Source organism: Achromobacter sp. 18P8.1.1, assembly GCF_057799415.1.
This window is the reverse complement of record NZ_JBYOKH010000011.1, coordinates 1-57,671: the sequence shown is the minus strand read 5'-3', so window position 1 is coordinate 57,671 and position 57,671 is coordinate 1. Positions and strand designations below refer to the sequence as shown.

Genomic DNA, 57,671 nt, shown 5'->3' with positions numbered 1-57,671 from the left:
CAGTACTCGTCCCAGACAAAGCGGTACAGCGCGTTGGCGATGTTGTCGAAGCGGTAGTCGGCAAAGCCGCGCGCCACATCGGCTTCCAGCGTCTGCATCTGGCTGATGATCCAGCGGTCGACGAACGAGGTTTCGCCTGCATCCGTGCCCGTCAGGTCATGGCCTTCGGTATTCATCAGCACGAAGCGCGTGGCGTTCCACAGCTTGTTGCAGAAGTTGCGGTAGCCCTCGCAGCGCTTCAGGTCGAAGTTGATGTTGCGGCCCAGCGTGGCGTAGGCGGCCATCGTGAAGCGCAGCGCGTCGGTGCCGAAGGCGGGGATGCCGTCCGGATACTGACGGCGCGTCGCCTTTTCGATGGCGCCGGCCTGCTTGGGATTCATCAGGCCGTAGGTGCGCTTGGCGACCAGGCCGTCCAGGTCAATGCCGTCGATCAGGTCGACCGGGTCCAGCGTGTTGCCCTTGGACTTGCTCATCTTCTGGCCATCCGCATCGCGGATCAGGCCGTGCACGTAGACGTGCTTGAACGGGATCTGGCCGGTCAGGTGCGTGGTCAGCATGACCATGCGGGCGACCCAGAAGAAGATGATGTCAAAGCCCGTGACCAGCACGCTGGAGGGCAGGTAGCGTTGCAGGTCCGGCGTGTTTTCCGGCCAGCCCAGCGTCGTGAAGGGCACGAGGCCCGACGAGAACCAGGTGTCCAGCACGTCCGGGTCGCGCTTGAGGTCACCCGTCACGCCGGCGGCGCGCGCCTGTTCGATGGCGCCGGCTTCGTCGTGCGCCACGAAGACCTGGCCGTCTTCCGAGTACCAGGCCGGGATCTGATGGCCCCACCACAGCTGACGCGAGATGCACCAGTCCTGGATGTTGTTCAGCCACTGGTTGTAGATGGTGGTCCAGTTGTCCGGGTAGAACTTGATGCGGCCGTCGGCCACCACGTCCAGCGCCACTTCGGTGATGCTCTTGCCCGGGTTCAGCGTGCCTTCCGGGGCCGGCTTGCTCATGGCCACGAACCACTGGTCCGTCAGCATGGGCTCCAGCACGACGCCGGTGCGGTCGCCCTTGGGCTGCATCATCTTGTGCGGTTCGATCTTGACCAGATAGCCTTCGGCATCCAGTTGGGCGACGACCGCCTTGCGGGCCTCGTAGCGCTCCAGGCCCTGGAACTGCTTGGGGCCGTTTTCGTTGATGTGCGCATCCAGCGTGAAGATCACGATCAGCGGCAGATCATGGCGCATCGCGCAGGCGTAGTCGTTGAAATCGTGTGCGCCGGTGATCTTGACGCAACCCGTGCCGAATTCGGGGTCGACGAAATCGTCCGCGATGATCGGGATGTTGCGGTCGCACAGCGGCAGTTCGACTTCCTTGCCGATCAGGTGCTGGTAGCGCGGATCGTCGGGGTGCACGCACAGGGCGCCGTCGGCCAGCATCGTTTCCGGTCGGGTCGTGGCGATCGTCATGCCGCGCAGCGTGACGGTCTGGCCGTCCTTGTCGACGATGGTCTGCGGCCCGTCGACGAAGGGGTAGAGGATGTGCCACATGTGGCCATCGGTCTCTTCGGACTGGACTTCCAGGTCGGACACGGCGGTCAGCAGCTTGGGATCCCAGTTGACCAGGCGCTTGCCGCGGTAGATCAGTCCCTGTTTATGCAGGCGCACGAAGGTTTCCACCACGCCGCGCGACATGCGGTCGTCCATGGTGAAGTATTCGCGGGGCCAGTCGGCCGAGGCGCCCAGGCGGCGCACCTGCTCGGTGATGGCGTTGCCCGACTTTTCCTTCCATTCCCAGACTTTTTCCACGAATTTTTCGCGGCCGAGGTCGTGGCGGGAAACCTTCTGGGCATCCAGCTGTCTTTCAACAACGATCTGGGTGGCGATGCCGGCGTGGTCGGTGCCGGGGATGAATACGGTGTCGTCGCCCGCCATGCGGCGGTAGCGCACCAGCCCGTCCATGATGGTCTGGTTGAACGCGTGGCCCATGTGGAGCGTGCCCGTCACGTTGGGCGGCGGGAACTGGATCACATAGGGCTGGCTTTCCGTCCCCGTTTTTACATGCTGGCCCGCCGTGAAGTAGCCGCGCTTGTCCCACTCGGCGTACCAGCGGGATTCCAGTTCGGAAGGTTCGAAGCTCTTGGAGAGTTCCGGGGTGTCGCTCGCGGGATTCGCGGCGTTCGGGGGAGCGGCTTGAGTCATTACAGGGTTCCGGCAAACAGGGCGCCCGGCGTAGGGATACGGGCAGCAAACCGCTCATTTTAAGATGTAATGCGGTCTTCTCAGCGTGTTAGAATACCGGGTTACTGTAAACCTTTTAGAAGTCCCTGAATTCATTAAGGATTCCTTCGGAAATGCGCACGGAAAAGTGCACGTTTCAGAAATCCGAAGCAGAATTGAGGGCGCGTCCGATCGGTAGGCAGTGTCGAATCCCTGCCTTGGCCATGTGGTTCAGGACGGCCCGGAGCGTTCAACAGAACTGTTCAAACACCCCGGACCGCCTGTGCGCCAACGCGCGATGACACTTCAAGGGTGACACCGACAAGTGCAGAGCCACGCCAGGCAATTCATCAGAAACCAGTCAGAAATCAGCTTTCGGAGTTCTTATGTCCATCCAACGCACCCTCTCGATCATCAAGCCCGACGCCGTCGCCAAGAACGTCATCGGCCAGATCGTCGGCCGCTTCGAGCAAGCCGGCCTGAAGGTCATCGCCGCCCGCCTGGCCCAACTGTCGCGCGCCGACGCCGAGCGTTTCTACGCCGTGCACTCGGAACGCCCCTTCTTCAAGGACCTGGTCGATTTCATGATCTCGGGCCCGGTCTTCGTGCAAGTGCTGGAAGGTGAAGATGCCATCCTGAAGAACCGCGACCTGATGGGCGCCACGGACCCGAAGAAGGCTGCTCCCGGCACCATCCGCGCCGACTTCGCCGACAGCATCGACGCCAACGCCGTTCACGGCTCCGACGCTCCGGAAACGGCTGCTGTCGAAATCGCTTTCTTCTTCCCCGAAATCAACATCCACAGCCGTTGATTTTCGCGAAAGCACTGTTTTAGTTTTTTAGCGTTACCCAGGTCATGGAATCCGTCGAACGAATCAATTTGCTGGGGCTGGATGGCTCCGCCCTGTCCGAACTTGTCGGGCAGTGGGGCGGCAAGCCTTTTCGCGCCCGTCAGCTGCAACGCTGGATGCACCAGCGTGGCGCCGATTCGTTCGACGCCATGACCGATCTGGCCCGCGAATTCCGCGGCCAGCTCGCATCGCATTGCCGCATCGAGGCCTTGCCCGTCAATATCGAGCAACGCTCGACCGACGGCACGCGCAAGTGGCTGTTCGATGTGGGCCAGGGCAATGCCATCGAAACCGTCTTCATCCCCGAAGACGATCGCGGCACCCTCTGCATTTCCAGCCAAGCCGGCTGCGTGGTGAACTGCCGCTTTTGCTCGACCGGGCATCAGGGCTTCAACCGCAACCTGAAAACCAGCGAAATCATCGGTCAGCTGTGGTGGGCCAAGCGCGTGCTGGAAGCCGACATCGGCACCGCCCGCCTGGAAAGCGCCAAGGCCACCGAAGATACGCGCGTCATCAGCAACGTGGTCATGATGGGCATGGGCGAACCCCTGCTCAACTACGACCAGGTCCTGCCGGCGCTGCGCCTGATGCTGGACGACAATGCCTATGGCTTGTCACGCCGCCGCGTCACGGTGTCCACCTCGGGCGTCGTCCCCATGATGGATCGCCTGTCGCAGGACTGTCCGGTGGCGCTGGCCGTCTCGCTGCATGCGCCCAACGATGCGCTGCGCGACGAGCTGGTGCCGCTGAACAAGAAGTACCCGCTGAAAGAGTTGCTGGCGGCCTGCGAGCGCTATCTGGCGTTTGCCCCGCGCGACTTCATCACGTTTGAATATTGCATGCTGGACGGCATCAACGATACCGACCAGCACGCCAAGGAACTGATCCAAATTGCACGCCAGCTGCGCTGCAAGCTCAATCTGATTCCGTTCAACCCCTTCCCCGAGTCGGGCCTGAAACGTTCCAACTCGGCGCGCGTCAAGGTGTTCGCGCAGCGCCTGATGGACGCGGGCATCATCACGACCGTGCGCAAGACCCGGGGCGACGACATCGATGCAGCTTGTGGTCAACTGGCCGGAGAAGTGCGGGATCGCACTCGGATTACCGAGCGCAATGCCGCACAGCGCCAGACCATACCAATTAAACAGGTGCATGCATGACGCAGGATTTCGCTTCTGCAGTTTCTGAAACGCCCGCAAGCGCTGCGGGCAACGTGGGCTCGGCATTGCGCACGCTGCGCCAGTCCAAAGGCTGGTCGCTCGACGAAGTGTCCAGTCGCATCAAGTTTTCCACGAAGCAGATCGAAGCCCTTGAAAACGAAGCGTGGGCGGACCTGCCCACGGGCGTTTCCCTGCGCGGCCTGGTCCGCAACTACGCGCGCCTGCTGGGCGCCGATTCGCAAGCCATCGTCGATTCGCTGGACCCCAAGGCCCGCGTCACCGGTCCGGTGAAGCTGAGCCCGGGCGCCCTGCATTCGGCGCATTCCATCCCCCAGTCCAGCGCCGATGACGACCGTTCGTCTTCGACCTCCTGGGGATGGCTCATCGCCATCGTGCTGGTGCTGGCCGCCGGCGTGGCGTATGCCTTCTGGCAAGGCTGGTTGCCGCAGCAATGGCTGCCGTTCGACTGGCTGCAGAAGCCGACCAAGTAACCCGGTTCCACCGATGCAAGATTCTTCTTTGCCTTGCCAGGATGCGCCGCCACCCGCCGTGGGGGCCGCGATGCGCCGCGCCACGCGTTCGGTGGCAGTGAAGTGGGGCGATCGCGTTGTGATGGTGGGCGGCGACGCCCCGGTCGTGGTGCAGTCCATGACCAACACCGACACCGCGGACGCCATCGCCACGGCGATCCAGGTCAAAGAGCTGGCGCTGGCCGGCTCTGAACTGGTGCGGATCACGGTGAATACGCCCGAGGCGGCCCGCGAAGTGGTTGCCATCCGCGAACAGCTCGACCGCATGGGCGTGAATGTGCCGCTGGTGGGTGACTTTCACTACAACGGCCACAAGCTGCTGACGCAGTTTCCCGAGTGCGCGCAGGCGCTGTCCAAATACCGGATCAACCCCGGCAACATGGGCGGCGGCAAGCGGCGCGACGACAATTTCGCGCAGATGATCGAAGTGGCCTGCCGCTATGACAAGCCCGTGCGTATCGGCGTGAACTGGGGCAGCCTGGACCACGAACTGATGGCGCGCAAGATGGACGAAAACAGCCGTCGTGCGCAGCCCTGGGAGGCCCAGGCCGTGATGCGCGACGCGCTGGTCGTGTCTGCCATCACCAACGCGCAACGCGCCGAAGAGCTCGGCCTGCGGCGCGACGCCATCATCCTGTCGTGCAAGGTCAGCCACGTCCAGGACCTGATCGCCGTTTACCGCGACCTGTCCGCCCGTTGCGACTACCCCCTGCACCTGGGGCTGACCGAGGCCGGCATGGGCAGCAAGGGCATCGTGGCGTCCACCGCCGCGCTGGCCGTGCTGCTGCAGCAGGGCATCGGCGACACGATCCGCATTTCGCTCACGCCGGAACCTGGCGGCGATCGCAGCCGAGAAGCCGTCGTGGCGCAGGAAATCCTGCAGACGATGGGTCTGCGTGCGTTCACGCCAATGGTCGTGGCATGCCCCGGTTGCGGCCGCACCAGCAGCACGTTCTTCCAGGAACTGGCTGATAGCATCCAGTCCTATCTGCGCCGTCAGATGCCGGTCTGGAAGGCGCAGTATCCGGGCGTCGAAAGCATGAACGTCGCGGTCATGGGCTGTGTGGTCAATGGGCCGGGCGAAAGCCGTCATGCCGATATCGGAATCAGTCTGCCGGGAACGGGCGAAGTGCCCGCGGCGCCGGTATTCGTGGACGGGGAACGCACGGTTACGCTCAAGGGCGACCATATCGCCGAAGAGTTCCAGGCCATCGTCGAAGACTACGTGGCGCGCCGTTACGGCGCGCTCACCTCTCATTAAAAGAAAGGGTGTAGCCGCGGACGCGCCGGCAGGCGCGTGATGCGGCATGATCAAGATGACTCAAGCTTTCCAGAAAGTGGCCGCCATACGCGGCATGAATGACGTGTTGCCCGGGCCGAGCGCCCGCTGGGAACAGTTCGAGGAAATCGTGCGCGGCTGGCTGCGCGGCTATGGCTATCGCAACGTGCGTACGCCCGTGCTTGAGCATACGCGCCTGTTCACGCGCGGCATCGGCGAAGTCACCGACATCGTCGAAAAAGAGATGTACACCTTCACCGACGCATTGAACGGCGAATCGCTGACGATGCGTCCCGAGATGACGGCCGGCATCGTGCGCGCCTCGATCGAGCACAACATGCTCTACGACCGCCCGCAACGCGTCTACTCGATCGGCCCCGTCTTCCGCCACGAGCGCCCGCAGCGCGGCCGCTACCGCCAGTTCCATCAGATCGACGTCGAGGCCCTGGGCTTTGCCGGCCCTGACGTGGACGCCGAACTGATCGTCATGCTGGCCCGTCTGTGGAAACTGCTGGGGCTGAAGGACGTGCGCCTGGAGTTGAACTCCCTGGGCCAGCCCGCCGAGCGCGCCGCGCACCGCGCCGCCTTGATCGAGCACCTGGAAAAGCATCGCGACATCCTGGATGAAGACGGCCAGCGTCGCCTGTACACCAACCCGCTGCGCGTGTTGGACACGAAGAACCCCGCCATGCAGGAAATGGCCAACAGCGCGCCGCGCCTGTTCGACTTCCTGGGCGAAGAGTCCCGCGCACACTTCGATGGCGTGTGCCAGCGCCTGACCGACGCGGGCATCGAATACAGCCTGAACCCGCGCCTGGTGCGCGGCCTTGACTACTACAACCTGACGGTTTTCGAGTGGGTCACCGACCGCCTGGGCTCCCAGGGCACGGTCTGCGGCGGCGGCCGCTACGACGGCCTGGTCGAACTGCTGGGCGGCAAGCACGCCCCCGCGGTCGGCTTCGCAATCGGCATGGAACGTCTGCTGGACCTCTGGGAGCAGAGCGTGCAGCTGGAGGCGCCGGCGGAATGCGAAGTCTACGTCGTGCATCAGGGCGAAGAAGCCCAGCGCCTGGCAGCCCGGGTTGGTGAAGACCTGCGCGACGCCGGTCTGTCAGTCGTCGTGCATGCCGGTTCGGCCGGTTTCAAGTCCCAATTCAAGCGTGCGGATGCCAGCGGCGCCATGGTTGCGGTTATTCTTGGCGCCGATGAAGTTGCGTCGCAGACCGCCAGCGTCAAATATTTGCGTGCGGACGCCCAGGGCGACGCGGCTCAGCAGCAGGTCCCGCTGAAGGATCTGGCTGCGGTACTGAACAACAAGGGTTAAGGCATGGCATACGATCTCGAAGAACAGGAAAAACTGGACGCAATCAAGGCGTGGTGGGCCCGTTACGGGACGCTGGTTGTCACGCTGTTTGCCGTCGTCGCGCTGTCCTGGGGCGGTTGGTGGGGCTGGAAGGCCTACGAATCGCACCGCGCCAATCAGGCCATGGGCTACTTCGAAGCGCTGGAAGACGCGGCCCGCCTGGGTGGCGCCGATTCCGCCGTGCGCATCAAGACCGCTGCTGCCACGCTGCGCGACCAATACCCGGCCACCGGCTACGCCGCCCGCGGCGCGCTGGTTGCGGCGCAGGCCCTGCAGGCTCAGAAGGACGAGGCCGGTGCCCGTGAACAGCTGGAATGGCTGGCCGCGCAAGGCAAGAACCCGGCCATGCAAGCCGTGGCGCGCCTGCGCCTGGCCGGCATGCTGCTGGATCAGAAGCAATACGACCCGGCGCTTGCACAACTGAACAATCCGCCGGCCGCCTTTGCCGCCTTGTTCGCGGACCGCCGTGGCGATATCCTCGCTGCGCAAGGCAAGCGCGATGAAGCGCGTGCGGCATGGCAAAGCGCCATTGATGGCCTGGGTACGGCGAATCCGATGACCCAGGTTGTGCAACTGAAATTGGATGCCTTGAGCGGAGCGTGACTGTAATGCGTAAATTTGCACCTGGTCGTACGTGGCGTGGCGCCGTTTGCCTGGCAAGCTTGCTTGCGCTGGGCGGATGCGGCTTGTTTTCGCACGATGACGGCCGTTACGATCCCGCACCGCTGACCGAGTACAAGGCCGGCATGTCCGTGCACCAGGTCTGGTCGACGTCGATCGGCAGCGGTTCCGGCCTGGGCTTCGCGCCCACGGTCCTGGGCAGCGCCGTCTACGCCGCCACGCCGGATGGCTCGGTGGGCAAGTTCGACCTGCAAAGCGGCCGTCCTCTGTGGAAGGCCAAGACCGACGGCAAGCTGTCGGCTGGCGCCGGCAGCGACGGCACCACCACCGCGGTTGCTTCGCCCGACGGCGACGTGATCGCCTTCGACGACAGCGGCAAGGTGAAGTGGAAGGTCCGCGCCACCAGCGATGTCACGATCCCGCCGGTGGTGGGTTATGGCATCGTGGTGGTCCGCAGCGGCGACTATCGCATCCAGGCGTTCGACGCCAACAGCGGCGAGCGCGTCTGGAACGTGCAGCGCCCGGGCCCCTCGCTGGCATTGCGCAGCGTGTCGCAGATGGTCCTGGCCGAAGGTCTCGTCATCACCGGCCTGCCCGGCGGCAAGCTGATGGCGATCGCCTCCGACAGCGGCAACGTGCAATGGGAAGGCACCGTGGCGACGCCCAAGGGCGCCAGCGACCTCGAGCGCCTGACCGACGTCGTCGGCGCCCCGCGCATCGCGGGTAATCTCCTTTGCGCGGTCGCCTATCAAGGGCGTATCGTCTGCTTTGACGTCACGGCCGGCGGCCGTCCGTTGTGGGCCAAGGACTTCTCCAGCGTCAGCGGCGTCTCGCTGGACGAGCGCTTCGCTTACGCGGCGGACCAGAACAGCGTCGTCAGCGCGTTTGCGCTGGATAATGGCGGCAATGTCTGGAAGCAGGCAGCGCTGAAGAACCGCCAAGTGACTGCACCGGCTATGCTGGGTGGTGCGCTTGCAGTTGGCGACCTGGAAGGCTATCTGCACTTCCTGTCGCGTAGTGATGGCAGCCTGATGGCGCGGCTGTCCGTGGGTGGTGGCGCCGTCGTTTCGCCGCCGCAAACCACCCCCCAAGGTGTGCTGGTCCAGACGGGCAATGGCAATCTCGTCATGATCGGCGCCAACTAAAACCTATAGAACAAAGCCTTACACCGTGTCTTTCAAGCCTGTCGTTGCCCTGGTCGGTCGCCCCAATGTGGGGAAGTCGACCCTTTTCAACCGCCTGACGCGATCGCGCGCCGCGTTGGTGGCCGATTTTTCCGGCCTGACCCGCGATCGCCATTACGGTGAGGGCAGGGTAGGCGAGATCCCGTTCATCGCTATCGATACCGGCGGTTTCGAGCCGGTCGCCAAAGACGGCATCCTGCTGGAGATGGCGCGCCAGACCCGGCAGGCCATCGCCGAGGCGGACGTGGTGGTGTTCCTGGTCGATGCCCGCGCCGGCATCAATGCGCACGACCACGAAATCGCGCAGTTGCTGCGCAAGTCCGGCCAGCAGCGCGTGCTGTTGGCGGTGAACAAGGCGGAAGGCATGGGCCTGGGCCCGGCCATCTCCGAGTTCCACGAGCTTGGATTGGGCCAGCCCTACCCGATTTCGGCGGCGCACGGCGACGGCATCGTCGACCTGATCGAACTGGCGCTGAAAGACCTGGCCGAGCCGCCTGTCGAAGAAGAAGTCTTCGAGGAAGGCGATCACGATCACCGCATCAAGCTGGCGATCGTGGGCCGTCCGAACGTCGGCAAATCGACCCTCATCAATACCTTGATGGGCGAAGAGCGCGTGATCGCGTTCGACTTGCCGGGCACCACGCGCGACGCCATCGAGATCGATTTCGACCGTGACGGCCGCCGCTACACGCTGATCGACACGGCTGGCCTGCGCAAGCGCGGCAAGGTGTTCGAGGCCGTTGAAAAATTCTCAGTCATCAAGACGCTGCAGGCCATCGAGGCCAGCAACGTCGTGCTGCTGATGCTGGATGCGCACACCGAGATTTCCGAGCAGGATGCCCACATCGCGGGCTTCGTGCTGGAAACCGGCCGCGCCGTCGTGGTGGCCATCAACAAGTGGGATGGCCTGGACGGCGAGGAAAAGGAACGCATCGAACGCGAATTCCAGCGCAAGCTGCGTTTCCTGTCGTTCGCGCGCATGCACACCATTTCGGCGTTGCGCGGGCAGGGCATCAAGCCGCTCTTGAAGTCCATCAATTCGGCGCATGCCGCCGCGTTCGCCAAGCTGTCCACGCCCAAATTGACGCGTGAACTGCAGGCCGCCATCGAGCAGCAGCAGCCGCCCCGCAAGGGCATCTTCCGTCCCAAGATGCGCTATGCGCACCAGGGCGGTCAGAACCCGCCGCTGGTCGTCATCCACGGCAATGCGCTGGACGCCATCCCCGATTCGTATCGTCGGTACCTGGAAACGCGTTTCCGCAATGCGTTCGATCTGGCCGGTACGCCTTTGCGCATCGAATTCAAGTCTTCGCACAACCCCTACGCGCAGGAAAGCTGATCCATGAGCCGTTTCTGGAGTCCCGTGGTCGGGACGCTCAGTCCGTATGTCCCGGGCGAGCAGCCCAAGCTTCAGAACCTGATCAAGCTGAATACCAACGAGCATCCTTACGGGCCGTCGCCCAAGGTGCTCGATGCCATTCGCGCAGCCTGCGACGACACGCTCAAGCTGTACCCGGACCCGTCTTCCGACCGCCTTCGCCAGGCGATCGCGTCGACGGTGGGCGTGCAGCCGGGCCAGGTGTTCGTGGGCAACGGCTCCGACGAGGTGCTGGCGCACGTGTTCCTGGCGTTGCTCAAGCACGAGCGTCCGCTACGCTTTCCGGACATCACCTACAGTTTCTACCCGGTCTACTGCGGCCTGTACGGCATCGAATACGAAACCGTGCCGCTGACGGCGGATTTCCGCATTGACGTGGAAGACTACCTGCCGGGTGCCCGCGGGCAGGCCGGCGCCATCATTTTCCCGAACCCCAATGCCCCCACGGGCCGCGCACTCAGCCTGGCCGAGGTCGAGCGCATCGTCGCGGGCAACCCCGACGCCGTCGTCGTAGTCGACGAGGCCTATGTGGATTTCGGCGGTGAATCGGCCGTGGGCCTGGTCGCGCGCTATGACAACTTGCTGGTCGTGCAGACCTTGTCCAAGTCGCGTTCGCTGGCCGGGCTGCGCGTAGGCTTCGCCGTGGGCAGCGCCGAGCTCATCGATGGGCTGGACCGCGTAAAGAACAGTTTCAACTCCTACCCTATTGATCGCCTGGCATCGGCCGGCGCAGTGGCGGCATTGGAAGATACAGAGTACTTTGAGAAGACTCGCCAAGCCGTGATCGAAACCCGGTCGCGGATGACAGCGGGCCTGGAGTCGCTGGGTTTTGAAGTGTTGCCGTCGGCTGCGAATTTCGTGTTCGCGCGGCACCCCTCCAAAGACGCTTCGGGTCTGGCCGCCGCCTTGCGCGAGCGCAGCATCATCGTGCGCCATTTCCGTCATGCGCGCATCGATCAGTTTCTCCGCATTACCGTGGGCACGGACGAGCAGGTAGACCTGCTTCTGAAGGGGCTTGCGGAGGTCCTGCAAGCGTGATCGTCAGGGGCTTTTCAGCTTGAAAACTCTGGTGTCACTTTTGCCTCCTGGCCAAGTAGCACGGGCCGGGAAAACCCTGTAGAGTACGTATTTCGGTGTGCTCCACCAGTACAAAAAAGCACATCATCACTCAATAACAAACAAATGGAGCCTGGCCAATGAGCAATAAAGGGCAAACTCTGCAAGATCCGTTCCTGAACACGCTGCGCAAGGATCATGTGCCCGTGTCGATTTACTTGGTGAACGGTATCAAGCTTCAAGGGCAAATCGAATCTTTTGACCAGTACGTGGTGCTGTTGCGCAATACGGTTACGCAAATGGTCTACAAGCATGCCATTTCCACCGTTGTTCCCGCCCGCGCCGTGAATTTCCAGGTGGAAGTCCCTGCTGAGTAATCTCGCTCCAGCTGTACCTTTTTTTGCCCGCCAGACGGATGACGTCGGCGGGCATTTTCGCTTTGGCTCCAATATGGTGCATGTATGCGCGCTCTGATTATCAGCGTGGATCTGGGTGACCCAGACTTCACGGCCCATGCCGAGGAATTTGCCATGCTGGCCAAGGGCGCGGGCGCGGAAGTCGTCGGCACCTTGACCGCCCGGCGCGACCGGCCCGACGCCAAGTTCTTCATCGGTTCCGGCAAGGCGGACGAGGGCGTCGCGATGTCGCAGGCGCTTCTCGCCGACATCGTCCTGTTCGATCAGCCCTTGTCGCCCGCCCAGCAACGCAACCTGGAACGCGTCTTCAATTTGCGCGTGGTGGACCGCGTTGCCCTCATCCTGGACATCTTCGCGCTGCGCGCAAAGAGCCACGAAGGCAAGCTGCAGGTCGAGCTGGCGCAGTTGCAGCATTTGTCCACGCGCCTGACGCGCATGTGGAGCCACTTGGAGCGTCAGCGCGGCGGTATCGGGATGCGCGGCCCTGGCGAATCCCAGCTTGAAATGGACCGCCGCATGATCGGCGCCAAGGTCAAGACGCTGCGCGAGCGGCTGGATCGCGTTGAGCGCCAGCGCGTGACCCAGCGCCGTGCGCGGGCCCGAGGCGGCGCGCTGTCCGTGTCGCTCGTGGGTTACACCAACGCCGGCAAGTCCACGCTATTCAACGCGTTGACCCGCGCGGATACCTACGCTGCGGATCAGCTGTTTGCCACCCTGGATACGACCACGCGGCGCATCTGGATCGAGGGCGCCGGGAACGTTGTGATATCGGATACGGTCGGATTCATCCGCGACCTGCCTCATGACCTGATCGCCGCGTTTCGCGCGACGCTGGAAGAGACGGTGCACGCGGATCTATTGCTGCACGTAGTCGACGCGGCCAGTCCGCAGCGCGACGAGCAGATTTTCGAAGTCAACAAGGTCCTCGCTGAAATCGGCGCCTCCGCCGTTCCGACCATTCTGGTATACAACAAGATTGACCGAGCTGGTTTGGAACCCCGGGTGGAGCGCGATGCACATGGTACGATTGCGCGAGTATTTGTAAGCGCCACCGAGCGCGCCGGTCTGGATGCGTTGCGCGGGGCAATTGCGGAGACCGGACAGATTGTGGGAAACAATGCCGCGAATTATCAAACTCTTCAATCTGAATGACCCCGGTTGGGGTCGTGGGAACAACAATGGCTCCGAGCCGCCGCCGAAGCGGCCTCAAGGCAATGGAGACGGCCCTCCCGACCTGGACGAGGTCTGGCGCGATTTCAATAATCGCATCGGATCCCTGTTCGGTCGCAAGGGCGGTGGCGGTGGCAACAACCGTCCCGGCAACCGCGGCGGCATGACGCCGCCTTCACCGCGTGGCGCGCGCATCGGCCTGGGCGTCATTGCCCTGGTGGCCGTGGGCATCTGGGCGGCTAGCGGCTTCTACATCGTGCAAGAAGGCCAGGTCGCGGTTGTGACCCAGTTCGGCAAATACAAGAGCACGTCGCAGGCCGGTTTCCAATGGCGTCTGCCGTACCCCATTCAAAGCCAGGAAATCGTCAACGTGTCGCAACTGCGCACGTTCGAAGTCGGTTTCCGTGGTGGTTCGCGCAACAAGGTGCTGCCTGAAGCGCTGATGCTCACGACGGACGAGAACATCGTCGATATGCAGTTCGTCGTTCAGTATCGCCTGCGCGCCGATGGTGCGCCGGACTACCTCTTCATGACGCGCGACCCGGACGAATCCGTCCGCCAGGCCTCCGAAACGGCCATGCGCGAAGTCGTGGGCAAGCAGTCGATGGACTTCGTGCTGTACGAAGGCCGTACGATGGTTGCCACGCAAGTGCAGGCGCTGATGCAGCAGATCCTGGATCGCTACCAAAGCGGCGTCCAGGTCAGCACGGTCGCCATCCAGAACGTGCAGCCGCCCGAGCAGGTGCAAGCCGCCTTCGACGACGCCGTCAAGGCCGGTCAGGACCGCGAGCGCCAGATCAACGAAGGCCAGGCTTACGCCAACCAGGTCGTGCCGCTGGCCAGTGGCCAGGCTTCGCGCATGACCGAGCAGGCCGAAGGCTACAAGGCCAAGGTTGTTGGCGACGCCCAGGGTAATACCTCGCGCTTCACCAGCATCCTGGGTGAGTACGAGAAGGCGCCGCAGGTCATGCGCCAGCGCATGTACCTGGAAAGCATGCAGGACATCTTCACGCGCGCCAGCAAGGTCATGGTCGACACCAAGAGCAACAACAATATGTTGTACCTGCCCTTGGACAAGATCATGCATCTGGCCGCCCAGGACGGCAGCAAGTCCAGTGTCGGCAACCCGGGTTCGCCTGCGTTGATCAGTCCGCCGGTCCAACCGCCGTTGCGTAGCGGCGCGGTCCCGGTGCCTCAGTCTTCCGGCAGCAGCAATAGCAACACGCTGCCCCGCGACCGTACGTCGCGTTAACCCGGAGGAGTTCTGATCATGCAACGTTTTATGCCCATCCTGGTCGGCCTGCTCATCGTGCTGGCCGCCCTGTCTTCCTGCGTCTTCGTCGTGCGCGAGCGCGACTACGCCCTGGTGTTCTCGCTGGGTGAAGTGCGCAAGACCATCAGTGAACCCGGCCTGTATTTCAAGGCCCCGCCGCCGTTCCAGAACGTCGTTACGCTCGACAAGCGCGTTCTGACCATCGAAACCAACGAAGCCGAACGCATCCAGACTTCCGAAAAGAAGAACCTGCTGATCGATTCCTACGTCAAGTGGCGTATTGCTGATCCCCGCCAATACTACGTCTCGACGGGCGGCAACGAGCGCGTGGCGCAAGAGCGCCTGCAAGCGCTCATCCGCGACGCGCTGAACGCATCGGTCAACGTGCGCACGGTGCGCGACGTGGTCTCGACCGAACGCGACAAGATCATGGCCGAGATCCTGACCAACGTGGCCAAGCGCGCCGAGCCCCTGGGCGTGCAGATCGTCGATGTGCGTCTGCGCCGTATCGAATTCGCGCCGGAAATTTCGGAATCGGTGTACCGCCGCATGGAAGCGGAGCGCACGCGCGTCGCCAACGAGCTGCGTTCCATCGGCGCCGCCGAAGGTGAGAAGATCCGCGCCGAGGCCGACCGCCAACGTGAAGTCATTGTGGCTCAGGCATATGCCAAGGCCCAGGGCATCATGGGTGAGGGCGATGCCGCCGCGGCATCGATCTACGCACAGGCCTACGGCAAGAACCCGCAGTTCTACACGTACTACAAGAGCCTGGAAGCCTACCGTGCTTCGTTCTCGAAGCCGGGCGACGTGCTGGTGGTCGATCCCAGCTCCAGCTTCTTCCAGTTCATGAAGGACCCGGCCGGCGCAGCCCTGGCGCCGGTTACCGTGCCGGCCAAGTAAGGCGGCGCGCGTAGCGGAACGAAAAGCCCCTTGGAAATCCAAGGGGCTTTTTACTGGCGCGGCGCGCAGCGGATCGGGGTGTTGCGGCAATTGGGGGACGGCTCCGTCCACCCGTAATCCCGGCTGGCGCTGCCCGCTGACTCATGTACAATACCGCGTAAGCTAGAAAACATTCCGCAGCGGCTGAGCGGGCTTACGCCCCCTCAGCCGCTTTTTCGTTTGGGCGACGCCCACGCATCACTTGGCGTTCATCAGGTAAACATTCATGGGTAACTGGTTGCTGCCCGAGAGCCTTGCCGACGTACTTCCGGCAGAGGCCCGGCGCATCGAGGAACTGCGCCGCGAACTTCTCGATTTATACCGTACTTACGGCTTCGAGCTGGTCGCGCCGCCCCTGGTCGAATACATTGATTCATTGCTGTCCGGCACCGGTAGCGATCTGGATCTGCGCACGTGCAAGCTGGTCGACCAGCTGACCGGCCGCACGCTGGGCGTGCGGGCGGACATGACTCCTCAGGTCACGCGCATTGATGCGCACTTGTTGAACCGCGCCGGCGTGACCCGCCTGTGCTATTGCGGCAACGTGTTGCACGCGCGTCCGGCGGACCTGCTGTCCAGCCGCGAGCTGTTGCAGATCGGTGCCGAGATCTACGGTCATGCCGGTTTTGAAGCCGACCTGGAAATCATCCAGCTCGTGCTGGAAACGGTGGCGATCGCCGGGGTGCGCAACCCCCGTCTGGACTTGTGCCATTCGGGCGTGGTTCGCGCCATCCTGGAATCGGACCCGGCGGCCGTGGCGGTATCGCAGGAAATCATCCGCTTGTTGCGCGAGAAAGACGTGCCGGGCCTGGGTGAATTGGCCCAGCGCGCGCCGGGCATGCGGGATGAAACGCTGAAGGCGTTGCAGTTGCTGCCGAATCTGTACGGTGGCCCGGAAGTGCTGAAGGCGGCGCGTCGCGATCTGCCGCTGCTGCCGGGGGTTGCCGTGGCGCTGGATGCCTTGCAGGTGGTGGTGGATGCGATGCCGAACGTCGCGTTCAGCGTCGACTTGGCCGATGTGGGAGGCTATGGCTACCACTCCGGCGTGAAGTTCGCGCTGTATGCGGAAGGCTGGCACGACGCACTGGTCAGCGGTGGCCGCTATGACGACGTCAGCCGGGCATTCGGCCGCGCGCGTCCGGCTACCGGTTTCAGTCTGGATTTACGCAAACTGGCGGCAGGTCTGCCGCCAGCGGAACGGGCGCGTGCAGTTCGCGCGCCTTGGGGGCAAGCCCCCGCTCTGACCGAGGCGGTTCGCCGCCTGCGCCGGTCAGGGGAGATTGTCGTTCAGGTATTGCCCGGTCACGAGCAGGATCAGGACGAATTCGTTTGCGATCGCGAGCTGGCGCTGCAAGATGGCGCCTGGACGGTCAGAACGCTGTGACTAACTCCCTCTTGGAAACAAGAGGGCCGCGGGGAGATTTCCGGATTTCCCGAGAAACTCGATATTGATTCGTAACATGAGCAAGAACGTAGTCGTAATCGGCACCCAATGGGGTGACGAGGGCAAAGGCAAGATCGTCGATTGGCTGGCGGAATCCGTCCAAGGCGTGGTCCGCTTCCAGGGCGGTCACAATGCCGGCCATACGCTGTGGATCAATGGCAAGAAGACGATTCTTCGCCTGATCCCGTCCGGCATCATGCATCCCGGCGTCACCTGCTTTATCGGCAACGGCGTCGTGCTGTCCCCGGAAGCCCTGCTCAAGGAAATCGAAGAGCTGGAGGCTGCTGGCCTGGACGTGCGCTCGCGCCTGCAGATTTCCGAAATCTGCCCGCTGATCCTGCCGTACCACGTGGCCATCGACAAGGCGCGCGAAGCGCGCAAGGGCGAAGGCAAGATCGGCACGACCGGTCGTGGCATCGGCCCGGCATACGAGGACAAGGTTGCCCGCCGCGCATTGCGCGTGCAGGACCTGTTCAATCCTTCGCTGTTCGACGAGAAGCTCGCCGAAGTGCTGGATTACCACAACTTCGTGCTGACCAAGTATCTGGGCGCCGAAGCGGTTTCCGCCGACGAAGTGCGTGATCAGGCCATGGCCCTGGCTCCCGCCATCGCGCCGATGGTCAAGGATGTGTCCAGCAACCTGTATGCCATGCAGCAGGAAGGCAAGCGCATTCTGTTCGAAGGCGCGCAAGGCGCGTTGCTGGATGTGGACCACGGCACCTATCCGTTCGTCACCAGCAGCAATTGCGTGGCTGGCGCGGCGTCGGCTGGCGCCGGCGTGGGCCCGCAGCAGTTGGATTACGTCCTGGGCATCACCAAGGCTTACACGACCCGCGTCGGTTCGGGCCCGTTCCCGACCGAACTGGTCGACGAGATCGGCACCCGCCTGGCCACCATCGGCAAGGAATTCGGTTCGGTTACCGGCCGCCCGCGTCGTTGCGGCTGGTTCGATGGCGCCGCGCTGAAGCGCTCGGTCCGCCTGAACGGCATTTCCGGCTTGTGCATCACCAAGCTGGACGTGCTGGACGGCCTGGAAACCATCCAGTTGGGCGTCGGCTACCGTGTCAACGGTGAATTCCGCGACGTGCTGCCTTACGGCGCCCACGCGGTCGCCCAGGCGCAGCCGGTGCTGGAAGAGCTGCCGGGCTGGTCGGAATCGACCGTCGGCATCACCGAGTACGACAAGCTGCCCGAAGCCGCCCGTCGCTACCTCGAGCGCGTTGCCGAAGTCTGCGGCGTGCCGATCGACCTCGTGTCGACCGGTCCTGACCGCAATGAAACCATTGTCCTGCGTCACCCCCTGAAGGGCTGACATCGGGTTAATATTCCAAAGGCCGCCGCCGGTCTCATACCGGCGGCGGCCTTTTCGTATCTTTAAGCAGGAGATGCTTGCCTATGAGCGCGCCGACCAATGATGACAGCCATCTGTGGGTGACGTGGGACGATTACAACCGCTTGATCGAACGCCTTACCTTGCAGGTGCATCAATCGGGATGGAAGTTCGACAAGATTCTTTGTCTGGCGCGCGGCGGTATGCGCGTCGGTGACGTAATGTCCCGTATTTTCGATGTGCCGCTGGGTATCCTGGCCACGAGCAGCTACCGCGAAGCCGCTGGCACGAAGCAAGGCGACATGGATATCGCCCAGTTCATCACCATTACGCGCGGCACGTTGTCCGGGCGTGTGTTGTTGGTGGACGACATGGTCGATACCGGCAAAACCTTCAGCAAGGTCTATGACCACCTGAAGAGCCAGTTCGCGGACATCACCGAACTGCGCAGCGCCGTGCTGTGGTGGAAGGGACATTCCCAGGCAACGCCCGACTATTATGTCGAGAAGCTGCCGACGAACCCCTGGATCCACCAGCCGTTCGAAGATTACGACAGCCTGCGTCCGCACCAGCTCGAAGCCTGGATCCGCAAGGGTTTCAAGAGCTGAGCCCGGATGGGGTCAGGGGAGGGGTGCCTGGCGCCCTCTGGGTGCCAAGTGTCCCTCCTAGTAGTCAAAATGGTCGTGACCATGCTAGAATCGCTGGTTATCGCTAAACCGAACTTGGCTTGTTACTCTTTGGGTAGTCTTTGGGTAACGGAAACAGCCAGCGGAAATCCGGGAAATGGAAGGCAAGGCCGCGTGCAGCATCTGCAGCGCGCAGCGCATGTGTCCTAGTCCCGGGTTGCGCTCCAAGGTTCCTCGTTTCCGCGGTACTTTCCTTTGTGTTGTGGTTGCGTGCCTGGTGTACCAGTGCATGCCTATAGCGCGAGGGGATGTTTTCGCGGACCTGGATCCTAGGCAGCGTTGCTGGTAAGCAAGCCAGGTTTGTCATCAACTTTTGTTACCCTACAAGCAGGCCAATCACTTTATGCCTATCGTTCGACTGAAGGAAAACGAACCGTTTGAAGCCGCTCTGCGCCGCTTCAAGCGCACCATCGAAAAGACCGGTTTGCTCACCGAGCTGCGTTCGCGCGAGTTCTATGAGAAGCCCACGGCAGAGCGCAAGCGCAAGCACGCCGCCGCTGTGAAGCGCCACTACAAGCGCATCCGTAGCCAACAACTGCCCCCGCGCCTGTATTGATTTTTGATTCCCGAATCTATTGATTCCAGAATCATTCATCCAGGATCTACTCGCCCGAGTCGACGTTGTCGACGTAGTCGGGCGATATGTGCAGTTGCGAAAGGGTGGGGCCAACTTGCTTGGCCTGTGCCCCTTTCATAACGAAAAAAGTCCGTCGTTCACTGTCAGCCCCACCAAGCAGTTCTACCACTGCTTCGGCTGTGGAGCACATGGCAGCGCCATCACTTTCCTGATGGAACATACGGGTACCAGTTTCCCCGAAGCCGTGCGCACGCTCGCGGCTTCGGCGGGAATGACGGTCCCCGAAGAAAATCGCAGTCCACGCCAGCAGCAGGAATCCGCGCGCCGCAAGGCCGAGGAATCCCGTCATACGCAGGTGCTGGATGCCGCTCAGGCGCATTATCTGAAGCAGTTGCGCGCGTCGCCCGCGGCGATCCGCTATCTGAAGCAGCGCGGCCTGACTGGCGAAATCGCGGCACATTTCGGTTTGGGGTGGTCGGGTACTGACCGCCACGGCCTGTCGCAAGTTTTTCCCAATTATGACGACCCCACGTTAGTGGAGTCCGGGCTGGTCATCGAGTCCGAAGACGGCCGTCGCTACGACCGTTTCCGGGAGCGCGTCATGTTTCCGATCCGCAATGTGCGGGGCAGCCTCATTGGCTTCGGCGGACGCATCATCGGCAAAGGCGAGCCCAAGTACCTGAATTCCCCCGAAACGCCCCTGTTCTCGAAGGGCCATGAGCTCTACGGGTTGTGGGAGGCGCGCCAGTCCATCCGCCAGGAAGGGCAGGTGATCGTGGTCGAAGGCTACATGGACGTCGTCGGCCTGGCGCAGCAAGGCATCGCCAACGCGGTCGCCACGCTGGGTACGGCCACGACGCCCGACCATGTGAAGAAGCTGCTGCGTACAAGCGACAAGGTGATCTTCAGCTTCGACGGCGACGGCGCCGGCCGGCGTGCCGCCTGGCGGGCGTTGCAGGCTTGCCTGCCCGTGCTGCGTGACGATATCGCCATTCGATTCCTGTTCCTGCCGTCCGAGCATGACCCGGACTCGTATGTGCGCGAGTTGGGCGCAGAAGCGTTCCGCGCCTGTCTGGCCGATGCGGTGGCGCTGTCGCGCTTCCTGCTGGACGAGCTGGCGTCGCGGCACAACATGAACGAGGCCGAAGGGCGCGCCAGTTGCCTGCATGAAGCCAAGCCGCTGTTGGCGTCGATTCCCGAGTGTGCGCTGCGCGTGCAGATCGAGCGGGAAATGGCCAAGCTGGTGCAGCTGACCCCTGAAGAAATGGCGCAGATCCTGGCGCAACAGCCAGCTAAGCCGTTCGCGCCGGCCGCGTCGCCCAAGCCGGCGGCAGGCGAGCCGTCGGGGGCAGCCGGGCCGGATCATGACGGCGGTCACCCCGATATGGGCTATGACTTCGCCGGGCATGATTTTCACGATATTCCCGCCGAAGAGCCGGACTACGCCGACTACGGCCATTTTCCGTCGCAAGGCGGCGGTGAATTCACGGGCGGCGGCGGTGGTGGTCAGCGCGCTGGCGGCAAGCAGGAATGGAAGGGCAAGAGCGACTGGAAAAGCAAGGGCGACTGGAAACCTGGCAAAGGCAACTGGAAAGGGCGTCGCGATAACGACGTCGGAGGCTTCGAGGGCCGCCGGACCATGCCGTCGTTGGCCAAGCGCTTGCTTGGGTTGTTGCTGGCGCATCCTGAATTGGTGGACTCCATGGGAGACCAGCAGCTTGAAGTCATCGACCATGGCCCCCATCTAGGATTGGTAAGGGACTTGATCATGCTGGCGCAATCCAGCGGCGCGCGCCATGTGGGCGCATTGCTGGAAGCTGCCGAGCCTGATTCCGACCTGGCCACGGTATTGAAGGGCTTGCGGGCGGATATCCTGTCCCAGGAAGACCTTCCTGACCCCCAGACCGAGTGGGATGATGCCTTGCGGCGTATTGAATTTGACTCAGCCAAGCTGGAAATGGCCAAGTTGGCGGCTGCAGGGTTGTCCACGGATGACGCGCGCAAACGCTATCTGGAGCTCTCAAGCCGCATGGCGACGCTGAAAGGTGCCGGGATACGCTAAATGCGCTAAAATCAAAGGTTGTCCGCTTGCCGAGGAGCCTTTTATCTTGGCTGTTACGCGGCGGACAGATAGTGGCGGACGGATAGTGACGGACAGATAGTCAGGCCGAAGCAGATGTCCCATTGATGCGTTTTCAGTTGATTGCAGCTTAATTCTTGCTGAATATGCTGCTAGTCCTGGCGTGAAATGGGCTAGGCAGTGGGTAGACCATGGATCATGGAATCTATTGCCGCCGGCCGAATCTAATCCAGTAGTGATGTTTGAAGATTTGTAGTGCGATTTGACCCGCAGAAATTATCAGGCTGGCGCGTCAAATTTGTTACATAGTTAATTAATATAGCTGATAGCTGATAGCTGAGCGGTGAATCAGGCAGTTCAGTGGCGAGTCGTTTCGCGTAGCGTTAGTGGTCTGGGTGCTGTGTCTACATAAGCTGCTAGGGGCAAGGTCCCCATAAGCAAGCAAAGCCTATTTATAGGCAGACAGCCCCCCCAACGCCCGAAATCCGCCGCGGAATGAGGTCATGCACGTCAAGCGCCCAACGGTATTGCACCGTGATGGCGACAAGCGGGCTCGAAAGAGCTGGCGCTGCGAACAACGCAGCCGCGTGACTTCTGCGGGTTCACCAGTTTTACCCGTATTTGCGCCGCGCTGGGCCACCGTCCAGGGCGGCCCTATGCGGTGCAACATGCCCAAACGGGTTGCGACGACCACGGAAGCGACTATGACCAAATCCACCGGCAAATCCTCCTCTGCAATTGATGCGGCTGAAATCAAGGCCCCTGCGGCCAAGCGCGCCGTAAGCATGGCGGCGGAAAAAGCGCCCGCCAAAACGGCGGTGAAGGTCGCCAAGCCCGCTGCCAAAACGGCTGCCAAGAAGGCAACCAAGACGGCTGCGGCTGACAAGCCCGAAAAAGTGACGAAGGCTCGCGCCAAGAAGGCTGAAGACAAGCTCGCCGACTTGGTGGGGGGCAGCGCACGTCCGGCAGTGCCCAGCGGTCGCCGCCCGGGCCGCCCCGCGAAGAATGCGAACAACGATTCCGACGGTTTCGACGACACGATGGACGGCGAAGGCGAAGTCCTGCCCGATCTGAAGCCGCCCAAGCGCGGTGGCAAGCGCGGCAAGGCGGATCCCAAGGATCTGATCGCCCGCGGCCCCGTGACCCCGGAAGAATACGAAGCGCGCCGCAATCGCCTGAAGCAGCTGATCAAGCTGGGCAAGGACCGCGGCTACCTGACGTACGGCGAAATCAACGACCATCTGCCTGACGACCTGGTCGACGCCGAAGCCATCGACGGCATCATCAGCACGTTCAGCGACATGGGTATCGCGGTCTATGACCAGGCCCCGGACGCCGAAACGCTGCTGATGAGCGAAAACGCGCCGGTTGCGTCCAACGACGATGACGTCGAAGACGAAGCCGAAGCCGCGCTGACCACGGTGGACTCCGATTTCGGCCGCACCACCGACCCCGTGCGCATGTACATGCGCGAAATGGGTTCGGTCGAGCTGCTGACCCGCGAAGGCGAAATCGAGATCGCCAAGCGCATCGAAGACGGCCTGAAGCACATGGTCATGGCCATTTCGGCCTGCCCGACCACGATCAACGAGATCCTTGCCCACATCCTGCGCGTTCGCGAAGGCCAGGCGCAGATCGACGAAGTCGTCGACGGCCTGGTTGATCCGGAAGACGGCGAAGAGTACGCCGGCGCCGGCGTCACCGCTGACGAAGACGAAAGCGATGACGGCCCCGCGGGCGGCATGTCCAGCAAGCAGCTGGAAGACCTGCGCGTGAAGGCATTGGCCAAGTTCGACGAGGTCAATAAGCAGTTCGACAAGATGCGCCTGTCGTACGAGAAGGACGGCTACAAGTCGGACGTCTACGTGCGTGCACAGGAATCCATCCAGAATGAACTGATGGGCATCCGCTTCACGGCCAAGATGGTCGAAAAGCTGGCTGACACCCTGCGCAACCAGGTTGAAGAAGTGCGCCAGCTTGAGCGCGCCGTCCTGCATACGTGTGTGGACCGTGCCGGCATGCCGCGCACGCACTTCATCAAGGTCTTCCCGGGCAACGAAACCAATCTGCAGTGGGTGGTGGAAGAAGTCGCCGCCGGCCATCCGTACGCCGAGACGCTGGAGCGCCAGATTCCCGCCGTGCAGGAACTGCAGCAAAAGCTGATCGACCTGCAAACGCGCGTCGTGCTGCCGCTGAAGGACCTGAAAGACGTCAACAAGCGCATGGCCACCGGCGAAGCCAAGGCCCGCAAGGCCAAGCGCGAAATGACCGAGGCTAACCTGCGCCTGGTGATCTCGATTGCCAAGAAGTACACGAACCGCGGCCTGCAGTTCCTGGATCTGATTCAGGAAGGCAACATCGGCCTGATGAAGGCCGTGGACAAGTTCGAATACCGCCGCGGCTACAAGTTCTCGACGTACGCCACGTGGTGGATCCGTCAGGCCATCACGCGTTCGATCGCCGACCAGGCGCGCACCATCCGTATCCCGGTTCACATGATCGAAACGATCAACAAGATGAACCGGATCAGCCGTCAGATCCTGCAGGAAACCGGCGCCGAGCCGGATCCCGCGACCCTGGCGCAGAAGATGGACATGCCGGAAGACAAGATCCGCAAGATCCTGAAGATCGCTAAGGAACCGATCTCCATGGAAACGCCGATCGGTGACGACGATGACTCGCACCTGGGCGATTTCATCGAAGACACGTCCACCCTGGCGCCTTCGGATGCGGCATTGCACGGCTCCATGCGTGATGTGGTCAAGGAAGTGCTAGACTCTCTCACCCCGCGTGAAGCCAAGGTTCTGCGTATGCGTTTCGGCATCGAAATGAGCACCGACCAGACCCTGGAAGAAGTGGGTAAGCAATTCGACGTCACGCGTGAGCGCATTCGCCAAATAGAGGCTAAAGCGCTGCGCAAGCTGCGTCACCCCAGCCGGGCCGATAAGCTGAAGAGCTTCCTGGAAGGGCAGTAATCGTTTCCTGGGCCTCTAGCTCATGCCTGGTTAGAGCAGCGGACTCATAATCCGTTGGTGCCGAGTTCGACTCTCGGGGGGCCTACCAAAGAAATCAAGGGGTTACGCCAATTTGGCGTAGCCCCTTGTTCTTTTTGGAATTGGCCCGCGCGTACAACTCCGCATGGCCCTCATGCCGCTGGAACTTTTGCATCGGCGCGGGTTCTGATTTCTTCCTTATAAGACACGCCAACAGAGTGCTCCGATGAAATCTAAAGCCTTACCTGCTGCAGTCACGGATCCGCAGGCCTTCGAGGCGGAAGCCCAAGGATGGAACGGCACGGCCTCAATGGCGTCTACCGTCTCAACAATGTCTTCCCTTCAACTGATGAAACACGCGTTGGTGAAACTCGAGAATGCTTCGGTTCATCAGACGCCAGAGAAAGTTGCCGCGATGCAGTATCTGATGAGCGCCATCAGCATGGTCAGCGTTGTCACATGCAGTTGAGCGGGGAAGTGGGCTGATAGGCTAGGCGACCCGCGGACGCCTTTGCAATAAACCTCCGTGGTCGAATGACGCTTGGGCGATGCTGCGCGCCCATTGCTCCTACCGAGGTGCCATCCCCTTTCTTAGCCTGTCCGGCGCTTCCATCAACGATGTCGTCATCCCGTCGCGCTCCTGGACACAGGGTTCATCCCGCAGGCCTTTCATGAAGTCGTCGTAGAGCTCGCCTGTCAGACCGGCTGGCCGCTTCAGGTCTGCAGACAGTTGATAGGCGCGCAGTAGCACTGAGCGCAGCCGCTTGACCTCCCATAGCAATGAGATGACGTCGGGATTCCAAGGCTGGCGCTCGCGGATGATGCGTAGGTCGGCGTGGGTAAGGGGGGCTTTGAACGGCATGATGGAAAATACTGTTTATTTATCCAGTATATTCCACAAAAAACGGGGTCATTCCACCGCGCTGGATATCTGCCGCCAGGAGCTCCCGGTGGCAAGAAATCGCGTGTCAGGTCCGACTGACGCAAGCACAGCACCGCCCTAAGCGCCGTACCCGCTGTCAGCCGTCCGTTGGCATTCGCGCAGTACGATTCGTCCATGGCTAAACCCTCATCACAGCAGGCCCTGCTTTGGGTCGTCGCTGCCTGCTTTTTCATGCAGACGCTGGACACTACGATCGTCAATACGGCGCTGCCCGCCATGGCGCGCAGCCTTGGCGAGGAGGCGCTTGCGCTGAAACCTGTCGTGGTGGCGTACACCTTGACGATGGCCATGCTGACGCCGGCCTCGGGCTGGTTGGCTGACCGCTACGGGACCCGTCGTGTGTACCTGGCGGCAATCCTGATATTCGCGATGGGATCGGTGTTCTGCGCCATGGCGCAAACCCTGACGCAGTTGACCGTTGCGCGCGTGGTCCAGGGCGTGGGTGGGTCCATGCTGGTGCCGATCGGACGGTTGGCGGTGCTGCGCAGGGTGCCGGGCGATCAATACATTTCCGCATTGGCTTTTGTGTCGATCGCGGGTCAGGTCGGTCCTATTTTTGGCCCGACCTTGGGCGGCCTGCTGGTGCAGGTGGCAAGCTGGCATTGGATCTTCATGATCAATGTGCCCATCGGTATTGCCGGCTTGTTAGCCGTGCGGAGATATTTGCCTGAGGACGCGCTGGCTGACGTGGCGCCTTTCGATGTGCTGGGTTGCACCATGCTGTCGTTGTGCATGGTGTCGTTTTCGCTCGGCCTGGACTTGCCCGCTGGCTCAGGGCGTATGGCGTGGTCGACGGGCTTGTTCGCGCTTAGCGCATTGACCGTGCTGCTTTACGTGATTCATGCGCGCAAACGTCAGAATCCGCTCTTCCAATTGCGCCTGTTTCGTGAGCCCAATTTCAGTGTGGGGCTGGTCGGAAATCTGGTGTGCCGCATCGGCAGCAGCGCGGTGCCGTTCTTGCTGCCGCTGTTGCTGCAACTGCAACTGGGCTATTCGCCGTTGCAGTCCGGACTCATGATGTTGCCGGCGGCGATTGCGGGCACGATCACCAAACCCTGGATCGCGCCGCTGGTTCGGCGCTACGGGTATGACACCTTTTTGCTGGTCAACACGGTATTGGTCGGTGCATCCATTGTCTCGTTCGCGGCGATTTCGCCTGGATGGCCGTTGGCATTGCAGGTTGCCCAACTTGCCCTGTTCGGCGCGACCAATTCCATGCAGTTCGCGGCGATGAATAGCGTGACCTTGAAGGGGTTGAGCAAGCGGGATGCAGCCAGCGGGAACAGCCTGTTTTCGATGATCCAGATGCTGGCCATCGGGTTGGGCGTGACGATCGGCGGTGGGCTGGTCGGCATGTTCTCGGGCGAGGCCAACGCATCATTGGGGCGTGCGTTCACGCTGAGCTTCGTGTGCGTGGGCGTGATCACGCTCTTGTCGGGCTGGGTGTTCCGACGGTTGGATATGTCGCAGCTGGGACGTCCCGCAGACAATCGCCCGGCAGCCGGCTAGGCATTTTGCCGTGCTGGATACCGCGAAGAAGCGGCGGCGGAAATGGAAGAGCGCCCCAGCTCTAGATGAGTCTGAGGCGCTCCTGCCCGGCTTCGCACGCGATGGGTGTCAGACAGCCCGGCAACTCAAATCTACTGCCGGGTCAGGGCCTCGGCAATAGGGAAAACCCTGGAAAATTAGTGAGTTACAAGATTTCCGGGTATTGAATTTGCCCCCGATTTGAACCCTTCGATGCTCGTGCACGAGGGGTTTTTTCTTGCTCCTGAGGCGGCTTTCACAAGTGTCAATGCGCTCGTGCCCATTTCGCCCGCCTCGGCATCCACGAATTGTTCCCTCTGCCCGTCACGCCGACACTGCATCCGACATTCATTGCATCGGAGAGCGGACATGTGGGGAATTCGGAAGCGTCAGTTGGGCCAGGGTATGACGGAGTACATCGTGGTTGTGGCCTTGGTGGCGGTGGCGGCAATTGCCGTCTATCAGTACTTCGGACAGGTGGTGCGTTCGCAAACCGCCGCCATGGCGCGGGAGCTTGCGGGCGAAGATGGCAGCACGCAGAGTCGCGCGGCGCAGCAGGCGGCGCAAAAGGCTGCAGCGCAGACCAAGGCGCGTTCGCTCAAGTCGTTTACCGGCAACGCCGCGGATGCGAAGTGATGCTCCATCGGCGCATGCCCGCCGCCCGTCAGCATGGCCAGGCGCTGGTGCTGGGCATGCTGATCGTGGCCGTGGCCGCGACCTCCCTGGTGGTGCTTTACAACCTGGGCCAGACGGTTGAGGGCAGGGTGCGGCTGACGCACGCCGCGGATGCGGCCGCGTACAGCGGCGCGCTTGAGCAGGCGCGCACGCTGAATGCCATTGCCTACGTCAACCGAACGCAGATCGCGCATCAGGTAGCAATGGCGCATCTGGTCACGTTGGCCGCGTCGGCGCAATACGGGGGCGCGTTGCAGTCGCAGCGCAGCCGCGGCAACCCGCCAGTCAGTCTGATCGCGATGCTCTTCGGGCCTGACATGGGGGTTGCCTATGGGGCAGGGCGAGCGTTGCCGGGCGCCGAGGCACGACTGGCCAGCGCCTTCGCGCAGCACGAACGTGTCGTGCATCAGGTGTTGGAAACGGCTGCGGCGTCCGCCATGTCGGAATTGCCTGCATCGCGCGACCGTGTCATGCGCAAGGTGCTTGCCGCCAACTTCGGTGAAGCAGACGGCAGTGAAGCAGATGGCCGTGACCCAATGGGTGCGCAGGGGTTGGCGCTGCAGTTGTTGTCGGATGCGTGGCCGGGCTTCATCGAGCGCCAGGCCGCTACCCGCAAATCGGGTCTACGGCCGACCGTGGAGCAGGCGGTCGAGCGTTACGGGTTCTTGAAAAAACGCAATGAAACGCGGCGCAATCCTTGGCCAGTTAGCTCGCGATGCCCGCTGTATCGGCATGAACTGCGCCGCCGCGGCTCGACCTGGCTTGGGCCGGATGGCCGCTGGGGAGCCTTGGACACGCACTCGTTCCATGCCCTGCGATCCAATCGATGGATCGGATGCTACTACCGCGAATATGCGATGGGCTGGGGCACCGCGCAAGGCCAAAAGAGCAAGGCGCCTGAAGGCGTGGATTACGTTGAAGAACCGCCCGTCGATTTTTCTCAGGAAGATTTCTGGCGGTGGGTGGAGCAATCGACGTCGTGGGACATATTCAGCGGCGTCACCAATCCCATGGCCAATTCGTATGCGATGGCATCGGTGCAGCGATGGCCCGGCAGGGGCTTGCCTGCTTTTCGCGAAGTCGCCGCGTCGCGGGTGCGGGATCCATTGCGTTTCGCGGTCAGGGTGAGTTTGGCGGGCGCCGTGTTGAAAACGACTGACGCGGACAGCGCGGTGGCGGCGCCCACCGGCTTGTTCCGCTATGCCGGGCTTGGGCACACCGACGCCATCACGGTGACTAGCGCCGCTGAGACCTATTTCCTGCGCCCTGAACAACGTGCCGATGGCCGCAGCGAATTGGCCACCTTGTTTCGCCCTTACTGGCAGGCACGGTTGTCTGCCGTCAAATCTCAGGAAGTCCTGCTTGCTGGGAGATCGCCATGACGATGGGCGGGGTGAGGGCGAGGCGCCTTGATCGCCAGCAAGGTCAGGCAGCGGTGGAAGCGCTGTTGCTCTTGCCGTTGATGGCCGTAATGGTCTGGGCGGTGAGCGGAATCGGCAGCTTGCAATTCGCGGCGCAGCAAATGTCGCAGGCGAGCCGCAAGGCGGCGATGTCAAGTGCGCTGGGGCAGCCGTTGCCGTCATCGTGGTCCCGTGCATCTTCAGTTATGACCAGCCAGGCCAAGGCGTTGCGGGGCATCGCGCCGCTCCGCGTGAGCGCGTTGCAGGATGAATGGTTCGGCTCGGACTTGCAGTTGCTGACGGTGAAGGCGCAGACCGTGCCGACCCCGGGCAGTGGCGAGTTGGCGCCGTCGATTACCCGGTTGACCCGGGTGGCGATCGGGGCGGGGCATGCGTACGGGGATGCGGATGCGCAGCGCCGGATCGGCAATGCGCCGACGGCTTGGCGGCAGGCTGAAAAGGCGTCGCTGGCGCAGGCTCGACGCGTGGGGGCGCTTGCGCAACGCATGGATGGCCCGTGGGGCCGATCAGCGGTGTCGATGGACTGGCTATCCGCGTGGGCGGACTTGGTGCCATCAGACCGCTTGGGCAAACGTGGAGGGGTGATTCGATGAGTGCGTACCTGCTTGCCTGGCCACGGAGGAAAGGGCGTGCCCTTGTGGTTTCGTGCCGCTTGAAGTTTGCAGGCGGATTGGTGGCCGGCGCAACGGCGTTGGCTTCCGCAATGGCCTTAGCGACGGATGGGATCGGGGCGAAGCCTGCCGCAGCGTCCTTGAGCCGGTTGCGCTTTCCTGAAGGATCCCGGCATGCGGTGCTGGCCGATCGCTTGTGGCTGTACGGTCAACCCGCGCAGGTCGTGGTGTTTGATGTGCCGATGAAGGCGCCGGATCTGGTGCGCGTCCTGTCCGGGCAGCAATCCGCACTGGCGGATTTGAATGTGTTGCCCGGCCAACTGATCCTTTCCGGGCAGATCGGTGACGAGCAGTGGGTGGCCCAAATGGAAGAAGCCGGCCCAGGGCGTACGGTCGGCAGCATTTCTTCGCTGCGTCTGCGCACCCCACCCGCATCGCCGCCTCCTGCGTGGTTGCCGGAAGGGGCACGGCTGCGCTTGGATGTTGCCGTCATGGATAAGAACGTCAGGGTGTCCGAGCGGATCTGGCAGCATGCGGTGACGCCCACGCGGATGATGTCCTTGCTGGACACGGGCTTGTTGCGGGAGGGGTGGCAGCGTTTGCCGGGGGACGGTGATGCCCAATCCTGGACGCGAGGTAGCCAGCGCCTGCTGGTTTCCGTGGTGCCCCTTGATACCGGCAGCGGTCTTCGCGTCAGGGGGTGTGCATCGTGAAGGCCCTGCTTATCCATGGCATGCGGCGGTTGCGCCGTGTGGGCGTTTATGGGCTGGCGTTGGCGGCGGGCCTGGTGTCGGCGTGGGCGGTGCGCGAGCACGTGCAGCAGCGGGTTCAGGCCCTGGAGGCGCAAGCGCGCACGCCCGTCGTCGAACGCCTGGTCGCAGCCTATGACTTGCCCGCGGGCACTAGTCTGGAAGAGATGCATCTGGCAGTGCGTGAAATCCCCGCGCAGTGGGCATCCAGCGCGAGCCTGGATCCGCTGGATCTGAGCAGCCTGCTTGGCGCAACCCTTGTGGCGGACGTGGCGCATGGCGAACCTTTGCTGAAGACACATCTGACCTTTACGGCGCCAACGCCTGCGCTGGCGTCGCGGCTTCGGGCTGGCCAGCGGGCGCTGACAGTTGCCGCCGGCGATTTGGGCGGCTTGGCCGAGATGCTGCGCGCGGGCGATCTGATCGATATCTATGTGAGCTTCTCCCATCGCCAGCGCGAGCTCACCGTTCCGTTGCTACAGGGCATGCGGGTGCTGACCGTGGGCGCAGAGACCGATCCTGATGGCTCCGGTGCAGGCAACATCACGCTGGCAGCCGATCCGGACGAAGCGGTGCGCTTTGTCGCAGCCCGGCAATCGGGGACCCTGACGGCCATGCTGCGTCATCGTGACGATGCCGGGGCGGTGAAGGCATCGGCCCAGACGGATCTGGCAACGCTGGTCGGGCTGGATCCCGAGCCGGAACCCATTCCCGGCGTGGCCATCCTGTACGGGGACCGGGTGGATGCGCAGGCCCTCGTTGCTCCCGCCGGGCACGCCGCAATGGCCGGCTTCGAATCGGGGCGGCCATGAAACGCATCGTGTTGATCTTCGGCGCAATGTGCCTGTCCCTATGGGGGGCGGCAGCCTGGGGCCAGATGGAAGTGCTGGAGCTTCAAGTGGGCGAAACCCGCGTCTTGCCGCACCCCGGCGTGAAGAGGGTGGCCATCGGCAATGGGCAAGTGCTGAGCGCCGTCGCGGCGGAAGGTCGAGACGTCGTGATCTTTGCCCGCGCGGAAGGCGTGTCGTCGGTGCACGTCTGGACCGCGAAGGGACGGACGACGGCCTACGAATTGCGGGTTGTCGCTGCCGGAGCGCCGCGCCTGCGGGCCGAAGTCGAGGCGTTGCTGGCCCGTATCCCCGGTGCGCGCAGCACCAGTGTGGGAGGCCGCATCCTGATCGAAGGCGACGACTTGTCCGACGATGACCGGGCCCGTATCGCCGCCTTGGCGGAACGCTATCCCGCCGTTCTGGATTTCACCGGGCAGGTGGGGTGGGACCGCATGGTCTTGCTGGACGTGCAGGTGGTGGAAATACCCACCTCCCGATTGCGCGAGTTCGGCGTGCGCTGGGACGGCGTGACGCAAGGAGGGGTGAACGCGGGCCTGGCTTGGGATGCGGGGGCGCTTGGCCGGATGACCCGGCCGGGCGAGTCGGTGATCGAAACCGCCGGGCCGGTATCGGCCGCTGCAGGTTACTTCGGCGTGAATGCGCTCTTGTCCGCCCGTATCGCCGCCCTGGCGCAAACCGGCGAGGCCGTGATGTTGGCGCAGCCGCAACTGCTTGCGCGCAGCGGCGCCAGCGCGACCTTCCTGGCGGGGGGCGAGGTGCCCTACGTGTCCACCGATGGACGCGGCAATCCCACGACGTTGTTCAAGCCGTATGGCGTATCGCTCAGCATCACGCCACGCATCGACCGCAATGGCGTCATTCGGTCCTTGATCGAGGTAGAGGCCAGTTCCGTGGATTCCTCGCTGAGCGTGGCGGGCGGCCCGGCATTGCGCACGCGGCGCGCGTCCACGGAGTTCAACGTACGGTCGGGCAACACCCTGGTGATTGGCGGCTTCCTGTCGCGCGAGAACGCAAAGGAGGTCAGCGGCTTGCCGTGGCTGCAGAACATTCCGATTCTGGGCGCCTTGTTCTCGTCTCGGCGCTATCAACAGCGCGAAACCGAGTTGGCGATTTTCGTCACGCCGAAGATCGTGTCGCAAAGCGAGCCCGCCCTGACAGACCGTGTACGTCGCAGCCGCGAGGTCCTGGACGCCACATTCCCCGAACCCCCTCGGTTGGGCACGGCGGTGCCGTCTGTGGCCGGCGGTTGGGATCCCTATTCGGGGGCTGGGTCTCAGTGGACATCCCGCGACGACACGACTCGAACCCTTCTGCGTGAGTAAGGCGATGCTTGATATTGAAATGACTTTCGAAGATGCCGGCATTCGTCGCTTGGCTGCGGCGGCGCCGGTGTTGATCGGGCGGGGCGCGCAGTGCGGTCTGCGCATCTCGAACTGGCGGGTCGGCCGGCAGCATGCCCGCCTGGTGCGCGAGGACGCGAATATCGTCCTGGAAGACCTGGGTACGCTGGCCGGTACGATGGTCAATGGCGTGCGAGTGGTGCGTCATGCGCCGGTACTGCCCGATGACGACATCCTGATCGGCCCTTGCCGCTTGCGGGTGCAGTGGGTCTCATCCGGTGCCGTTCCGCCGACCGATGCGCAGGCAATAGAACCGCACGATCTTGTCGCGCTGATTGCCGCGCCGCCAGCAAGCCCCGCGCGGACGTCGACACCCGCGCAGCCTGCACCGCCGCAACGGCTTCACGAGCGGCTTCAGGAACGGCGGCGCTTGCACGGCGCGTTGCTGGAGGGGCTGGATTTACGCCGGCGCGATGTGGCGGGCATGAGCGATGGCACGTTGCGTGCAGAGGCCGAACGCTTGCTGACCCAGATCGTTGCCAAGGATGCGGACTTGGCCAGCGATGTGGACAAGGCGTCGTTGTGCCGCGAGGTGCTGGACGAAGCGGTCGGCTTGGGGCCACTTGAGCCTTTGCTGGCGGCGCCTGACATTACCGAAATCATGGTCAACCGCTACGACGAGATCTATGTAGAACGCGCAGGGCGGCTATGGCGGCATCCGGCGGCCTTCACCAGCGAGCAGTCCGTGCGTTGGGTGATCGAACGCATCGTGACGCCGCTGGGCAGGCGCATTGACGAGAGCTCACCCATGGTCGACGCACGTCTGCCGGATGGATCGCGCGTGCACGCGATCATCCCGCCGGTCGCCATGAAAGGGGCAAGCCTGACCATCCGCAAGTTTCCGCAACGTCGGCCCAAGATGGCCGATCTGATTGCGGCGGCGTCGCTCAGCGAGGGCATGGCGCAATTCCTCGCGCTTTGCGTGCGGATGCGCAAAAGCCTGGTGGTGTCGGGAGGAACCGGCTCCGGCAAGACGACCTTGCTGAACATCCTTTCAAACGAGATTCCGGACGGCGAACGGGTCGTCACCATCGAGGACGCGGCGGAGTTGCGCCTGAACCACGATCACCTGGTGGCCCTGGAGGCACGCCCCGCCAATCAGGAGGGCAGAGGACACATCGATATCCGCGAACTGGTGCGTAACGCGCTGCGCATGCGGCCGGACCGGATCGTCGTCGGTGAATGTCGGGGCGCCGAGGCATTCGATATGTTGACGGCCATGAACACCGGACATGAGGGTTCTTTGACGACCCTGCACGCGAATTCTCCGCGCGATGCCCTGGGCCGCCTGGAATCGATGATTCTGATGGCGGGCCTGGATCTGCCCTTATCTGCCGTGCGTGAGCACATCGCGGCCAGTGTGGATCTGGTGGTGCAGCAAGCGCGGTTGGCGGATGGGCGGCGCGTGGTGATGTCGATTGTGGAAGTCGCCGGCATGGAAAGCGGTCGTATACAACTGCTGGAACTTTTCCGGTACGACCGTGCGGCAGGCTTTCTGGGATGTGGCGCGTTGCCCGGCTTTGCCCGGGAATGGAGCGATGAAGGCGTGTCCCTGGACCCTGCCTGGTTTGCGGAGGCAGGCGGCCCGCAGCCCATCGCGACGAACGTCGCGCAGGGCTTGCCGTGATCTGGCTGGCTGCGGGCGGCGCGATGTGTTGCGTGGCGATTCTGGCCTGGCATGCCCAGGGCTGGTTCGCGCCTGCGTTGCGCCGCTACCGGGAGTTCTATACCCAGGATGCCGGCGTTCGCCTGAGCGAAGTGTTCTTGTTCATCGATCCCGCGCAGCTATGGGCGGCCGCGGTTGCTTGCGCGCTGCTGGCAGCGGGCCTGGCGTTGTCTTTGACGGGCAGCGGCGTGGTGGCGGCCCTGGCGGCCGGGCTTGCATCCCGGGTGCCCCGCTGGACGGTAGATAGGCTGCGGCGCAGGCGAGCGGATCGCTTCGAACAGCAGTTGCCGATGGCGTTGCTGATGTTGGCGTCGGCCTTGCGTGCGGGTGTCGCGCTGGCGACGGGGCTGCGGCACGTTGTGGAGCAGAGCAGCGCGCCGCTGGCGCAGGAGTTCGGTTTGATGCTGCGCGAGCAGCGCATGGGCGTGCCGTGGGATACCGCGCTAGAGAACCTGCATGCCCGGATGCCGGCGGATTCCACTTCGCTGGTGGTGGCCGCTATGAGGATTGCCGCGCAGACGGGCGGAAACCTGGCCGAGGCGCTCGAAAGCATTGCGCAGACCTTGCGGGCGCAGTTGCAGTTGCAGGCGAAGTTGCGGGCGCTGACGTCCCAAGGGCGGTTGCAGGCCTGGATCGTCGGTGCGCTGCCTTTGCTGCTGCTAGCGGTGCTGGACCGGCTGGAGCCGGAAATCATGGGGTTGCTATGGCATACGCCGATGGGGTGGGGCGTGCTGGCCATCGTGGCGGTGCTGGAAACGGCCGGGATAGTGCTGATCCGGCGCATCATCCAGATAGATATCTGATCCGACAGGGATTTCGATCCCGGCTAGGTCATGTAAGGAGGCCGCAATGTGGTTGTACCTGGGCATGTTGACGACGGCGTTGGGTGTTGGCTGGCTGACGTGGTTTGCCCTGCGCCCGCTGCTGCGAGGCGAGCAGGATGCCGCCGCCGCGTTGCCGTGGTGGTGGCGGGCCGCCTGGCCCTGGGTGTCGGCGGTAGCTCCTTGGGTGGGGCCATTGTGCTCGTGGCGCTTGCGCATCCGGTTGACGCGGGCGATCGAACAAGCCGCTTTGCCGGTTGGGGTGAGCTATGCCCACATGGCGGCATTGTGCGCCAGCGCTGGTGCAGGCGCGGGAGGACTCGCCGCGGCAATTGCGGCGCTTGCCGATCCCGCGCCCTTGGCCTGGTTGCCTTGGATGCTTGCCGCAGCATTGGCGGCTGGTGTGGCCCCTGGGCTGTGGCTACGCGGCCTGGGCGAAAAGCGCCGCCGCAGCATCGAAAGGGATTTGCCTTTCGTGTTCGACATGATGACGCTGTGCGTGGAGGCGGGCTTGAGTGTGCAAGGCGCATTGCAGTTGGCCGCGCAAAGCGGTCCGCGCGGCGCTTTGCGGGACGGTCTTGCCGACGCGTTGGCCGAGATGCGGGCAGGAGTTTCCAGGGCGGCGGCGATCAAGGCCTTGGCCGAACGTTGCAATAGTCCGCTCGCGCGGAATTGGGCCGCCGCCTTGGCGCAGGCGGAATCGTTGGGCATCAGCCTGGGGCCGGTGCTACGCGCGCAGGCCGCGCAGTGCCGCAGCGATCGGCATGTCCGGGCAGAGCAGTTGGCCATGCAGGCGCCGGTGAAGATGTTGCTGCCCCTGATCGGATGCATTTTTCCCTGCACCTTCATCGTGCTGGCGTTTCCCATTGCCGTCCAGCTGCTTCAAAGCGTGCAATGAACGGCCGCCCTGTATTGCCGTTGGACCGGTTGAGACTTCTACGTGTGGCGAGCTGGTGCGGCCGGATGCGTGGCCTGCTTGGCCGCCGGCCGCCTGGGCGGCGGTCCGGCATCTTGCTGACGCCGTGTGCCGGCGTGCATACCTTTGGCATGCGCTACGCCATCGATGTGGCGTTCGTGTCGCGGGATCTGCGGGTGATGGGCGTACGCAGGGCACTTGCGCCCTGCCGCGTTGCCCTATGCTTCGGCGCTGTGGCCGTTGTCGAGATGCGAGCTGGCGCGATCGATGCCGAATACGGAGGTATAGGCAGGATAGAAGCTGCAATACAGAACGCCGCCCGCCGCGATGTTGAACGGGATTTGCAGCGTGCCAGCGAATTGGGGCGACAGGCCCATCGTGACCAGCAAGCCGGCGCACAGGTCGATGAACAGGAACACCAGCGCCCACGTGGCGCCGTACACCAGGAAGGGCCACTTGTTGCGCCAGCAGGCGATGCCGGAGAAGAACAGCGCCTGGATCAGGCGCAGACCGTGCCAGGCCACCAGTACCGGCGCATGCCAGAACAGCGCGGCAATCACGACGTAGATGATCGCGAAGATGGTCAGCGGAACGCGCATGGCCATCAGGATGGGGTCCAGCGAACGTTCAACGGAAGCGATCCGGTAGGCCTCGGCCATCGAATCCATGAAAGGCAGGAAGGTCAGCAGGCCGGCCACCATGCTCAGCCCCGCATACAACAGGCCCATCAGGAACAGCTTCCGGAAGACGCCGGGTTGCTTCAGGGGCTTGCCCCACATGGACGGCAGCATGACGCGGTCGGCATCCACGTGCTTGCACGCGGAAAGCGTCATGAGGGTGATGATGGGCATGAGCGCCACGACCAGGATCGGTCCGACGGGGGGCGTCGCGCTGGCGAAGACGACCAGAAGGCTGATGAACATGGCCCAGGTGAACATGGCCAGAGGTTGCTTGCGGAACAGACGGAAGCCGTCTCGAACCCAGTGCCAGCCGGATGTCGCGGGTAGGAATGCTGCTTGCATGGCTCTCTGAAGGGGTGATCTCTCAAAAGGGACGCGCTAACCCCATTATGGGGGGCATAACGGTTACGGCAATATTGGCAAGCCCGGGCGGTGGCGTGCTTGCAACACTCTTTCGAAGTGCCGCGGGTCGTGAGGTTTAAGCGTTTGAGCCGGTCGGGGCAGGAAAAAGTCGTACAGACGGGACACCCAGAAGCGCAGCGCGGCGGCGCGCAGCATGACGGGCCAGACCTCGCGTTCGGCGTCCGTGAACGGCCGGACCTGGGCGTAGGCCGCCAGCCAGGATTGCACCAGTTCGGGGATGAATTCCCCGGTGTCGCGGTCGATGCACCAGTCATTGACGCTGACCGCCACGTCGAATAGCCAGGTATCGCAACCGGCGAAGTAGAAGTCGATGATGCCGCCCATCAGCGGATCTTCGAACGTGCCGGCGAACAGCACATTGTCGCGGAAGAGGTCGCAATGGGCCGGGCCGGTCTGCAGTGCCTGCCAGGCGGGGGTGTTCACCGCAGCCTGTTGGGCAGCCAGTTCGGAACTAAGCAGTTGGGCTTGGCCGGCATCCAGGAACGGCATGACCTTTGGGGCCGTTTCCAGCCACCAGGACAGGCCGCGCAGATTGGGCTGGTGTATGGGGAAGTCCTGGGCGGCCAGGTGGGCGCGCGCCAGGGTGGCGCCGGCCAGGGCGCAATGGGCGGCGCCCGGGGCGGGTTCGTAACCGCCGGGCAGGCGCGAAACGATGGCGCAGGGCTTGCCGTGCAGCGTCGTCAGGCGGGTGCCGTCACGCAGATTCTGGGGCTGCGGCACCGGGATGCCGCGCTGGGCCAGGTGGTACATCAGTTCGATGTAGAACGGCAGTTGGGCGTGCGTGAGGACTTCGAACAGCGTCAGGACGTATTCGCCCCGGGTCGTGTACAGGAAGTAATTGGTGTTCTCGATACCGGCCGTAATCCCTCGAAGCGAGACAAGCTCGCCCAGGTCGAATTGCGCCAGGAGGGCGCGCGCGTCGTCGTCGGATACGGGAGTGAATACGGCCATTGATATAGAGGGGTGAGGGGGTTAACGGACGCTTGGCTACACCTGTGCGGCGGCGGCGGCGCAATTTTAGACCACATAGCGGGCGGGGTTACGGCGATCAGCCGGACTCGGGCGCATTCGCCTGCCGGACATAATGCCGCTAAGCCCGTAAAATACCGCATCCCTTTGTTTTGTAGAGTGATTCTTGGACTCCCCCGACTGGCGGCTGTGCGTCGCCCCGATGATTGACGTGACCGACCGCCACTGCCGCTATTTCCATCGGCTGCTGGCCCCCCGCGCACGCTTGTATACGGAAATGATCACCACGGGCGCGCTGCTGCACGGCAGCGTTTCGCGGCACCTCGATTTCGACGAAGCCGAGCATCCGGTTGCCCTGCAACTGGGCGGCAGCGAGCCCGACGCCTTGGCGCAGTCCGCCAAGCTGGGCCGTCAATGGGGCTATGACGAGATCAACCTGAATTGCGGGTGCCCTTCGGAACGCGTGCAGAAGGGCGCTTTCGGGGCCTGCCTGATGGCGGAACCGGCGCTGGTGGCCGATTGCATGAAAGCCATGCAGGACGCCGTGGATATCCCGGTCACCGTCAAGCACCGCCTGGGGCTGGACTACGAGGAATCCTACGCGTTCGTCCGGGATTTCGTCGGCAAGATCTACGACACGGGGTGCCGGGTCTTCATCGCCCATGCCCGCAATGCGGTGCTCAAGGGCCTGTCGCCCAAGGACAACCGCGAAATTCCGCCGCTGCGCTACGACGTGGTCAAGCAGCTGAAGCTGGATTTTCCGGATTGCACATTCGTGCTGAATGGCGGTCTTGCCGACGCCGAGCAATCTGTCCGGGCTGCGGACGAATTTGATGGCGTGATGCTGGGCCGGGCCGCTTGGCACACCCCGCGCGTGCTGTCCGAAGTGTCGTTGCAGTTGTGGCCGTCCGTACGGTTGCCCAGCGACGCGCAAGTGGTGGACGCCATGACCGAATACGCGGCGCGCCAGGTTGCCAAGGGTGTGCCGCTACGCGTGATGACCCGGCCGATGCTGGGCCTGGTGAACGGGCAGTCGGGCGCGCGCCGCTGGCGCCGCATGCTGTCGGATCCGGCGCTGCTTGCCGCCAACAACCCCGAACTGATCTATGACGCCTGGCGCAGCCAGCGGCAGGCGCCAGAAATGCGCGGCGCCGCATTCGAAGCGGCGCCGGCAGGGGTGTAGGCTCAGGGGGTAGCCCCCTGCGGCAGGCGCCGCGGGGCTGTCCCGGAACGCGGTCAGGTCTTGGCCGGTTCGGCGCTTTCCGTGGGCCAATCGCGGATGTAGGCCTTGAGCATGTTGTTTTCAAACTGCTGGGCCGCCACGATGGCTTGCGCCATGTCGTAGAACGAAATCACGCCCATCAGGGTCGGGCCGTCCATGACCGGAATGTAGCGCGCGTGTTTTTCCAGCATCAGGCGCTGCACTTCGTCGGCGCTGGTGTTGGGCGATACGCTGACCGGCGCGTCATCCATGATCGAACGGATGGTCGTCTCGCCGGCTGCGCCATGGGCGTGCATGTGCCGGATGATTTCGCGGAACGTGAGCATGCCGGTCAGGGTGCCGAATTCCATGATCACCAGCGAGCCTATGTCCTGCTCGCTCATGGTTTGCACAGCCTGGGACACAGGCATGTCGGGCGACGCCGTATAGAGCGTATCGCCCTTGACGCGCAAAATCTCGCTGACCTTCAACATCGGTTCCTCCTGGGCGGACTACGCCCGAATGCATTTGCTATTTCTTGTTCGCTTCCAATTGCAATATTGGAGCGATTCCATTTTCGGTATTCTGCGCTTCTCCGCACAGTTCTTCCAGCGTAGGCGTATTTTGCTGGGAAATTACGGCCGAAGCGACTCGCAATATCTCGGGGTCGTTGCGGACGCGGGACTGATTGCGGTCCAGCAGGAAATTGTCGACGACCGGCGCCAACGAGGTTTCGCGCGCGTCGCAGGTCAGGACCCAGTTGTCTTCGGGGCTGCGCGTGGCCAGGCCCATGGTGTTCAGCGTTTCCAGGACATCGTTCAATTCGTCCTGATGCAGGTGCAATTGCGAGGCCAGTTCATTGGCGGGCAAGCCGGGCGGATTGGCTGACTGCACGCGGCGCAGGGCGCGCAGCGCGTCCAGGGCGTCGACGAATTGCGCGCCTGCGTAGCGGTTGATCTCCCAGCGGCCCAGCCGGATCAGCGGCGCGCTGGAGGCCAGCGTGGCGCCCAGCAGCACCGCCAGCCATGACAGGTAGATCCACAGCAGGAAGATCGGCAGGGTGGCAAACGCCCCATAGATGATGGTGTAAGTGGGAAATCGCGTCAGGTAATACGCAAACCCGGATTTCATGATTTCCAGGACGATGGCCGTTACACATCCGCCCACCAGTGCATCGCGCCACAGCACTTCGCGGTTGGGCACCACGACGAACAGCGCGGCAAAACCCAGTGCGGTCAGGATCAGGGGGATGAATGAAATGGCGACACTGATGGCTTCGGGCACGTCCGCCACCAGTCCCAGCGATTCCCGTGCCACGAAAGAGGTGGCCCACAGGCTGGCGCCCGCCAAGACGGGCCCCAGCGTGATGATGGCCCAGTACACCAGCGCGCGCTGCGGCAGGGGGCGCTGGCGCGACACATGCCAGATGTCATTGAAGGCCTGGTCGATCGTCATGATCAGCAGCAGGGAGGTCACCAGCAGGAACGCGCCGCCAATGGCGGTCAGGCGAGAGGCCTGGCGCGCGAACTGGTTCAGGTATTCCATGATGTTGTCCGAGACGGACGGCGGCATCAGGCTGTTGGTCAGGAAGTCTTCAAGGGCGACGCGGAATTCCTGGAATACCGGAAACGCGGTAAACAAAGACAGCACCACGGCCAGCATGGGCACAATGGCCAGGACCGTGGTGAAGGTGAGGCTGGAGGCGACCTGAAGCAGCTTTTCTTCGTTGGCGCGCTGCACCGTGAACCGGAAGACGCGTCCGGCCCTCGCGGCCCATGAAGAGCGCGAAGTCGAGGGCTCGGTGGCCGCCGGCGTAGCGGCGACAGGCTCGGCGGGGCGATTCATCAGGCGATAATAGCAGCATGAACCCTGAACTCAACCCCCGTTTGCGCCTGCTGGCCTCGGTTTCACTGTTCGCCCTGATCGTCTTGTGCGTCACCTGGGAAACCGTGGTGGCGCCGGTGCGGCCGGGCGGTTCCTGGATGCTGCTGAAAGCGCTGCCCCTCGCGTTTCCATTGCGCGGCATCCTGCGCGGAAACCTCTATACCTATCAGTGGGCATCGATGCTGTCGCTGCTGTATCTGATGGAAGGCACAGTGCGCGCCATGTCGGACCCGGCTCCGCTCTCCGTGCTGATGGCGTGGGGCGAGATCGTCCTGTCGGCCACTTTCTTCCTTAGCGCCATTTTCTATGTGCGTCCCGCCAAGCGGGCCGCCAGGAGCCAACGCGCATGACTTCTCATTCCCTGTCCGAACTGCATGCCGTCAATTCATTTGCGGCATTGCCCGAAGCGTTCTACACCCGGCTGACGCCGCAGGGGCTGAACCATCCGCGCCTGCTCCACGCCAATGCCGAGGCGGCCGCGCTGATCGGGCTGGATCCCGCAGTGTTGTCCACGCCGGAATTCCTTGCTGTGTTCTCTGGCTCGCAGCCCTTGCCCGGCGGGGATACGCTGGCGGCCGTCTACAGCGGGCACCAGTTCGGCGTATGGGCCGGCCAGTTGGGTGATGGGCGTGCCCACTTGCTGGGCGAAGTCGAAGGGCCTGACGGCGGTTGGGAACTGCAATTGAAGGGCGCTGGCATGACCCCGTACTCGCGCATGGGCGACGGGCGGGCCGTGCTGCGTTCGTCGGTGCGGGAATACTTGGCCAGCGAAGCCATGCACGGGTTGGGAATCCCCACCACGCGCGCGCTGGCGCTGGTGGGGTCCGATGACCCGGTCATGCGGGAAACCGTGGAAACCGCCGCCATCGTGACGCGGATGTCGCCCAGTTTCGTGCGGTTCGGTTCTTTTGAACATTGGTCGTCGCGCCGCCAGCCCGAGCAGCTGAAAACACTGGCGGACTACGTCATTGATCGCTTCTACCCTGAATGCCGTGAATCGCCCACAGGCGAGCCCCTGAGCGAAACCGCGCCCTACATCAATCTGCTGCGCGCGGTCACACGCCGGACGGCGCTGTTGATGGCGGACTGGCAGGCCGTGGGCTTCTGCCATGGCGTGATGAACACGGACAACATGTCCATCTTGGGGCTGACGCTGGATTACGGCCCCTACGGATTCATGGACGGCTTCCGTCTGGGGCACGTCTGCAATCATTCGGATTCCGAAGGGCGCTATTCCTGGAACCGGCAACCGTCGGTGGCGCTGTGGAACCTGTACCGGCTGGGCGGCAGCCTGCATGCGCTGGTGCAGGATGTCGAAGGCCTGCGCGCCGTGCTGGACGAGTACGAGGCGGTTTTCACCCGGGCCTTCCACGACCGCATGGGCGCCAAGCTGGGCTTGACCGCTTGGCGGCCCGCCGATGAGGCGCTGTTGGACGACCTGCTCAAGCTGATGGACGCCAATCAGGCCGATTTCACCTTGTCCTGGCGACGGCTGGCCGACGCCGTACTGGGCGAGCGTGCCGCGTTCCAGGATCTGTTCATTGACCGTCAGGCGGCCTCCGCCTGGCTAGACCGCCTGCTGGCCCGACATGCGGAAGCCGGCCGGCCCGCTGAAGAAACGGCCGAGGCTATGAATCGCGTCAATCCGCTCTACGTCTTGCGCAACCATCTGGCAGAAGAGGCGATCCGGGCGGCAAAGACCGGCGATGTGAGCGAAATAGACACGTTGATGAAGCTGCTGCGCGCGCCGTTCGTAGCTCAGGCAGGGTATGAGCGCTATGCTGGACTGCCGCCGGATTGGGCGGGCAGCCTTGAAGTCAGTTGCTCTTCTTGACGCGTTTCGGCGGTAATCGCAACAAAACGCCTACCAAGATCTTGTGATTTACGTGAAAAATGGGTGAAAGAGAGTGAAATATCGCGCTTTTTTTCACTGCAATCATTCGTTTCCATTGTAAATCTCGTAAGATTGTCGCCTGCGGGACACTCGGGATGGCTGACTGCATCCTTGGGGCATTTGTCGACAATTTTCAATATAAAGCACTCTGAATATGCCTGGCGCAGATGGTTTGCTATGTATCGGTCTGCTTGAGGATGATGCCGACTTCCGGGAGGAGTTGGCATTAGGCCTGGGCGGCTATGGTTTTCGGGTGGCGTTTGCTTGTGACAATGCTGCGGCGTTTTATCGCCGCCTGCAGGAGCAGCCGTGCGACATCGTTATCCTGGATGCGCACCTACCCGGTGAGGACGGTTTTTCCGTGGCGACCCGCTTGCGGGCATTGAGTCCGGTGGGCATCGTCATGCTGACCGGGCGCAGCGCTCTGGAAGACCGCGTGCGTGGCCTGGAAGGCGGCGCGGACGTCTACATGACCAAGCCAGTGGACTTGCTGGAGCTCAGCTCCGTCATCCGCAGCTTGGCTCGGCGCATGCGCCTGGCCAAGGCGCCCCGTCCGGCGGACGCGGAAACGCGTGCGTCGGCGGACAGCACCTGGTCCTTGCAGGACGGCGGCTGGATCCTGGTGGCGCCCGATGGCGCTTCCTTGCACCTGAGCGCCCAGGAACGGACCTTTCTGGTGGCCTTGATGGATGCGGCGGGCAGCGCGGTCAGCCGCCAGGTGTTGGCCGAACTCTTCCTGCCGGACAGCCCGGGCGGTTTCGAACTGCGTCGCATTGACGTGCTGGTGAGCCGTCTGCGCGCCAAAGCGCAAAGCGCCGGCCTGAAGCTGCCGGTGCTGTCGGTGCGTGGCCAGGGTTACGTTTTCGCCGCCTGATCCGCCGGCGTTGCCTGACGTTCCCCGGCGTTCCCGCATGCCCGGCTAACTTGCCCGGGCTTGGGTCTCAGGGGCCTGGGCCGGCAGGGTGATGATGAAACGGGTGCCCACGCCGACCTTGCTGTGCATGGTCAGCGAACCGCTCTGGTTCTGGCAGATGCGGCGCGCCAGATACAAGCCGATGCCCATGCCCTGGGTTTCGCGGTGCGCGGAGCGTCGGAAATGGGGCTCGAAGATCCGAGCCTGTTCCTCTTCCCCGATCCCCGGGCCGCGGTCAATGACCGCCAACCACGCCATCTGCACGCCGTCGGCACAGGTCTGGCCTGTTTCGATCCTGACCGCTTCATTGGCGGGCGAATACTTGATGGCGTTGTGGATCAGATTGCGTACCACCACGCTGGTCAGCGGGCGATCACAATACACAGGCAGGTTGCCGCTGGCCTGAATCATCAAAGCATGCGCGGTATCCGGCTGCATCGCCGTCACGACATCGCGAGCCAGCTCGGCCAGATCCGTCTGTTCGCCGCGTGGTGTCCAGGCCTGCTCGCCCAGGCGATCCTGATTCAGCAATTGATCCATCAGCTCGGTCATCCGGGATACCGAGCGGTGAATGCGGGCCAGCCGGTTGTCGACGGCCTCGCCGCTGTCGGACAGGATCATGTCCAGCGATTGGGCGGCCGCGCTGATGGTGGCCAGCGGCGCGCGAAGTTCGTGGGAAATCAGCGCGTTCATCTGGCGTTGCGTGTCCAGAGCGCCAGCCAGTTCAGCCAGCCGTAGTTCGCCTTGGGCCACATGCTCCACGTCAGCCGGGTCATGTCCGGGGCGGCCTGTGGGAGCGCGCAGCGGGGATTGGCGGGCTAGCGCCAAGCCCAGCAGGGCGCCACCCACCAGCAGCAGGCGCGCCATTTCGATGGGCGTGCCTGCCGTATCGGCACCGTTGGATTGCCAGGCATCGTGTCCCAGCATCCATGCCGACGCCGCATAAGCTCCCGCCAATGCCAGTGCCACGCCGCGACCGCGCTTCTGCAGCACGGCACGCGCCGCGAACCAGATGGCCAGCGGGATGCTCAGCACCGCACACAGGCCGGCGATCACGGCTGGAATCGAGCCATTGTCGGTTTCATAGACGAAGATCAGCGCCAAAGCCGCCACGGCCGCCAGCGCGATGCCCAGGCCGCGGCAGGCCGCCGCCAGTCTCGAGGCGTAAGGCAGGCCCGACAGCAATGGGGCGGTCAAGGCCAACAGGGCCGCAAAGGATCCGGCTTGCAATGCGCCAGGCGGTAGCAGGTCGGGCAATGACCGGAAGAGGCCTTCGATCAGCATGAAGGCCAGGCCGGCGCCATAAATGGATGCGCGGGTGTATCCCCACGCGAGGGCGCATGCCAGGCTGCCAGCGATGGCGACGCCGGCCGTCAGGCCAAGCTGGATGTCCTCGTAAGAGCCGGTGAGGCCATAGCCCAGAACGGCACCCGGCCAGAGCAGGCCGCAAGACAGGGCGCATAGCAGCGCTTCAAACCGCGATAACGCTGCCCGCGGTCCGGCATTCGCATGTCGCGCACGCTGATGGCGAAAACGCCAGCGGGTGCGAAGAAACAATCCTTCCGTCAACTAGGAACCCATTGGTGATCCGGCGCGAGGTCGCGCGTTTGCGAGAAGTTTACGACAGCCCCGCGTATCGCGCGGACACCGAGGCTTTCAAGAATGCTCTGGGTGGCCGAATCAGGAACGTCTTCAGCGTAGACGGCCATGTCCAGCGTCGTGGCGGTGGCCACCACGGTGGCAGCCAGGTGCTGGCTGCCCGGACTTTGCAGCAGGCCGGTAATGAAACTGCCGCATAGCTTCAAGTAAGACACCGGATACTCGTGCAGGCGTTCCATGGCGCCGAACTGTTGCGACAGCCGCGCGATGCCTGTACGGGCGCCGGCCGCGGTGACGATGTCGCACAGCTGGCGCAAATCGCCGCCTTGTTCGACCAGGCCTGCGGCGTCGACTTCGATGATCAGGCGTGTCGTCAGGGCAGGGCGGTCGGCAAGCATTCTGTCCAATCTGGACAGGAAGGACGTTTGCGCGAGCGAAGCCAGCGACACCGGAACGGTCAGTGCGCCGGCGTGGGTGAACAGCCAGTCCAGGCCCAGGCGGATGGCCTGGATGTCGCATTCCGCCGATAGGCCCAGCCGGACGGCGGGCGGCATGAAGATCGAGGCCGGCACGGGATCTCCGCCCGTCGTGTCGTGCAGCGTCAGGCTGGCTTCGTGGTGCAGCAGCGCGCCGGATAGGGCGTGCAGCGGCTGGATCGTCAGTGAAAAACGATGTTGCTCGAGGGCGGTGGCCAGGGCGTCGTGCCAGCTGTATTCGCCGATGCGCGTGCTGTCAGCGGCCTGGCTGGCCGGCGTGATCTGGTCGTCGTCGGCGCTTTCGGCGCACATCAGGGCGTGGTCCAGGCGGGCCAGCGTATCGCTCATGTTGTCGCCGGGGGCGAAAGCGGCCATGGCCAGGGCCCAGCGGCACCAGCCGAACTTGTCCATCGGCACGCGCAGCGCACGCAGCTCGCGGCGGACCCGTTCGGCCAGCAGGCTGGCTTGCGGCGCGGACGTGCGCGGCATCAACAGCGCGAAGTCCGAACCGCTGATGCGCGCGATCTGCGTAGACTGCCCGCCGAATTCCGCCACCAGCTTACGCAAACGGTCTGACGACGAACGCAACCATTGGTCCGTGAAGGCGCGCGACAAGTGCCGGTTGATCTGGGCCAGATCGCGTTGGCGGAACATCAGGATGTGGCCGCCGGCATCCGGGGTCTTGTCTGCCAACGCCAGCCGGAACTGGTCGACGAAGTATTTGCGGTTGTGCAGGCGCGTGACGGGATCGCGGTAGATTTCGCTTTGCAGGGATTCGATCTTCGCGTTCTGTTCTTCGACTGTGGCGGCCACTCGGCGTTGCGCGTCGACCAGGGCCTGGTCTACCCCGGCCAGTTCACACGATCCCGTGAGTGCGGTGCTGTTGCCAGGGTCAAGGGTGCGCACGCGTTCGCAGATGTCGCGCGAGGTCCGGACTTCGATCCACCGGACCAGGTTCAAGGCAAATAGCGCCCAGAACACACCCGCCACCAGCACCAGCCCCAAGATCCGTACGCCGCCTTGCCACAGTGTGTCGCGCGCCAGCCGCGTATCCGCCTGCACGGTGACGGTGCCCCGGACGCTGCCATCGGCCGAGGTGAAGGGACGCGACACTGCAGGTGCCTGCACGCTCAACCACGCGTTGCGCCAGTCCCCATCCCGGGCCGCGGTGCCTGGGCGCTTTTGCTGCTCGGCGAGGACGGCACCTCGATCATCCGCGATGCGGACCAACGCATACAAGCCCTGTTCGAAGAGCTCGTCAGCCAATGCCGTCCGTTCGACGGGGTTGGCCGTGGCATGCGAGAGTGCCCATGCCAAGGCACTGGCGCCGCCTTCGCTTTGCTGCGCGAGTTGCGCATTCAGATAGCGGTGGGCGGCAAGCATCCCCAGCGCCTGTGCGCCTAGCAGGATGAAGCCGATCAGGAGGGCTGTGCAAAAAAGTAATCGGCGAAATGTCGACATGTGTTTGGGGTTCCCTTTTTGGACGGCAGGCCACCTCGCGAGGAGGGTTGCCGGGCGGCCGATGAAAGGGGACATCGGGCAGCGAACGTGCCCGACGGGAAAAAACCTGGATAAGAAACGTGACACACGTTACTAATACCTCAGTGGCGCCGCTTACACTGTAATTCGGCATGTCACAGAACGTACAGAATATTACGAAATACGCTACGACATCAGACAACCTGTGCAATTATTTCGAGCGTGATAATTGCCCGCTTGAGAACTATTGAGACAGGGCGTATTAATTTTTGGGCTTTGGCTGTCGTAGTAAGGGTAGGGCATGGATCTATGGATCGGCCAGCGAACGCTATCCAGGGACCGTTATGACCATCCACGAGCAATCAGAGAGCCTTAGGATTTCAAGGAAAAGAGGCGCGTTGCCTCTGAAGTGTGGCGTTTTTTTGCGAAAATAATGCATAATTTAAAAAATGTTACAGCCCTTGGGTTCTTTCTCGGACCGCAACGCCAGGGGTTTCTAGATAGGGGGCTCCGTGCGTGAGAGTTACCTGCTCGCACTGTGCCTGACGCTCGCGGGCGCACTTGCGGCGATAAGTGTGTTTTTCGTCCGCAGGGAACGTGCATTGCGTGGACGGCTGACGCGCGACGAATTGACCGGCGTCCTGAGCCAGCAGGAGCTGCATCGCCGCGCGCGCGCCTGGCTGGCCCAAACGGAAGGGCCGGCACGCCGGGGCGCTTTTTTCCTGGTCAGTTTCGAACAATATGCCGAGATCAGCGCCATGCTGCGTGCTGGCGAAGACCAGTCGCTGCTGGTCCAGGTGGCCAATCGTCTGGGCCTGATCACCCGTACCTTGGGCGGCATGGTGGCGCGTACCGGCATCGACAGCTTCACCCTCTGTGTGCCTGAAGTGGACGAAGTGGGGGCGGCGCAGGTGTCGGCCAAGCTGCTGGAAGACCTGAGCGCTCCGTACGAATTGGGGGGGCGTCCCCTGATAGCCGTCTTCCGGGTCGGGGCCGCGTTGTACCCGGACCACGGGCGCACTGTGGAAGAAATGCAACGCTGCGTGCAGGTGGCGATGGTTCCGCTGAAAGAGCGGGGCGGCCCCGGTTGGAATCTGTTCGACTTCCGGCTGTTGGCGCGGCACCGCGACCAGCAGGGCCTGGAAAACGACTTGCGTCTGGCGCTGACCACGCCCGCCATGGACCAGTTTGAACTGTTCTACCAGCCCGTTTGCGACAGTGGGACCGGTGTCGTGCAGGGCTGCGAGGCCTTGTTGCGCTGGCATCACCCCGTGTTGGGCAGCGTGTCGCCAGCAGTCACCATCGAATTGGCCGAACGCAGCGGGCTGATTGTTCCGCTAGGCGCCTGGATCCTGGAGCGGGCCTGCTCGCAAGCCGCCTTGTGGCCCCCGGCCTGGCGGGTGCATGTGAACCTGTCGGTCAAGCAGATGAACGAGGATGGGCTGGTTCAACTGGTGGCGGATGTGCTGGCGGCCACCCGGCTGTCGCCCAGCAAGCTGGTGCTGGAGATCACGGAATCGATCTTCATCCTGCACTACGAGCGGCACGTCAAGATCCTGAACACGCTGCGCGCCAAAGGCATCGGCGTGGCGCTGGACGATTTCGGTTGCGGCTATTCCAGCCTGAATCACCTGCGTCACCTGCCCATCGATTGGGTGAAGATCGACCGCAGTTTCATTTCGGCGCTGGAGTCCGATGCCGGCAGCCGCGAAGTCGTCTCCGCGCTGTTTGGACTGTGCCAGGCGATGCGCCTGCCCGTTGTGGCCGAAGGCGTCGAAACCGAAGGCCAACGCGAAATCCTGAAGTCCCTGGGTTGCAGGGAAATGCAGGGTTATCTGCTGGGCCGCCCTGCGCCGGCCTCGGAAATCCAGGCTTTGGCGTCGGCGGTGTCATAATCGGGGTTGCTCGCAAATCCGACCTGTTGACTTCCTATGCCCGGCAATACCCTAGGTACCCTCTTTACCGTCACGAATTTCGGCGAATCCCACGGGCCGGCCATCGGTTGCGTCGTGGATGGCTGTCCCCCGGGGCTCAGCCTGGACGCGTCCGACATCCAGCTTGAACTGGACCGCCGCCGTCCCGGCACCTCGCGCCACGTCACGCAACGCCAGGAGGCCGATCAGGTCGAGATCCTGTCCGGCGTTTATGAAGGCGTCACCACGGGCACGCCGATCGGCCTGCTGATCCGCAATACCGACGCGCGCAGCAAAGACTATTCGAACATCGCAGACACCTTCCGCCCGGGGCATGCCGACTACGCCTATTGGCGCAAGTTCGGCGTCCGGGACCCGCGCGGCGGCGGCCGCTCGTCCGCGCGCCTGACGGCGCCCACCGTGGCGGCCGGCGCCATCGCCAAGAAGTGGCTGGCCGAGCAGTACGGCGTGAAAGTGCGCGGCTACATGAGCCAGCTGGGCCCAGTAGCCATCCCGTTTCTGTCGTGGGATGAAGTTCCCAACAACCCGTTCTACGCGCCCAATGCCGAGGTCGTTCCGGAACTGGAAGCCTATATGGACCAGTTGCGGCGCGACGGCGATTCGGTCGGCGCACGTATTGAAGTCGTGGCGGAAAACCTGCCGGCCGGTTGGGGCGAACCCATCTACGACCGGCTGGACGCCGACATCGCGCACGTGATGATGGGCCTGAACGCCGTCAAGGGCGTGTCCATCGGCGCGGGCTTCGACTGCATTGCGCAGCGCGGCTCCGAACACGGCGACGAGATCACACCCGACGGTTTTCTGACCAACCACGCCGGTGGCGTGCTGGGCGGCATTTCGACGGGCCAGCCGATCACCGTGTCCCTGGCGATCAAACCCACGTCCAGCATCCGCGTCGAGCGCCGTTCGGTCAATCGCGCGAACGAGCCGGTCATGGTGCAGACCTTGGGCCGCCATGACCCTTGCGTCGGCATCCGCGCCACGCCCATCGCCGAAGCCATGCTTGCGCTGGTGCTGATCGATCATGCGCTGCGCCATCGCGGCCAGTGCGGCGATCCGCTCTGACACGCGAGCGTTCCCGCCATCGTCTGTTGGAGACCGACATGAACCGTAAACGTCATCTGTTGCACGGCACGGCTGTGGCGCTTGCGCTGGCCGCGCTGGTTGGCTGCACCGGCATGAACACGACACAGTCCGGCGCCATCGGCGTCAACCGTACGCAATACATGTCCAGCCTTGTGCCTTCGCAAGCGCTCGAGCAAGAGGCCAGCCAGCAGTACACCGACATTCTCAAGCAGGCTCAAGCCAAAGGGCTGCTGGACCGCGATGCGCAGCAGGTGGCGCGGGTGCGCGCCATTTCTCAGCGGCTGATTGCGCAGGCAGGAATCTTCCGCCCGGACGCTTCCGGCTGGAAGTGGGAAGTGCACGTGCTGTCCAGCGACGAGATCAACGCCTGGTGCATGCCCGGCGGCAAGATCGCCGTCTATACGGGCCTGCTCTCCAAGATCAAGCCAACCGACGACGAACTGGCCGCCGTGCTGGGCCACGAAATTGCCCACGCGCTGCGTGAGCACGCCCGCGAGCGCGTTTCGCAGCAGATGGCCACTAACCTGGGATTGCAGGTGCTGTCGATCGCGACCGGTTCCAACGCCGCGTCAGATCTGGGCGGGCAACTCACAAGCGTGATGTTCACGCTGCCCAATAGCCGCACGCACGAGACCGAAGCGGACCGCATGGGCGTGGAACTGGCGGCGCGGGCGGGCTATGACCCGCGTGCCGCAGTGACGCTGTGGCAGAAGATGGGGGCGGCCGACAGCGGCAACGCGCCGCCGGAAATCCTGTCCACGCACCCCTCGGCCGAATCGCGTATCAGCGACCTGCAGGCTGCCGCGCAGCAGGTGTTGCCGCTGTATCAGCAAGCCAAGAAATAACCGGCCCAGGGGTCAGGTTGCGTTGGCCGCCGGCTTCACGCCCGGCCCGCGCATGATGCTGATGCCCAGCTCGGACAGGATGCGGCGCGTTTCGGCATCGGGCACGTCTTCGGCATAGACCGCGATATTCAGGGCGCGGGCGGTTTCCAGCACGGAAGCCGTCAATTGCTGGCTGCCCGGGCTTTGCGACATGCCTCCGACGAACCCGCCTCCCAGCTTCACATAGGACAAGGGCAGGGTGTGCAGTTGAGCCACGGCGCCGAACTGCTGCGCCAGGCGGCGCACGCCGATATGCGCGCCGAATTCCGAGGCCACGCGCGCCAGCGTGGCGATCTGCTCGTGGCATTCCACCAGACCGTGCGCATCGATTTCCAGGAACAGGCGCGACGCCAGTCCACGATGTTCCGTCAGCAGCAGCGCCAATTGGCGGAAGAACTTCTGGCCCCGCAACGAGGGCAGGGCGACCCGGATGGCCAGTTGGCCTTCGTGGGCCACCAGCCATTCCAGGCCCAGGCGCACGGACTCCAGATCGCAATCGGCCACCAGGTCCAACCGCACCGCGGGCGGAATGAACAGGGTGGCGGGAATGGCGACTTGATCGGCCGCGGTACGCAGCATCAGCATAGCTTCCGTGCGGACCTTGCGGCCGTCGGCGGCCAGCAGCGGTTCGGTCGCCAGTTCGAACTGGTTCTTCTCCAGCGCAGTCAGGATGGCGTCCTTCCAGGCGCGTTCGCCGGATTCTGACGGCGACTGCATGTCGGTCGCGCCCGCGATTACGACCTGATCGTTGTTGGCGCTTTCCGCCCGCATCAAACCGAAGTCCAGGCGCGCAAGCACCGGGCCGGCCTGATTGCCCGAACCGTAGTCGGTCATGGCCTGCGCCCAGCGGCACAGATGGCCTTCACCGACCGGGATGCGCGACGCATGCAGGTCCGCCCGCAACTGTTCGGCGACCATCATTGCCTGCGGCGCCGCGCAGCCGGGCAGCAGCAGCGCAAAATCGGAACCGTTCAGCCGGGCCAGCAGCGGCGTAGCGACATTGAGGCTCTTGAGCGTGCCCTGAATGCGTTGGCACGCGGCGCGCAGCCATTGGTCGATGAATTCGCGGGGCATATGGCGGTTCAGGTCAGCCAGATCCCGCTGCCGGAATACCAGCACATGGCCGCCGGCGATGGAACGCGATGCCGACTGGCTCGTGGCGACGGCCGGTGCTTCCAGCGCGCGCCGGAATTCGTTGACGAAGTATTTTCGGTTCGGCAGGCCGGTGACCGGATCCTGGTTCAGCTCCAGTTCCAGCGATTCGATCTTGGCGTTCTGCTCTTCTACGCTGGCATATACGCGTTCGCGGGTCTGGTTCAAGGCTTGCACGACGCCGGACAGCTCTGGCACGCGGGCTTCCACCTGCTCGGGTGGCGTGTCCTGGCCGATGCTGCGGACGTGGTCGCTGATTTCGCGCAGCAGGCGGTTCTTGATCCAGCCCACCAGCACAAACGCGAACACGGCCCACAAGACGCCCGCGCCCACGACCAGCGCGATCATTCTCAGGCTGCTGCGCCACAAGGCTTCCCAGGCATAGGCATCGTTGGCGATCAGGGTGACTTCGCCGATCTGGCGCCAGCCGTCGCTGACGGCATGGCTGGCAGGCTGCGTGTCCAGCGGGGCCAGCTTCTGGAACCAGGCGGGAACCGACTTCGGCGTGGCGTCCGACTTGCGTTCGATCAGCACCTTGCCTTCCGGGTCGGCCAGGCGCACCAGCGAGAAATGGCCGCCGTCGTACAGCGCCGACACCAGCAATTCCTGAAGGACGGGGTCATTGTTGGCGGGTTGCGACAAGGACAGCGCCAGCGATACGGCGGCATCGGTGCTCTGCACCTGCAATTGGCCCGACAGGTATTCGCGCGCCGAGTTGACGCTGAGTGCCAAGGTGCCAAGCAGGATGACGCCGATCGCAAGGGTAACGCTGAGCAGTAGCTGTCGAAGTATGGACATAGTCTTGGTTCCGGCGGTCAGGGGCGTATGCCTTCCCGTTCCATGCGTTGAAGTAGATCACGCCAGCGGCTGAGGCGGTCAACCGGCGCGGCGGGCTTGCCGTCAACGTAGACGCCGTCGGCGTTGAAGCTGAAGACCGGCGTCAGGTCGCGACGCTGCGTCGCCGGAAGGATGGTTGAAATCAGGCTGTCCAGCACCAGCGGGACGGCATTCGGGGTTTCGTAGTAGCCCAGCACCATGTGGGCGACCTGGCTGCTGCTGGCGGGACCGCCGATGCGCGCACGGACGTAGATGAAGCGCAGCTTGTTCGCGGGGACACCCATCGACAGCAAGGTGAAGTACTTGCCGATCACATAGTCTTCGCAGTCGCCGGCGCCTTTGCCCAACGATTCCAGCGGAGTGGCCCAGTAGTCGGCTTGCCCCCAGATGGTCTGGTCTTCGCCCGAGAGTAGCGCGCGGTTCCAGAAGTCATTCGCAAGCGTCAGCTTGTCCCGTTCCTGGGCTGGCGGTGGGTTGCGCAGCAGCTGCAACCAGGTTCCCACCGATTTCGCGCCCTTTGCGCCATAGCGGCTGGCCGCCAGGCTTTGCAGCCGGTCGGAGCTGACCTCCAGGGCGAAGCTGCCGCCCCAGACGCAAGCCAGGCACAGCAAAACCAGTCGGCACAGGTTCAGCGAGCCGCGGAAACGGTGAGTCGAAGACATGAAACGGATTTTCACATTTTTCCGACTCTCGCAGGCGTGCCTGCATCAAAAATGCCTGCTGTCCAAGGGCAGGCCGTTGCCGGCCTGCCCTTGGGGCACTACGGTTTAGCTGTGGTCGACGTTCAATTTCCCCTTTTGCAGCAGGTCATTGATGATGGCCTGATTGTTCATCTGGCCATTGTTCGTCAGGTCCACGTTCTCCAGCACGATCTTCTGGTCTGCGCCTTGGGCGATCTGGCCCTTGGTGTTGATGTCGATGACCGTGTTGTTGCCTTCCTTGTGGATGTTCAGGTACTGCGTCAGCGTGCCGTCCTTTTCGCCGACCAGCAGATCCTTCAGATCCAGGACGTCGCCACCGTTGGCAATGGTGTCGTTGGAGAAGTCCTTGATCGTGTCGACGGCGGGGGCGCCGACCGAACCCTGGTCATTCAACTCCCACTTGAACGTGTCGCTGCCAGCGCCACCGTACAGCGTGTCGTTGCCCTTGCCGCCGATCAGCGTGTCGTTGCCCGAACCGCCGTCCAGCACGTCGTTGCCGGCGCCACCGTGCAGATAGTCATTGCCGGAACCGCCATACAGGATGTCGTTGCCGTCATCGCCGTACAGGGTGTCGTTGCCGCCCTGGCCGTAGATGATGTCATCGCCCGTGCCACCATGGACGGTGTCGTTGCCACCGCGCGGATCGTCCGGCAGGTTGAACTGCGCGTGATTGGCCTTCAGGTAGTCGTAGATCTCCGTGCTGGTCGCCGCATGGCCGTTCTGGTAAGCCAGGAAGTCCTGCAGCGCCTTCAGGCCTTGGCCATCATGCGAACCGGCGGCGACATTGCCCCAGGTGAGGTGATCGGTATTGATCGTGTCACCAAAGATGATGTCGTTGCCGGCGCCGCCGTTAATGACGTCGTTGCCCACCACGGCCGGGTCGTTGGTAATGTTGCCACCCTGCAGCGCCGCGGTCAGGTCCTCGGGCTTCAGAACGATATCCACTTGGCCGCCGGGGGCCGCCACCACATTGCTGGACGACCAGCTCGTTTGCACGATGTTGTCGATCTGGACCGTCGCGTTCTGCGAGTTGTTGGTTGTGTCATCCAGGTCATACACCAGGCGATAGGAGCCAGAAGGCATCACCGCCGACGACACGGACGTTTTCCCGGACAGAGCGGCAGTGGTGCTGCCGCTGTCCATGTTGACCCACTTGCTGCCGTCCCAACGTTGCAGCGTCCACGTGAACTTGTCGCCCGTCGCGTAGTTGCTGGTGGTGACGTCGAACGTCACTTTGCCGTACGCGTTGATCGTGAACGTCGGGCTGGTCGCGGTGGTGTGCGTGCCGCCCGTGGTGTCGACGATCTGTAGCGCGTTGTTGGTGCGTGATACCGAGCTGCCGCTGCCCGTGCCGGTGGTGGCCCAGTTGGACATGTTGTTCCAGTTCGTGCTCGACGAAGAGCTCGAATTGAAGTTGGCAAGCGTGGTGTTCGAACCGTCGCCAACCGGTGCATATGCTGTGCCGCCGCCGCCCGTGTTGTCGAACACGCGCAGGATATCGGCGTTCACGCCCGGGCCGATGCCGATGGCATTGACCTGGCTGATGTTGGCCAACGGTTTGTAGCCGGACAGCGACTCGCTGATGGTCGTCGCGTCCGTCGAGTTGCCGGTCCCGCCCACGACGGTCTGGCCCAACCAGTTGGTCGTTTGGTAGTAGGTGGGGTCGCCGTCCGTCAGGAAGAACGTCTTGTTCTCGTAGCCATTGGTGGCGGTGTTACCGCTGCTGCTCTGTTGGTTGAACCAGTTCACCGCAGTATTGAAAGCGGCTTCGTAGTTCGTGCCGCCGTTGGCAGTAAGGGCGTCGATGGCACTCAGCAGCGAGGGCAGGGAGTCCTTCGAGAAATTGTTGATGCTGATGTTCACGCCGCTGCTCGTCGCAAATCCGATCAGCGTGACGTTGATCTTGCCGTCATGGCCGGCCAATTGGTTGGCCAGGACCACCAGGGCGTCCTTCACCAGCTTCATGCGCGATTGTTCGTAGGAAACGCCGGAGGCCCCGTTCAGGCCGTAGCTCATACTGCCCGAGGTATCCACGATCAGGGCGATGTTGTAGCTCTTGCCCGGCTCCACGGTCGGGACCGTGCCGCCCTTGTCGCCCAGGATGATGTCATCGCCCGAACCGCCGTTCAGCGGCGGGTTGGTGCCCGTGCCGCTGCCGGTGTTCTCGCCCGAGACCAGATGATCGGCAGAGATGACGAACTTGTGCTCGGTGGAGGTGTCCTGGCCGCCATTGGCTGTACCCCCGTTGTCTTTCACCTGGAAATGGAAGGTGCCGTCTTGCTTGTCGGCGCCAGGGGTGTACTTCAACAGGCCTTGCTCGATGGCGGACTTCGGGATTTCCTGACCGGCAGTTACGGGCTGGCCGTTATAGGTCAGCGCGCCGCTGGTGGGCGGCTGCGTGATGATGATGCTCTGCAGGTGGTTGCCTTCGGCACCGTCATTGAACGCGAAGTCATTCAGCGAGAATTCGTACTGGCCGTCCTTGGCCTCCAGGTTCGCGGAGCCGTCTTCGGTCTGCGGAGCGTCGTTCACACCTTGGATGGTAACGACGATCTCCCGCTCGGTGCCGTCGATGGTCTTGACGGTGAATCGCTCTTCCTTCGTCTGATCCGCCCGAAGATACTGGACCGCCGAGTTATCCACGGAATAGTGCCAATTTCCGTTCGCGTCGATGGTCAGTTCGCCCAGCGTGCCGGGCGCCTTGATTGGAGAGACGTTCGTGTTGATGCCTGATTGGCCAGCGTCGGCATCGGTGACAATCAGACGGCCGCTGTCGGTCAACTTGGGATTTGCCGCGTCTTCGATGACGGAACCGCTGGTGTCGCCACTGATGACCGGGACGTCGTTCGTGCCGTTGATGGTGATGGTGATGGTGCTGGTGGCCGAACCGTCGGCAGAGGCGACCGTGTAGGTTTCGACGATGCTCTGACCAGCCTTCAAGAACTGAACCGCGGCGTTGTCGACCTGGTACGAGTAGGTGCCGTTGGCGTTGATGGTGATCGCGCCCAACTGGCCGCCGGGGTGCGTGCTGCCGGTGAAGGCGAGGCTGCTCGTGTTGAAGGTCGACTGGCCAGCATCGGGATCGTTGACCGTGACGCTGCCGTTCACCCCCAGTTTTCCGGCGATGACGTTCAAATCTTCGGTGACGGACTGAGCGTCGTTAGTGACCACGGCCACGTCGTCGGTGCCCTGGATGCTGAAGCTGAGGTTGGCGCTGGAGGTGTCACCGTCGGCATCGGCCACGGTGTAGTTCAGCGTGAAGTTCAGCTTGTCGGTGGCGCCGAGCGCCTGGACCGCAGGCTTGCTGTTGTCGAGCGTGAACTGCCAGGTGCCGTTGGCGTTGAGTGTGAGGGTGCCGTACTGGGAGATCTCGGCGCGCTGGGCGTCGGTGATGTTCCAGGTGACGCCGGTGATGGCGTCGGCGCCCTTGACGTCGTTGTCG

The 57,671-nt window shown here is 63.3% G+C and carries 48 protein-coding genes, 1 tRNA gene and 2 pseudogenes (1 of these 51 running past the window's edge); 40 read left to right on the top strand and 11 right to left on the bottom strand.

What is annotated here, in order from left to right:
* On the bottom strand, window positions 1-2,189 hold the 5' portion of the coding sequence (locus AC27VE_RS09755; protein ID WP_424626173.1) for a valine--tRNA ligase. It extends 706 nt beyond the left edge of the window; the window shows 2,189 of its 2,895 coding nt (coding positions 1-2,189); it begins with the start codon at window positions 2,187-2,189; the stop codon falls past the left edge of the window.
* 404 nt (window positions 2,190-2,593) lie between these two features.
* Between AC27VE_RS09755 and ndk the strand changes: the two genes are divergently transcribed.
* The 21 genes from ndk to AC27VE_RS09650 all read left to right on the top strand — a co-directional run bounded on the left by ndk (window position 2,594) and on the right by AC27VE_RS09650 (window position 25,006).
* Window positions 2,594-3,019 (top strand): nucleoside-diphosphate kinase, encoded by a 426-nt coding sequence (gene ndk / locus AC27VE_RS09750; RefSeq protein WP_006223997.1) that lies wholly within the window; start codon window positions 2,594-2,596, stop codon window positions 3,017-3,019.
* A 44-nt stretch (window positions 3,020-3,063) separates the two neighbouring features.
* Entirely contained in the window at window positions 3,064-4,218 is a 1,155-nt protein-coding gene (rlmN, locus tag AC27VE_RS09745; protein WP_006223996.1) for a dual-specificity RNA methyltransferase RlmN, read from the top strand.
* Complete coding sequence (locus AC27VE_RS09740) at window positions 4,215-4,709, top strand: helix-turn-helix domain-containing protein (protein ID WP_088590960.1); 495 nt, start codon at window positions 4,215-4,217, stop codon at window positions 4,707-4,709. Before rlmN ends, AC27VE_RS09740 begins: the two co-directional genes overlap by 4 nt.
* A gap of 13 nt (window positions 4,710-4,722) precedes the next feature.
* Window positions 4,723-6,009, top strand: coding sequence for a flavodoxin-dependent (E)-4-hydroxy-3-methylbut-2-enyl-diphosphate synthase (gene ispG, locus AC27VE_RS09735; RefSeq protein ID WP_488703713.1), 1,287 nt, complete (start codon window positions 4,723-4,725; stop codon window positions 6,007-6,009).
* 55 nt (window positions 6,010-6,064) lie between these two features.
* Window positions 6,065-7,351 carry a histidine--tRNA ligase gene (gene hisS, locus AC27VE_RS09730; protein ID WP_488703754.1) on the top strand — a complete coding sequence of 429 codons (1,287 nt, stop codon included), beginning with the start codon at window positions 6,065-6,067 and terminating at the stop codon, window positions 7,349-7,351.
* A gap of 3 nt (window positions 7,352-7,354) precedes the next feature.
* Window positions 7,355-7,993 (top strand): YfgM family protein, encoded by a 639-nt coding sequence (locus tag AC27VE_RS09725; RefSeq protein ID WP_006223992.1) that lies wholly within the window; start codon window positions 7,355-7,357, stop codon window positions 7,991-7,993.
* 5 nt (window positions 7,994-7,998) lie between these two features.
* A complete protein-coding gene (gene bamB / locus AC27VE_RS09720; RefSeq protein WP_035212870.1) occupies window positions 7,999-9,156 on the top strand; it encodes an outer membrane protein assembly factor BamB in 1,158 nt (385 codons plus the stop codon).
* Window positions 9,157-9,181: 25 nt separating this feature from the next.
* Window positions 9,182-10,534, top strand: coding sequence for a ribosome biogenesis GTPase Der (gene der, locus AC27VE_RS09715; protein WP_006223990.1), 1,353 nt, complete (start codon window positions 9,182-9,184; stop codon window positions 10,532-10,534).
* A 3-nt stretch (window positions 10,535-10,537) separates the two neighbouring features.
* Complete coding sequence (gene hisC, locus AC27VE_RS09710; protein ID WP_006223989.1) at window positions 10,538-11,611, top strand: histidinol-phosphate transaminase; 1,074 nt, start codon at window positions 10,538-10,540, stop codon at window positions 11,609-11,611.
* 158 nt (window positions 11,612-11,769) lie between these two features.
* A complete protein-coding gene (gene hfq / locus AC27VE_RS09705) occupies window positions 11,770-12,006 on the top strand; it encodes an RNA chaperone Hfq (RefSeq protein ID WP_006218585.1) in 237 nt (78 codons plus the stop codon).
* An 84-nt stretch (window positions 12,007-12,090) separates the two neighbouring features.
* Entirely contained in the window at window positions 12,091-13,197 is a 1,107-nt protein-coding gene (gene hflX, locus AC27VE_RS09700) for a GTPase HflX (protein ID WP_088590962.1), read from the top strand.
* The gene (hflK, locus tag AC27VE_RS09695) at window positions 13,163-14,467 is read left to right on the top strand and encodes an FtsH protease activity modulator HflK (RefSeq protein ID WP_105559770.1); all 1,305 of its coding nucleotides are present in this window, start codon (window positions 13,163-13,165) and stop codon (window positions 14,465-14,467) included. The genes hflX and hflK overlap by 35 nt, the downstream gene beginning before the upstream one ends.
* 18 nt (window positions 14,468-14,485) lie before the next feature.
* The gene (gene hflC, locus AC27VE_RS09690; RefSeq protein WP_105559771.1) at window positions 14,486-15,388 is read left to right on the top strand and encodes a protease modulator HflC; all 903 of its coding nucleotides are present in this window, start codon (window positions 14,486-14,488) and stop codon (window positions 15,386-15,388) included.
* Window positions 15,389-15,653: 265 nt separating this feature from the next.
* On the top strand, window positions 15,654-16,811 hold the full coding sequence (locus tag AC27VE_RS09685; RefSeq protein ID WP_006223985.1) for an ATP phosphoribosyltransferase regulatory subunit: 1,158 nt from the start codon (window positions 15,654-15,656) through the stop codon (window positions 16,809-16,811).
* A gap of 76 nt (window positions 16,812-16,887) precedes the next feature.
* Window positions 16,888-18,183 (top strand): adenylosuccinate synthase, encoded by a 1,296-nt coding sequence (locus AC27VE_RS09680; protein WP_006223984.1) that lies wholly within the window; start codon window positions 16,888-16,890, stop codon window positions 18,181-18,183.
* Between the two features lie 83 nt (window positions 18,184-18,266).
* A complete protein-coding gene (locus AC27VE_RS09675) occupies window positions 18,267-18,809 on the top strand; it encodes a phosphoribosyltransferase (protein WP_488703712.1) in 543 nt (180 codons plus the stop codon).
* A 421-nt stretch (window positions 18,810-19,230) separates the two neighbouring features.
* The gene (gene rpsU, locus AC27VE_RS09670) at window positions 19,231-19,443 is read left to right on the top strand and encodes a 30S ribosomal protein S21 (protein WP_006218592.1); all 213 of its coding nucleotides are present in this window, start codon (window positions 19,231-19,233) and stop codon (window positions 19,441-19,443) included.
* A 19-nt stretch (window positions 19,444-19,462) separates the two neighbouring features.
* A complete protein-coding gene (gene dnaG / locus AC27VE_RS09665) occupies window positions 19,463-21,526 on the top strand; it encodes a DNA primase (protein ID WP_488703711.1) in 2,064 nt (687 codons plus the stop codon).
* 722 nt (window positions 21,527-22,248) lie between these two features.
* Entirely contained in the window at window positions 22,249-24,519 is a 2,271-nt protein-coding gene (rpoD, locus tag AC27VE_RS09660; RefSeq protein WP_006223981.1) for an RNA polymerase sigma factor RpoD, read from the top strand.
* 9 nt (window positions 24,520-24,528) lie between these two features.
* Window positions 24,529-24,607 (top strand) — tRNA-Ile (locus AC27VE_RS09655).
* A 156-nt stretch (window positions 24,608-24,763) separates the two neighbouring features.
* Window positions 24,764-25,006: a hypothetical protein gene (locus AC27VE_RS09650; RefSeq protein ID WP_488703710.1), complete on the top strand. Its 243-nt coding sequence runs from the start codon at window positions 24,764-24,766 to the stop codon at window positions 25,004-25,006.
* A 99-nt stretch (window positions 25,007-25,105) separates the two neighbouring features.
* On the opposite strand, the gene AC27VE_RS09645 is transcribed toward AC27VE_RS09650, so the two are convergent.
* Window positions 25,106-25,399: a hypothetical protein gene (locus tag AC27VE_RS09645; protein ID WP_315136773.1), complete on the bottom strand. Its 294-nt coding sequence runs from the start codon at window positions 25,397-25,399 to the stop codon at window positions 25,106-25,108.
* A gap of 168 nt (window positions 25,400-25,567) precedes the next feature.
* Here AC27VE_RS09645 and mdtD point away from each other — a divergent pair, with 168 nt between their 5' ends.
* The 12 genes and pseudogenes from mdtD to AC27VE_RS09585 form a co-directional block, all read left to right on the top strand.
* Window positions 25,568-26,989, top strand: a complete 1,422-nt coding sequence (gene mdtD, locus AC27VE_RS09640; RefSeq protein ID WP_488703709.1) for a multidrug transporter subunit MdtD — start codon at window positions 25,568-25,570, stop codon at window positions 26,987-26,989.
* Window positions 26,990-27,376: 387 nt separating this feature from the next.
* Window positions 27,377-27,643 carry a hypothetical protein gene (locus AC27VE_RS09635; protein WP_105559780.1) on the top strand — a complete coding sequence of 89 codons (267 nt, stop codon included), beginning with the start codon at window positions 27,377-27,379 and terminating at the stop codon, window positions 27,641-27,643.
* 14 nt (window positions 27,644-27,657) lie between these two features.
* Window positions 27,658-29,064 (top strand): hypothetical protein, encoded by a 1,407-nt coding sequence (locus tag AC27VE_RS09630; protein WP_488703708.1) that lies wholly within the window; start codon window positions 27,658-27,660, stop codon window positions 29,062-29,064.
* Window positions 29,061-29,171: pseudogene (locus AC27VE_RS09625) on the top strand (pilus assembly protein); the annotation flags it as partial. The gene AC27VE_RS09630 and the pseudogene AC27VE_RS09625, both read left to right, overlap by 4 nt.
* A gap of 162 nt (window positions 29,172-29,333) precedes the next feature.
* Entirely contained in the window at window positions 29,334-29,696 is a 363-nt protein-coding gene (locus AC27VE_RS09620) for a hypothetical protein (protein ID WP_427960363.1), read from the top strand.
* 158 nt (window positions 29,697-29,854) lie between these two features.
* Entirely contained in the window at window positions 29,855-30,427 is a 573-nt protein-coding gene (locus tag AC27VE_RS09615; RefSeq protein ID WP_488703707.1) for a hypothetical protein, read from the top strand.
* Entirely contained in the window at window positions 30,424-31,275 is an 852-nt protein-coding gene (gene cpaB, locus AC27VE_RS09610; protein ID WP_488703706.1) for a Flp pilus assembly protein CpaB, read from the top strand. The genes AC27VE_RS09615 and cpaB overlap by 4 nt, the downstream gene beginning before the upstream one ends.
* A complete protein-coding gene (locus tag AC27VE_RS09605; protein ID WP_488703705.1) occupies window positions 31,272-32,636 on the top strand; it encodes a type II and III secretion system protein family protein in 1,365 nt (454 codons plus the stop codon). The genes cpaB and AC27VE_RS09605 overlap by 4 nt, the downstream gene beginning before the upstream one ends.
* 4 nt (window positions 32,637-32,640) lie before the next feature.
* On the top strand, window positions 32,641-34,341 hold the full coding sequence (locus tag AC27VE_RS09600) for a TadA family conjugal transfer-associated ATPase (RefSeq protein ID WP_488703704.1): 1,701 nt from the start codon (window positions 32,641-32,643) through the stop codon (window positions 34,339-34,341).
* Entirely contained in the window at window positions 34,338-35,183 is an 846-nt protein-coding gene (locus AC27VE_RS09595) for a type II secretion system F family protein (protein WP_488703703.1), read from the top strand. The genes AC27VE_RS09600 and AC27VE_RS09595 overlap by 4 nt, the downstream gene beginning before the upstream one ends.
* A 46-nt stretch (window positions 35,184-35,229) precedes the next feature.
* The gene (locus tag AC27VE_RS09590; protein ID WP_488703702.1) at window positions 35,230-36,099 is read left to right on the top strand and encodes a type II secretion system F family protein; all 870 of its coding nucleotides are present in this window, start codon (window positions 35,230-35,232) and stop codon (window positions 36,097-36,099) included.
* Window positions 36,027-36,326: pseudogene (locus AC27VE_RS09585) on the top strand (DUF192 domain-containing protein); the annotation flags it as partial. The gene AC27VE_RS09590 and the pseudogene AC27VE_RS09585, both read left to right, overlap by 73 nt.
* A gap of 9 nt (window positions 36,327-36,335) precedes the next feature.
* On the opposite strand, the gene AC27VE_RS09580 reads toward AC27VE_RS09585, so the two are convergent.
* Together AC27VE_RS09580 and AC27VE_RS09575 are read right to left on the bottom strand one after the other, a co-directional pair.
* The gene (locus AC27VE_RS09580; RefSeq protein WP_248293273.1) at window positions 36,336-37,139 is read right to left on the bottom strand and encodes a BPSS1780 family membrane protein; all 804 of its coding nucleotides are present in this window, start codon (window positions 37,137-37,139) and stop codon (window positions 36,336-36,338) included.
* A gap of 63 nt (window positions 37,140-37,202) precedes the next feature.
* On the bottom strand, window positions 37,203-38,171 hold the full coding sequence (locus tag AC27VE_RS09575) for a homoserine kinase (protein ID WP_427960340.1): 969 nt from the start codon (window positions 38,169-38,171) through the stop codon (window positions 37,203-37,205).
* Between the two features lie 184 nt (window positions 38,172-38,355).
* On the opposite strand from AC27VE_RS09575, the gene dusA reads away from it, so the two are divergent.
* Window positions 38,356-39,372, top strand: coding sequence for a tRNA dihydrouridine(20/20a) synthase DusA (dusA, locus tag AC27VE_RS09570; RefSeq protein ID WP_427960337.1), 1,017 nt, complete (start codon window positions 38,356-38,358; stop codon window positions 39,370-39,372).
* Between the two features lie 53 nt (window positions 39,373-39,425).
* On the opposite strand, the gene AC27VE_RS09565 is transcribed toward dusA, so the two are convergent.
* Window positions 39,426-39,884 (bottom strand): CBS domain-containing protein, encoded by a 459-nt coding sequence (locus AC27VE_RS09565; RefSeq protein ID WP_488703701.1) that lies wholly within the window; start codon window positions 39,882-39,884, stop codon window positions 39,426-39,428.
* A 37-nt stretch (window positions 39,885-39,921) separates the two neighbouring features.
* Window positions 39,922-41,235 carry a YihY family inner membrane protein gene (locus tag AC27VE_RS09560; protein ID WP_488703700.1) on the bottom strand — a complete coding sequence of 438 codons (1,314 nt, stop codon included), beginning with the start codon at window positions 41,233-41,235 and terminating at the stop codon, window positions 39,922-39,924.
* A 17-nt stretch (window positions 41,236-41,252) separates the two neighbouring features.
* Here AC27VE_RS09560 and AC27VE_RS09555 point away from each other — a divergent pair, with 17 nt between their 5' ends.
* The 3 genes from AC27VE_RS09555 to AC27VE_RS09545 all read left to right on the top strand — a co-directional run bounded on the left by AC27VE_RS09555 (window position 41,253) and on the right by AC27VE_RS09545 (window position 44,042).
* On the top strand, window positions 41,253-41,624 hold the full coding sequence (locus AC27VE_RS09555; protein WP_006223948.1) for a DUF2069 domain-containing protein: 372 nt from the start codon (window positions 41,253-41,255) through the stop codon (window positions 41,622-41,624).
* A complete protein-coding gene (locus tag AC27VE_RS09550; RefSeq protein WP_488703699.1) occupies window positions 41,621-43,108 on the top strand; it encodes a protein adenylyltransferase SelO in 1,488 nt (495 codons plus the stop codon). Before AC27VE_RS09555 ends, AC27VE_RS09550 begins: the two co-directional genes overlap by 4 nt.
* A 214-nt stretch (window positions 43,109-43,322) precedes the next feature.
* Window positions 43,323-44,042 carry a response regulator transcription factor gene (locus AC27VE_RS09545; RefSeq protein ID WP_035212861.1) on the top strand — a complete coding sequence of 240 codons (720 nt, stop codon included), beginning with the start codon at window positions 43,323-43,325 and terminating at the stop codon, window positions 44,040-44,042.
* Between the two features lie 45 nt (window positions 44,043-44,087).
* Here the strand turns inward: AC27VE_RS09545 and AC27VE_RS09540 are convergent, their stop codons facing one another.
* Both AC27VE_RS09540 and AC27VE_RS09535 read right to left on the bottom strand, forming a co-directional pair.
* Entirely contained in the window at window positions 44,088-45,638 is a 1,551-nt protein-coding gene (locus AC27VE_RS09540; protein WP_488703698.1) for a sensor histidine kinase, read from the bottom strand.
* Window positions 45,639-45,646: 8 nt separating this feature from the next.
* Window positions 45,647-47,539, bottom strand: coding sequence for an EAL domain-containing protein (locus AC27VE_RS09535; protein WP_488703697.1), 1,893 nt, complete (start codon window positions 47,537-47,539; stop codon window positions 45,647-45,649).
* A 608-nt stretch (window positions 47,540-48,147) separates the two neighbouring features.
* Between AC27VE_RS09535 and AC27VE_RS09530 the strand changes: the two genes are divergently transcribed.
* The 3 genes from AC27VE_RS09530 to AC27VE_RS09520 are packed head-to-tail and all read left to right on the top strand — an operon-like array spanning window position 48,148 to window position 51,500.
* Complete coding sequence (locus tag AC27VE_RS09530) at window positions 48,148-49,530, top strand: putative bifunctional diguanylate cyclase/phosphodiesterase (RefSeq protein ID WP_427960326.1); 1,383 nt, start codon at window positions 48,148-48,150, stop codon at window positions 49,528-49,530.
* A 36-nt stretch (window positions 49,531-49,566) separates the two neighbouring features.
* Window positions 49,567-50,634, top strand: coding sequence for a chorismate synthase (aroC, locus tag AC27VE_RS09525; RefSeq protein WP_088591654.1), 1,068 nt, complete (start codon window positions 49,567-49,569; stop codon window positions 50,632-50,634).
* Window positions 50,635-50,672: 38 nt separating this feature from the next.
* Window positions 50,673-51,500, top strand: a complete 828-nt coding sequence (locus AC27VE_RS09520) for a M48 family metallopeptidase (protein WP_488703696.1) — start codon at window positions 50,673-50,675, stop codon at window positions 51,498-51,500.
* A 12-nt stretch (window positions 51,501-51,512) separates the two neighbouring features.
* Here AC27VE_RS09520 and AC27VE_RS09515 read toward each other — a convergent pair whose 3' ends face one another.
* The 3 genes from AC27VE_RS09515 to AC27VE_RS09505 all read right to left on the bottom strand — a co-directional run.
* Entirely contained in the window at window positions 51,513-53,489 is a 1,977-nt protein-coding gene (locus tag AC27VE_RS09515) for a bifunctional diguanylate cyclase/phosphodiesterase (RefSeq protein ID WP_488703695.1), read from the bottom strand.
* Between the two features lie 17 nt (window positions 53,490-53,506).
* Window positions 53,507-54,190 (bottom strand): transglutaminase-like cysteine peptidase, encoded by a 684-nt coding sequence (locus tag AC27VE_RS09510; protein ID WP_488703694.1) that lies wholly within the window; start codon window positions 54,188-54,190, stop codon window positions 53,507-53,509.
* Between the two features lie 105 nt (window positions 54,191-54,295).
* On the bottom strand, window positions 54,296-57,671 hold a 3,376-nt coding region (locus AC27VE_RS09505), incomplete at its 5' end, for a VCBS domain-containing protein (RefSeq protein ID WP_488703693.1).

What these genes read in the sequence shown, in the direction of transcription:
- rpsU (WP_006218592.1), top strand. Translation starts at nt 19,231, where the DNA reads ATGCCTATCGTTCGACTGAAGGAAAACGAACCGTTTGAAGCCGCTCTG.
- ndk (WP_006223997.1), top strand. Translation starts at nt 2,594, where the DNA reads ATGTCCATCCAACGCACCCTCTCGATCATCAAGCCCGACGCCGTCGCC.
- AC27VE_RS09645 (WP_315136773.1), bottom strand. Translation starts at nt 25,399, where the DNA reads ATGCCGTTCAAAGCCCCCCTTACCCACGCCGACCTACGCATCATCCGC.
- AC27VE_RS09510 (WP_488703694.1), bottom strand. Translation starts at nt 54,190, where the DNA reads ATGTCTTCGACTCACCGTTTCCGCGGCTCGCTGAACCTGTGCCGACTG.
- AC27VE_RS09580 (WP_248293273.1), bottom strand. Translation starts at nt 37,139, where the DNA reads ATGCAAGCAGCATTCCTACCCGCGACATCCGGCTGGCACTGGGTTCGA.
- hflC (WP_105559771.1), top strand. Translation starts at nt 14,486, where the DNA reads ATGCAACGTTTTATGCCCATCCTGGTCGGCCTGCTCATCGTGCTGGCC.
- hflK (WP_105559770.1), top strand. Translation starts at nt 13,163, where the DNA reads ATGCCGCGAATTATCAAACTCTTCAATCTGAATGACCCCGGTTGGGGT.
- AC27VE_RS09545 (WP_035212861.1), top strand. Translation starts at nt 43,323, where the DNA reads ATGCCTGGCGCAGATGGTTTGCTATGTATCGGTCTGCTTGAGGATGAT.
- ispG (WP_488703713.1), top strand. Translation starts at nt 4,723, where the DNA reads ATGCAAGATTCTTCTTTGCCTTGCCAGGATGCGCCGCCACCCGCCGTG.
- hisS (WP_488703754.1), top strand. Translation starts at nt 6,065, where the DNA reads ATGACTCAAGCTTTCCAGAAAGTGGCCGCCATACGCGGCATGAATGAC.
- AC27VE_RS09680 (WP_006223984.1), top strand. Translation starts at nt 16,888, where the DNA reads ATGAGCAAGAACGTAGTCGTAATCGGCACCCAATGGGGTGACGAGGGC.
- AC27VE_RS09675 (WP_488703712.1), top strand. Translation starts at nt 18,267, where the DNA reads ATGAGCGCGCCGACCAATGATGACAGCCATCTGTGGGTGACGTGGGAC.
- AC27VE_RS09605 (WP_488703705.1), top strand. Translation starts at nt 31,272, where the DNA reads ATGAAACGCATCGTGTTGATCTTCGGCGCAATGTGCCTGTCCCTATGG.
- AC27VE_RS09635 (WP_105559780.1), top strand. Translation starts at nt 27,377, where the DNA reads ATGTGGGGAATTCGGAAGCGTCAGTTGGGCCAGGGTATGACGGAGTAC.
- AC27VE_RS09565 (WP_488703701.1), bottom strand. Translation starts at nt 39,884, where the DNA reads ATGTTGAAGGTCAGCGAGATTTTGCGCGTCAAGGGCGATACGCTCTAT.
- rlmN (WP_006223996.1), top strand. Translation starts at nt 3,064, where the DNA reads ATGGAATCCGTCGAACGAATCAATTTGCTGGGGCTGGATGGCTCCGCC.
- aroC (WP_088591654.1), top strand. Translation starts at nt 49,567, where the DNA reads ATGCCCGGCAATACCCTAGGTACCCTCTTTACCGTCACGAATTTCGGC.
- AC27VE_RS09600 (WP_488703704.1), top strand. Translation starts at nt 32,641, where the DNA reads ATGCTTGATATTGAAATGACTTTCGAAGATGCCGGCATTCGTCGCTTG.
- hflX (WP_088590962.1), top strand. Translation starts at nt 12,091, where the DNA reads ATGCGCGCTCTGATTATCAGCGTGGATCTGGGTGACCCAGACTTCACG.
- bamB (WP_035212870.1), top strand. Translation starts at nt 7,999, where the DNA reads ATGCGTAAATTTGCACCTGGTCGTACGTGGCGTGGCGCCGTTTGCCTG.
- AC27VE_RS09515 (WP_488703695.1), bottom strand. Translation starts at nt 53,489, where the DNA reads ATGTCCATACTTCGACAGCTACTGCTCAGCGTTACCCTTGCGATCGGC.
- AC27VE_RS09590 (WP_488703702.1), top strand. Translation starts at nt 35,230, where the DNA reads ATGTGGTTGTACCTGGGCATGTTGACGACGGCGTTGGGTGTTGGCTGG.
- AC27VE_RS09550 (WP_488703699.1), top strand. Translation starts at nt 41,621, where the DNA reads ATGACTTCTCATTCCCTGTCCGAACTGCATGCCGTCAATTCATTTGCG.
- hfq (WP_006218585.1), top strand. Translation starts at nt 11,770, where the DNA reads ATGAGCAATAAAGGGCAAACTCTGCAAGATCCGTTCCTGAACACGCTG.
- AC27VE_RS09650 (WP_488703710.1), top strand. Translation starts at nt 24,764, where the DNA reads ATGAAATCTAAAGCCTTACCTGCTGCAGTCACGGATCCGCAGGCCTTC.
- AC27VE_RS09575 (WP_427960340.1), bottom strand. Translation starts at nt 38,171, where the DNA reads ATGGCCGTATTCACTCCCGTATCCGACGACGACGCGCGCGCCCTCCTG.
- AC27VE_RS09685 (WP_006223985.1), top strand. Translation starts at nt 15,654, where the DNA reads ATGGGTAACTGGTTGCTGCCCGAGAGCCTTGCCGACGTACTTCCGGCA.
- AC27VE_RS09630 (WP_488703708.1), top strand. Translation starts at nt 27,658, where the DNA reads ATGCCCGCCGCCCGTCAGCATGGCCAGGCGCTGGTGCTGGGCATGCTG.
- rpoD (WP_006223981.1), top strand. Translation starts at nt 22,249, where the DNA reads ATGACCAAATCCACCGGCAAATCCTCCTCTGCAATTGATGCGGCTGAA.
- hisC (WP_006223989.1), top strand. Translation starts at nt 10,538, where the DNA reads ATGAGCCGTTTCTGGAGTCCCGTGGTCGGGACGCTCAGTCCGTATGTC.
- AC27VE_RS09740 (WP_088590960.1), top strand. Translation starts at nt 4,215, where the DNA reads ATGACGCAGGATTTCGCTTCTGCAGTTTCTGAAACGCCCGCAAGCGCT.
- AC27VE_RS09520 (WP_488703696.1), top strand. Translation starts at nt 50,673, where the DNA reads ATGAACCGTAAACGTCATCTGTTGCACGGCACGGCTGTGGCGCTTGCG.
- AC27VE_RS09555 (WP_006223948.1), top strand. Translation starts at nt 41,253, where the DNA reads ATGAACCCTGAACTCAACCCCCGTTTGCGCCTGCTGGCCTCGGTTTCA.
- AC27VE_RS09560 (WP_488703700.1), bottom strand. Translation starts at nt 41,235, where the DNA reads ATGAATCGCCCCGCCGAGCCTGTCGCCGCTACGCCGGCGGCCACCGAG.
- AC27VE_RS09535 (WP_488703697.1), bottom strand. Translation starts at nt 47,539, where the DNA reads ATGCTTGCCGCCCACCGCTATCTGAATGCGCAACTCGCGCAGCAAAGC.
- AC27VE_RS09725 (WP_006223992.1), top strand. Translation starts at nt 7,355, where the DNA reads ATGGCATACGATCTCGAAGAACAGGAAAAACTGGACGCAATCAAGGCG.